The sequence below is a fragment of the Streptomyces sp. NPDC059785 genome (genome assembly GCF_042732375.1).
In the GTDB taxonomy this organism is placed as follows: Bacteria; Actinomycetota; Actinomycetes; order Streptomycetales; family Streptomycetaceae; genus Streptomyces.
Window position 1 is genome coordinate 1 of sequence record NZ_JBHWHV010000071.1, and the last position, 47543, is coordinate 47543.

At 72.1% G+C, this 47543-nt stretch carries 35 protein-coding genes and 1 pseudogene; 16 read left to right on the forward strand and 20 right to left on the reverse strand.

Annotated elements, in window-relative coordinates; genetic code table 11:
• Window positions 1-72 precede the first annotated feature (72 nt).
• Window positions 73-918, reverse strand: a complete 846-nt coding sequence (locus ACFV6E_RS36525; protein WP_385165312.1) for a polysaccharide deacetylase family protein — start codon at window positions 916-918, stop codon at window positions 73-75.
• Between the two features lie 161 nt (window positions 919-1079).
• Here ACFV6E_RS36525 and ACFV6E_RS36530 point away from each other — a divergent pair, with 161 nt between their 5' ends.
• From ACFV6E_RS36530 to ACFV6E_RS36550, 5 genes are all read left to right on the forward strand, one after another.
• Entirely contained in the window at window positions 1080-1589 is a 510-nt protein-coding gene (locus ACFV6E_RS36530) for a universal stress protein (RefSeq protein WP_385165314.1), read from the forward strand.
• A 140-nt stretch (window positions 1590-1729) separates the two neighbouring features.
• The gene (locus tag ACFV6E_RS36535; protein WP_385467602.1) at window positions 1730-3160 is read left to right on the forward strand and encodes an amino acid permease; all 1431 of its coding nucleotides are present in this window, start codon (window positions 1730-1732) and stop codon (window positions 3158-3160) included.
• A gap of 142 nt (window positions 3161-3302) precedes the next feature.
• On the forward strand, window positions 3303-3851 hold the full coding sequence (locus tag ACFV6E_RS36540; protein ID WP_385165318.1) for a sigma-70 family RNA polymerase sigma factor: 549 nt from the start codon (window positions 3303-3305) through the stop codon (window positions 3849-3851).
• Window positions 3852-3986: 135 nt separating this feature from the next.
• Entirely contained in the window at window positions 3987-4502 is a 516-nt protein-coding gene (locus tag ACFV6E_RS36545; RefSeq protein ID WP_385165320.1) for a hypothetical protein, read from the forward strand.
• 233 nt (window positions 4503-4735) lie between these two features.
• Window positions 4736-5386 carry a zf-HC2 domain-containing protein gene (locus ACFV6E_RS36550; protein ID WP_385165322.1) on the forward strand — a complete coding sequence of 217 codons (651 nt, stop codon included), beginning with the start codon at window positions 4736-4738 and terminating at the stop codon, window positions 5384-5386.
• Window positions 5387-5466: 80 nt separating this feature from the next.
• Here the strand turns inward: ACFV6E_RS36550 and ACFV6E_RS36555 are convergent, their stop codons facing one another.
• A complete protein-coding gene (locus ACFV6E_RS36555) occupies window positions 5467-6327 on the reverse strand; it encodes an Fpg/Nei family DNA glycosylase (RefSeq protein ID WP_385467605.1) in 861 nt (286 codons plus the stop codon).
• A gap of 151 nt (window positions 6328-6478) precedes the next feature.
• Here ACFV6E_RS36555 and ACFV6E_RS36560 point away from each other — a divergent pair, with 151 nt between their 5' ends.
• Window positions 6479-7900, forward strand: a complete 1422-nt coding sequence (locus tag ACFV6E_RS36560; RefSeq protein ID WP_385165326.1) for a lipase maturation factor family protein — start codon at window positions 6479-6481, stop codon at window positions 7898-7900.
• 30 nt (window positions 7901-7930) lie between these two features.
• Here the strand turns inward: ACFV6E_RS36560 and ACFV6E_RS36565 are convergent, their stop codons facing one another.
• From ACFV6E_RS36565 to ACFV6E_RS36595, 7 genes are all read right to left on the reverse strand, one after another.
• Window positions 7931-8713 carry an SDR family NAD(P)-dependent oxidoreductase gene (locus ACFV6E_RS36565; protein ID WP_385165328.1) on the reverse strand — a complete coding sequence of 261 codons (783 nt, stop codon included), beginning with the start codon at window positions 8711-8713 and terminating at the stop codon, window positions 7931-7933.
• 186 nt (window positions 8714-8899) lie between these two features.
• Entirely contained in the window at window positions 8900-11947 is a 3048-nt protein-coding gene (locus ACFV6E_RS36570) for an alpha-mannosidase (protein ID WP_385467608.1), read from the reverse strand.
• A gap of 48 nt (window positions 11948-11995) precedes the next feature.
• Window positions 11996-14032: an endo-beta-N-acetylglucosaminidase gene (locus ACFV6E_RS36575; RefSeq protein ID WP_385165332.1), complete on the reverse strand. Its 2037-nt coding sequence runs from the start codon at window positions 14030-14032 to the stop codon at window positions 11996-11998.
• A gap of 40 nt (window positions 14033-14072) precedes the next feature.
• Window positions 14073-15305: a glycosyl hydrolase gene (locus ACFV6E_RS36580; protein ID WP_385467610.1), complete on the reverse strand. Its 1233-nt coding sequence runs from the start codon at window positions 15303-15305 to the stop codon at window positions 14073-14075.
• Between the two features lie 33 nt (window positions 15306-15338).
• Window positions 15339-16250 (reverse strand): carbohydrate ABC transporter permease, encoded by a 912-nt coding sequence (locus ACFV6E_RS36585; RefSeq protein WP_385165336.1) that lies wholly within the window; start codon window positions 16248-16250, stop codon window positions 15339-15341.
• A complete protein-coding gene (locus ACFV6E_RS36590; protein WP_385165338.1) occupies window positions 16247-17188 on the reverse strand; it encodes a carbohydrate ABC transporter permease in 942 nt (313 codons plus the stop codon). Before ACFV6E_RS36590 ends, ACFV6E_RS36585 begins: the two co-directional genes overlap by 4 nt.
• A gap of 5 nt (window positions 17189-17193) precedes the next feature.
• On the reverse strand, window positions 17194-18486 hold the full coding sequence (locus ACFV6E_RS36595) for an ABC transporter substrate-binding protein (RefSeq protein WP_385467612.1): 1293 nt from the start codon (window positions 18484-18486) through the stop codon (window positions 17194-17196).
• A gap of 239 nt (window positions 18487-18725) precedes the next feature.
• Here ACFV6E_RS36595 and ACFV6E_RS36600 point away from each other — a divergent pair, with 239 nt between their 5' ends.
• Window positions 18726-19769, forward strand: coding sequence for a LacI family DNA-binding transcriptional regulator (locus ACFV6E_RS36600; protein WP_385467615.1), 1044 nt, complete (start codon window positions 18726-18728; stop codon window positions 19767-19769).
• A gap of 131 nt (window positions 19770-19900) precedes the next feature.
• Window positions 19901-20741: pseudogene (locus ACFV6E_RS36605) on the forward strand (amidase family protein).
• On the opposite strand, the gene ACFV6E_RS36610 reads toward ACFV6E_RS36605, so the two are convergent.
• Window positions 20738-21220, reverse strand: a complete 483-nt coding sequence (locus ACFV6E_RS36610; RefSeq protein WP_385165349.1) for a GNAT family N-acetyltransferase — start codon at window positions 21218-21220, stop codon at window positions 20738-20740. The pseudogene ACFV6E_RS36605 and the gene ACFV6E_RS36610 overlap by 4 nt on opposite strands.
• Window positions 21221-21299: 79 nt before the next feature.
• Window positions 21300-21476, reverse strand: a complete 177-nt coding sequence (locus tag ACFV6E_RS36615; protein ID WP_385165352.1) for a hypothetical protein — start codon at window positions 21474-21476, stop codon at window positions 21300-21302.
• Between the two features lie 506 nt (window positions 21477-21982).
• On the opposite strand from ACFV6E_RS36615, the gene ACFV6E_RS36620 reads away from it, so the two are divergent.
• Window positions 21983-22528, forward strand: a complete 546-nt coding sequence (locus tag ACFV6E_RS36620; protein ID WP_385165354.1) for a metal-dependent phosphohydrolase — start codon at window positions 21983-21985, stop codon at window positions 22526-22528.
• A 230-nt stretch (window positions 22529-22758) separates the two neighbouring features.
• Here the strand turns inward: ACFV6E_RS36620 and ACFV6E_RS36625 are convergent, their stop codons facing one another.
• The 5 genes from ACFV6E_RS36625 to ACFV6E_RS36645 all read right to left on the reverse strand — a co-directional run bounded on the left by ACFV6E_RS36625 (window position 22759) and on the right by ACFV6E_RS36645 (window position 33680).
• Window positions 22759-24261 (reverse strand): SDR family NAD(P)-dependent oxidoreductase, encoded by a 1503-nt coding sequence (locus ACFV6E_RS36625; protein WP_385467618.1) that lies wholly within the window; start codon window positions 24259-24261, stop codon window positions 22759-22761.
• Window positions 24262-24472: 211 nt separating this feature from the next.
• Window positions 24473-25804, reverse strand: coding sequence for a wax ester/triacylglycerol synthase family O-acyltransferase (locus ACFV6E_RS36630; RefSeq protein ID WP_385467621.1), 1332 nt, complete (start codon window positions 25802-25804; stop codon window positions 24473-24475).
• Between the two features lie 200 nt (window positions 25805-26004).
• Window positions 26005-28344, reverse strand: coding sequence for a GH92 family glycosyl hydrolase (locus ACFV6E_RS36635; RefSeq protein ID WP_385467624.1), 2340 nt, complete (start codon window positions 28342-28344; stop codon window positions 26005-26007).
• A gap of 149 nt (window positions 28345-28493) precedes the next feature.
• Complete coding sequence (locus tag ACFV6E_RS36640; RefSeq protein ID WP_385467627.1) at window positions 28494-30884, reverse strand: RICIN domain-containing protein; 2391 nt, start codon at window positions 30882-30884, stop codon at window positions 28494-28496.
• Window positions 30885-31076: 192 nt separating this feature from the next.
• On the reverse strand, window positions 31077-33680 hold the full coding sequence (locus tag ACFV6E_RS36645; RefSeq protein ID WP_385467630.1) for a PA14 domain-containing protein: 2604 nt from the start codon (window positions 33678-33680) through the stop codon (window positions 31077-31079).
• A 159-nt stretch (window positions 33681-33839) separates the two neighbouring features.
• On the opposite strand from ACFV6E_RS36645, the gene ACFV6E_RS36650 reads away from it, so the two are divergent.
• The 5 genes from ACFV6E_RS36650 (at window position 33840) to ACFV6E_RS36670 (ending at window position 39643) form a co-directional block, all read left to right on the forward strand.
• Window positions 33840-34853 (forward strand): LacI family DNA-binding transcriptional regulator, encoded by a 1014-nt coding sequence (locus ACFV6E_RS36650; RefSeq protein ID WP_385165368.1) that lies wholly within the window; start codon window positions 33840-33842, stop codon window positions 34851-34853.
• A 144-nt stretch (window positions 34854-34997) separates the two neighbouring features.
• Window positions 34998-36098: an ABC transporter substrate-binding protein gene (locus tag ACFV6E_RS36655; protein ID WP_385165370.1), complete on the forward strand. Its 1101-nt coding sequence runs from the start codon at window positions 34998-35000 to the stop codon at window positions 36096-36098.
• Window position 36099: 1 nt separating this feature from the next.
• The gene (locus ACFV6E_RS36660) at window positions 36100-37659 is read left to right on the forward strand and encodes a sugar ABC transporter ATP-binding protein (RefSeq protein ID WP_385165372.1); all 1560 of its coding nucleotides are present in this window, start codon (window positions 36100-36102) and stop codon (window positions 37657-37659) included.
• Window positions 37656-38618, forward strand: coding sequence for an ABC transporter permease (locus tag ACFV6E_RS36665; RefSeq protein WP_385165375.1), 963 nt, complete (start codon window positions 37656-37658; stop codon window positions 38616-38618). The genes ACFV6E_RS36660 and ACFV6E_RS36665 overlap by 4 nt, the downstream gene beginning before the upstream one ends.
• Complete coding sequence (locus tag ACFV6E_RS36670; RefSeq protein WP_385165379.1) at window positions 38615-39643, forward strand: ABC transporter permease; 1029 nt, start codon at window positions 38615-38617, stop codon at window positions 39641-39643. The genes ACFV6E_RS36665 and ACFV6E_RS36670 overlap by 4 nt, the downstream gene beginning before the upstream one ends.
• A gap of 10 nt (window positions 39644-39653) precedes the next feature.
• On the opposite strand, the gene glgC is transcribed toward ACFV6E_RS36670, so the two are convergent.
• The 3 genes from glgC to ACFV6E_RS36685 all read right to left on the reverse strand — a co-directional run bounded on the left by glgC (window position 39654) and on the right by ACFV6E_RS36685 (window position 42931).
• Entirely contained in the window at window positions 39654-40874 is a 1221-nt protein-coding gene (gene glgC / locus ACFV6E_RS36675; protein WP_385165381.1) for a glucose-1-phosphate adenylyltransferase, read from the reverse strand.
• 83 nt (window positions 40875-40957) lie between these two features.
• Complete coding sequence (glgA, locus tag ACFV6E_RS36680; protein WP_385467633.1) at window positions 40958-42109, reverse strand: glycogen synthase; 1152 nt, start codon at window positions 42107-42109, stop codon at window positions 40958-40960.
• 36 nt (window positions 42110-42145) lie between these two features.
• A complete protein-coding gene (locus ACFV6E_RS36685) occupies window positions 42146-42931 on the reverse strand; it encodes a (2Fe-2S)-binding protein (protein WP_385467636.1) in 786 nt (261 codons plus the stop codon).
• Between the two features lie 222 nt (window positions 42932-43153).
• Here ACFV6E_RS36685 and ACFV6E_RS36690 point away from each other — a divergent pair, with 222 nt between their 5' ends.
• Window positions 43154-44356, forward strand: coding sequence for a DMT family transporter (locus ACFV6E_RS36690; protein WP_385467639.1), 1203 nt, complete (start codon window positions 43154-43156; stop codon window positions 44354-44356).
• On the opposite strand, the gene ACFV6E_RS36695 is transcribed toward ACFV6E_RS36690, so the two are convergent.
• A complete protein-coding gene (locus tag ACFV6E_RS36695) occupies window positions 44346-45536 on the reverse strand; it encodes a transglycosylase family protein (protein WP_385165389.1) in 1191 nt (396 codons plus the stop codon). The two genes, ACFV6E_RS36690 and ACFV6E_RS36695, sit on opposite strands and share 11 nt — an antisense overlap.
• Before the next feature lie 426 nt (window positions 45537-45962).
• Here ACFV6E_RS36695 and gndA point away from each other — a divergent pair, with 426 nt between their 5' ends.
• Window positions 45963-47402, forward strand: a complete 1440-nt coding sequence (gene gndA / locus ACFV6E_RS36700) for an NADP-dependent phosphogluconate dehydrogenase (RefSeq protein ID WP_385467642.1) — start codon at window positions 45963-45965, stop codon at window positions 47400-47402.
• The last annotated feature ends 141 nt before the right edge of the window (window positions 47403-47543 follow it).

Below are 47543 nucleotides of genomic sequence, written 5' to 3' on the forward strand. Positions count from 1 at the left end.
GTACGGAAATTCCGTACCGGCCCACACCGCCCGGTGCTTCGCCCGGACGACCGGTACCTGTTCCCGGGTGCGTCAGGCGAATTGCCGCCGCGGCACGGTGATGTGATATCCGGAATCCAGCAGTTCCGGGAGATAGCGGCGCAGCGCCCGTACGCTCTGGGAGCGGTTGCCGCCCGCGTCGTGCGAGAGCAGTACGACACCCGGTGCCGCCCCCTTCTCGACCCGGCGCACGATCTTCCGGGTGCCGGGGGTCGTCCAGTCCAGCGTGTCGACCGTCCAGGCCAGCGGTTCCATGCCGAGTTCGGCGCCGAGCTGGAAGGCGGCCCGGTTCCAGGCGCCGTAGGGCGCGCGGAACCACTCCGGCGGCCTGCCGTACGCCTTCTCGATCACCTCGCAGGTGCGCTCCATCTCGGAGCGGATGCGGGACCGGCGGAGCTGGGTCAGCAGGGGGTGCGTCCAGGTGTGGTTGCCGACGATGTGCCCGTCGTCGGCCATCTCGCGCAGCAGGTCCCCGTTCTCGGCGGCCATCTCCCCGCAGACGAAGAACATCGCGCGGACGTCGTGGCGGCGCAGGGTGCGCAGGATGTCCGGCGTGTAGCGCGGGTCGGGTCCGTCGTCGAAGGTGAGCACCATGCTGCGGCCGCGTCCCGCCACCCGCAGGAACGGCTCGTGCCGGACGAGCGTCCGCACGGGCCCGCCGCGCGGCGCGCCGTAGCCGGTGAGGGGCTGGAGGCGGTACGCGGAGGGCTTCACCGCACGGTGCGCCTGGGGTCCCGCGGCCGGGGCGGGGCTCGGTGCCGGAGGCGGGGCGGAGCCGTCGGTGAGCAGACGGGCCGATCCCGTCGCGGCGCCCGCGCCGAGTGCGGCGGCCCCGGCCCACAGGACCCGGCGCCGGGTGAGCAGCTGATCCTTTTTCATGACTCATCAGTCGCTCATATGACCGTCGGCGCGGCCCAGCGACGCGGATCGGGTCCCGCTAATGCACCCGCCTGGACCAGCTCACCGGCGGGCGCACCGCGTCCCAGGCGCCGGGCCCGGTCACCCGGGCCGGGCACCGGGCCCGCGAACCCCCGTCTGTCATGCCCGCGCTCAGCGGACCTGCGGGTTCCGATAGCCTCACAGCCGTGACGGATCAGCAGCACTCGCATCAGTTCGAGCGGGGCACGGACGGGCCCAAGGTCATCCTCGTCGGCGTGGACGGCTCCGACTCCTCGCTCCGCGCGGCGGCCTACGCCGGCGGTCTCGCGCGACGGCAGCGGGCGCTGCTCGCCGTCGTCTACATCCAGCCGGTGATGGCGGCGGGCGCGGCGCTCGGCGTCCCGGTGACCGAGACCACCGACAGGATCGCCGAGGACCTCATCGCGCAGATCCGGGAGTCCACGGAGCGGGTGAAGGACATATTCGACGTGCGCTGGGAGTTCCACACCTTCCACGGCGATCCCTACAACGGGCTGGTGACGGCGGCCGACGAGCTCAAGGCGGACGCCGTGGTGGTCGGCGCGTCCGAGCAGGCCGGGCACCGGATCGTCGGATCGGTGGCGGTCCGCCTGGTGAAGGCGGGCCGCTGGCCGGTGACGGTGGTGCCGTGAGCCACCGGTGCCACAAGCCCTCGGTGCCGTGACCGGCGCCGCGCGGGCGGCGGAAAACGCGCGGCGTCTTCCGTACCCGGCGCGGCTGGGCCATCATGATCCGCCGACAGCCGTTTGCCGTCTGCGAAGAGGTGAGGCGCATGGCCGGGCTCCGAATGGGCGAGGGCATTCTCCGCCGCAAACCCATCGACCGGATCGAGGACACGGAGGCCGGCGAGGGCGGGAAACTCGACCGTTCGCTCGGCCTGTGGCAGCTCACCGCGATCGGGGTCGGCGGCATCATCGGCGCCGGGATCTTCACCCTGGCCGGCACGGTCGCGAACGGCACCGCGGGCCCAGCGGTCGTCATCTCCTTCCTGATCGCGGGCGTCGCGAGCGCGGCCGCCGCGCTGTCCTACGCCGAGTTCGCGGGCCTCATCCCGAAGGCGGGCTCCGCCTACACGTACGGCTACGCGGTGCTCGGGGAGTTCGCGGGCTGGTTCATCGGCTGGGACCTGCTCCTGGAGTACACGGCGATCGTCGCCGTCGTCGCGATCGGCATCTCCGGGTACTTCAGCTTCCTGGTCGGCGAGATGGGGGCGGATCTGCCCGCCTGGATGCTGGGCGCGCCCGGCACCGGGGACGGGCACAAGGTCGACCTGTTCGCGGCGGTGCTGTGCCTGCTGATCGCGTACCTGCTCAACATGGGCATCAGGAACGCCGCCCGCTTCGAGACCGTCGTGGTCGTCCTGAAGGTCCTGGTCGTGCTGCTCGTCATCGGGGTCGGCGTCTTCCACATCAACACCGGCAACTACCACCCGTTCTTCCCCTTCGGGGTCGGCGGCGCGTTCACGGGTGCGGCGACCGTCTTCTTCGCGGTGTTCGGCTACGACGCCATGTCGACGGCGGCCGAGGAGTCCAAGGACGCGCAGCGCCACATGCCGAAGGCGATCATCTATTCGCTGGCCATCTCGATGGTGCTGTACGTGGCCGCCTGTCTGGTGCTGACCGGCATGCAGCACTACGAGGACATCGACCCGGAGAGCGGCTTCTCGACGGCCTTCAAGTCGGCGGGCCTGAGCGGGCTCGCGGACGTGATCGCGGTCGGCGCGATCATCGGCATCCTCACGGTGATGTTCACGTTCATGCTCGGTGTGACGCGCGTGTGGTTCTCGATGAGCCGGGACGGGCTGCTGCCGAAGTGGTTCGCGAAGACGCATCCGACCCGGCACGTGCCGACGCGGGTGACCTGGATCGCGGGCGTCGCGTCGGCCGTGATCGCCGGGTTCCTGCCGATCGGCGAGGCGGCCGAACTCACCAACATCGGGATCCTGCTGGCGTTCGTGGTGGTCTGCGTCGCGGTGATCGTGCTGCGCTACCGCCGGCCCGACCTGCCGCGGACCTTCCGTACGCCGTGGATGCCGTTCGTGCCCGCCCTCGGCGTGGTCTTCTCCATCTGGCTGATCACGTTCCTTCAGTGGCAGACCTGGGTCCGCTTCGCCGTCTGGTTCGTGATCGGGTGCGTGGTCTACTTCGGCTACTCCTACCGGCGTTCGGAGCTGGCGAAGGCCCCCGCGGGCGATCAGCGGTAGCGCGTTCCGAAGTAAGGCGTTCCGCCTGGCCGGCGGCCCGGTCGACCGTTCGTCGCACCGTTCACCGACGGCTTCGACCGCCCACCGCTCGGCGGTGTCCCGGATCTGTCCCCGCCGGGCGCCACCGGGTGCCATACGAGCCATGACGGCCGGAACCACCACCATCACGCACGGCACGACCGCCGAACACGAGCTGGCGGCGCTTCAGCGCGAGCACGGCCGACCGCTGTTCGCGCTGCTGCTGCGGCTCTCCGACGGGGACCGCCAGCGCGCCGAGGACCTGGTGCAGGAGACGCTGGTGCGCGCCTGGCAGCACCCCGAGGCGCTGCGCGCGCACGACTTCGACTCCGTACGCCCCTGGCTGATGACCGTCGGGCGGCGGCTGGCCATCGACGCCCGGCGGGCCCGGCAGGCGCGGCCCGCCGAGGTGGGCGACGAGATCCTGGACAACGCGCGGGTCTGTGCCGATCACGCGGAGCGGTCCGCGGCGACGCTCGATGTGCGTGAGGCTGTGAAGACACTCACTCCCGAGCACCGTGAAGTCCTGGTGCAGGTGTATTTCCGGGGGGCGAGTGTGGCGGAGGCCGCGGACGCGCTGGGGATACCGCCGGGTACGGTGAAGTCCCGCGCGTACTACGCGCTGCGTGCCCTGCGCCGGGTTCTTCCGGGATACGCCGCCGACCTGCACTGAAACCGAAGGTCTGGTCAAGGCTCGGTAAAGCGCCTTGCTGAGGACCATGGTTGAGCAATCAGCTGTCTTCATCCGTGTTCCGGACTGGGGCCCGGGGTCGGGCGACGCGCACGCACCGGAGGAAGGCAGGAAGGGATGCTGCACAGAGGCCAAGAGAGCACGGGCGGCACCGACGGCGGCGAACTCGCCGTGCCCATGGCGTGGTTGTACGCCGAGTACATCGCCGACGAACTGCTGAGAACCGGTGACCTGATGCCGCCGACGTCCTTCGAGTTCCGGGCCGGACGCGACGCGCTCGCGCTGACCGTCTTCCTCTCCGACACCGACGGCGAACTCTCCGGCATCCGCGTGGTCTCGCAGCTCGACAACTGGCTGTCGCTGACCGCGTACGACCAGCCGTGGCAGGACTGGGTACGCGAGCGGATGGCGCTGCTGACCGCCGAGGCGGCCGAACGGGGCGGTCCCGCGCCGGACTTGGCGCTGGCGACGGCGGCCTGGCGCTGGCTTGAGGAGACCGAGCTGCTCGCTCCGGACCTGGACGCGGTGCCCGGCGGCGGATCGGTCCCCGGCGAGGACGACGGCCCGAAGGTGTGGACACCGGCCTGGCGGCTGGGGCTGCCGCTGGGCCACCTGGCGATCCACCTCTTCTGAACCCCCCGCCGCGCGGCCGGTCCTCCCGCCGCGTGGCCGAGTGTCCCGCCGCGCAGCCGGGTCCCCTGCCGCGCGGCCGGAGAAATCTTCGGAGCCGGACCAATCCGCGGGCCGGAGGGCTCCGAATATCCCGGCCGGTTTCCGTACGGGCCTTGAGTGATTCGGCGGTCTGGTGCGTACGGGTGGGCAACAGCAGCACCACCCCACCCGCACCTCCGGCACGAGGAATTGGTATGAGGTCCCTGGAACGCCATCGCGACGTCGGCGCCTACACGCTCGGCGTGCTGGACGAGGCGGATGCCTTCCGCTTCGAGGACCACCTCATGGGGTGTCCGAGCTGCACGGCACAGGTCAGCGCATTCCGGCCCGCGGCACGGCAGTTGATGCTGTACCGGCGGGCGACCCCGCGCGTCGTCCACCCCTTCTCCGCGCCGGGTCCGCGCCTCCTCGACCGGCTGCTCCACGAGGTGGCCGCCCGCCACCGGACCCGTAACCGGCGCCTGCTGTACGCGGTGGCCGCGGCCGTGGTCTTCGCCGTGGGCGGGCCCGCGCTCGCGATGGTGACGGCGGACGGCGCGTCGCCGGACCGGATGGCGGCGACGGACGCCGCGACCGGGGTGTGGGCGCAGATCACCACGCAGGACCGGGTCTGGGGCAGCGAGATCGACGCGGAGGTCAAGGACGCCGGGGGCTCGCGGGCCTGTCAGCTCGTCGCGGTCGGCAAGGACGGCTCCGAGGAGACGGTGACGAGCTGGATGGTGCACGGGCACGGGGGCGGCGCCATCACCCTGCGGGGCGGCGCGGCCTTCCAGCCCGAGCAGATCAGCCGCTTCGAGGTCCGCACCACGAGCGGCGAGCACCTGCTGACGCTGGCGTCCCGCTGACCGTCTTGGCCGTCCCGCCGGCCGGCGGCCACCCGCGCCGTCGGTCGTCCGCAGCGACGGCCGCCGCGTACGCCGGGCCGCTACTTCAGCAGCCGGGACAGCCGGCGGTCGGCGAGGGGCTTGCCGCCGGTCTGGCAGGTCGGGCAGTACTGCAAGGAGGAGTCGCTGAAGGACACCTCCCTGATGGTGTCGCCGCAGACCGGGCAGGGCTCGCCGGTCCGGCCGTGCACGCGCAGGCCGCTCTTCTTCTCCTTCTTCAGCCGTCCGGCGGCCACCCCGCGGGAGCGCTCGACGGCCTCGGTGAGCGTGGCGCGCAGCGCCGCGTACAGCCGGTGCACCTCGTCGGCGGTCAGCGTTGCCGTGATCTTGAACGGTGACATCTTCGCGGCGTGCAGGATCTCGTCGCTGTACGCGTTCCCCACCCCGGCGAGCAGGCTCTGGTCCCGCAGCGCGCCCTTGAGCTGTCTTCGCTCGCCCGCGAGGAGCCCCGCGAACCGCTCCTCGTCGAAGTCGCCGGCGAGCGGGTCGGGCCCGAGGCGGGCGACGCCCGGCACCTCGTCCGGGTCCCGTACGAGATACACGGCGAGCCGCTTCTGGGTGCCGGCCTCGGTCAGGTCGAAGCCCTCCCCCGTCGTCAGGGCGGTGCGCAGCGCCAGCGGGCCCTTGCCGGGGCGGGGCGGCCCGTCGGGCAGGCTGTCGCGCCACTGGAGCCAGCCCGCGCGGGCCAGATGGCTGACGAGGTGCAGGCCGTCCGCCTCGATGCCGAGGAACTTGCCGTACCGGCGCACGGCGGTGACCTCGCGGCCCTCCAGGGCGGTGAGCGGCGGGTCGTACGTCTTCAGGACGCTGATCGCGACGGGCAGCACCCGGGCGACCTCCCGGCCGACCAGGTGATCGGTGAGGAAGTCCCTGAGCGCTTCGACCTCGGGCAGTTCCGGCATACGTCCAGAGTGCCACCCACCACCGACAACGCCATACGGACCGCCCGCCACGGCTGTCCCGCGGGCACCCGGTCCGAAGGTCATGAGGCGCGCGGAAACGGTTACCCGCCGTCACAATGGAGGCGGGAAGGAGCCGAGAGGAGAGCCCGTCGTGCAGTGGTTCACGGCCCCCGAGTACTGGCTGAGCCGGCTGGTCTTCCAGCGCGCGCTGGCCTGCGTGTACCTCGTCGCCTTCCTGACGGCGGCGCTCCAGTTCCGGGCGCTGATCGGCGAGCGCGGCATGCTGCCGGTGCCCCGGTTCACCGAACGGGTGCCGTTCCGCCGGGCGCCGAGCCTGTTCCACCACCGCTACTCCGACCGTCTCTTCGCGCTCGTGGCGTGGACGGGCTGCGCGGTCTCGGCCGCGCTGATCGCGGGCCTGGACTCCCTCCTCCCGCTGTGGGCCGCGATGCTGCTGTGGCTGCTCCCGTGGGCGCTGTACGTGTCGATCGTGAACGTCGGACAGACCTGGTACGGCTTCGGCTGGGAGTCGCTGCTCCTGGAGGTCGGCTTCCTCGCGGTGTTCCTCGGCAACGACGAGGTGGCGCCCCCGGCCGTGGTGCTGTTCCTGCTGCGCTGGGTGCTGTTCCGGGTCGAGTTCGGCGCCGGGATGATCAAGTGGCGCGGCGACGCGTGCTGGCGGAAGCTGACCTGCCTGGACCACCACCACGAGACCCAGCCGATGCCGGGCCCGCTGAGCCGCCTCTTCCACCACCTGCCGAAGCCGGTGCACCGCGCCGAGGTCGCCGCCAACCACGTCACCCAGCTCGTCGTGCCCTTCCTGCTCTTCACCCCGCAGCCGGTCGCGACGGCCGCCGCGGCGCTGATGATCGTCACCCAGCTCTGGCTGGTCCTCTCGGGCAACTTCTCCTGGCTGAACTGGATCACGATCGTGCTGGCCGCGTCCGCCCTCGAACTGCCCGCCACCGCCCCGGACACCCCCTCGGCGCCCCTCTGGTACGAGATCGTCGTGCTCGCCGTCGCCGCGGGGCTGCTCGCTCTCGGCTACCGGCCCGCCCTCAACCTCGTCTCCCGGCGCCAGGTCATGAACCGCTCCTTCGACCCGCTGCACCTGGTGAACACCTACGGCGCCTTCGGCAGCGTCAGCCGGGTGCGGCACGAGGTGATCATCGAGGGCACCGCCGACGAGGCACCGCGCGCGGACTCCGACTGGCGGGAGTACGAGTTCAAGGGCAAGCCGGGCGACGTCCGGCGCCGTCCGCGCCAGTTCGCCCCGTACCATCTGCGGCTCGACTGGATGCTGTGGTTCGTGGCGCTCTCGCCCGCGTACGCCGGGGCCTGGTTCAGCGGTCTCGTGGAACGGCTGCTGGCCGGGGACCGCGACACGCTGCGGCTGCTGCGCCGCTCCCCGTTCCCGCCGGACGCCCCGCCCCGCTTCGTACGGGCCCGCCTGTACCGCTACCGCTTCACCACCCGGGCCGAGCGGCGCGCGACCGGCGCGCACTGGGACCGGACCTTCGTACGGGAGTTCATGCCACCGACCCGGCTCGACGAGGCGGCCGGGAGGCGGTGACCGCCCGGGCGACGGTGTGCCCCGGCCCGTTCACCGGCCCGCCGGGCGCAGGCGCAGGCCCTGCATGCCGCCGTCCACGGCGAGCGCGGTGCCGGTGGTGGCGCCGGACAGCGGACTGGCCAGGTAGGCGATGGCGCCCGCGACCTCGGCCGCCGAGACCAGCCGCCCGGAGGGCTGGCGGGCCTCCAGCGCGGCGCGTTCGGCCACGGGGTCGGGCGCCGCGTCGAGCAGCCGGCCGATCCACGGGGTGTCGGCCGTGCCGGGGTTCACGCAGTTGACGCGGATGCCCTCGCGGATGTGGTCGGCCGCCATGGCGAGGGTCAGGGAGAGGACCGCGCCCTTCGACGCCGAGTACAGGGCGCGCTGGGGCAGACCCGCGGTCGCGGCGATGGAACAGGTGTTGACGATGGCGGCGTGGTCCGAGTCGCGCAGGTGGGGCAGTGCGGCGCGGGCCGTGCGCACCATACCGAGGACGTTGACGTCCAGGACGCGGTGCCACTGCTCGTCGTCGTTGTCCTCCACGGTGCCCTGGGCGCCGATGCCCGCGTTGTTGACCAGGACGTCGAGCCCGCCCAGTCCGGCGACGGCGGCCGTGACGGCGGCCCGTACCGAGGCGTCGTCGCTGACGTCGGCCCGGTACGCGAGCAGCGGCTCCGGTACGCCGTCCGGTGCGAGGTCGAGCACGGCGACCCGTGCGCCGCGGGCGGCGAGCAGGTCGGCGGTGGCCCGGCCGATCCCGGAGGCGCCGCCCGTCACCAGCGCCTTGAGCCCCGCGAAGTCCTGGAGCGGTTGCGTGTCCCGAGTGTCCGTCATGACGTGGCGTCCTCCTGGCCGGTACCGGTACGTGGCTGCTGTGCGAGATCGGGATCGGCGGCCGGGAAGGCGCCGCCGTCGTACGTGCACTCCGCGATGGAGCGGGGTGTGGGCCTACGTCCGTAGACCCACGTTCGTAGGCCCACACTCGTTGGCCCACGTCCGTAGGCCCACACCCGTTGACCGCTACGCCCGCTTCAGCCGCAGCGTCACCAGCTCGAACGGCCGCAGGCGCAGGTCCAGCCGGTTGCCGTCCCGCTCGGGGAGCGGCGCGTCGGCCAGCGGGCGTTCCAGCAGGTCCGTCGCGGTGGCGGCGGCGATCTCGAAGCCCGCCGTGAGCGTGGCCCGGCTCCGCCCGCCGCGCGACTCGTGGAAGCGGACGATCACGTCACCGCTGCCGTCGTCGGCCAGCTTGAGCGCCGTCACCACGACCGCGTCCTGCCCGACGGTCACCAGGGGCGCGACCCCGCCCGCGTCCGCCGCACCACTCACCCGGCGCTCCGGCTGGTTGATCCGCCAGCCCTCGCGCACCGCGTCGCCGATCTCCGCGCCCGGCACCAGCGCGTGCCGGAAGCGGTGGACGCCCTGGTCGGTCTCGGGGTCGGGGAAACGCGGGGCGCGCAGCAGCGAGACCCGGACGGTCGTGGTCGTACCCAGGTCGCCGGAGCCGGCGCCCGGGCCGCCGTCGCGGACGGTGCGCGTGACGTCGTGGCCGTACGTGGAGTCGTTGACGATCGCGACGCCCCAGCCGGGCTCCGCCAGGTGGACGAAGCGGTGGTTGCACGCCTCGAACTTGGCGGCCTCCCAGCTCGTGTTGGTGTGGGTCGGCCGGAAGAAGTGCCCGAACTGGGTCTCGGACGCGTACCGTTCGGCGTGCACGTCGAGCGGGAAGGCCAGCTTGAGGAACTTCTCGGTCTCGTGCCAGTCGACCTCGGTGTCGATGCCGAGCCGCCGTTCCCCCGGCGCGAGCGACAGCACCTGTGTGACGCGCGAGGAGCCGAAGGACCGCACGATCCGCACCGAGGAGCCGTCCTCGCCGGGCGTCACCTCGTCGGCGTCGACCAGGTCGGTGACGGTGTTGCGGTAGAACTCGTCGACGTCCCAGGCGTCCCACATGTTCGGGAAGTCCGGGTGGATCTGGAGCAGGTTCGCGGCGTGTCCCGGCGCGACCGTCTCACGGTCGGCCCCGAGGTCGTACGCGGAGACGACGAGACCCCGGTCGTCGATCGCGACGCGCAGCAGCCCGTTGTCCAGGACGTGGCCGCCGCCGTCGCGCGGCGTGAGCCGGGTCAGGCCCGCGACGGCCAGGGCACCCGCGCCACCGGCCGGGACACCGTCACGCGTGTGCGGCGCCGCGTTGAAGACCAGCTCGGCCGTGCCCTCGCCGGCCAGGGCCCGCTGGGCCGCGTCGATGATCGCGGTCAGCTCCCCGGCCACCCGTTCGTAGGTCTTCCGGGCCTCGCGGTGGACCCAGGCGATGGACGAGCCGGGCAGGATGTCGTGGAACTGGTGCAGCAGCACCGTCTTCCAGATCCGGTCCAGATCCTCGTACGGGTAGGGGAAGCCGGTGCGGACGGCGGCCGTCGCGGCCCACAACTCGGCCTCGCGCAACAGGTGTTCGCTGCGGCGGTTGCCCTGCTTGGTCTTGGCCTGGCTGGTGAGGGTGGCGCGGTGGAGTTCGAGGTAGAGCTCGCCGACCCAGACGGGGGCGTTCGGGTACTCGGCCTCCGCCTTTTCGAAGAACTTCGCGGGCGTCTCCCACTCCACCGTCGCGGAGCCTTCGAGGTCGCGCAGGCGGGCGGCCTTGGCGATCATCTCGCGGGTGGTGCCGCCGCCGCCGTCGCCCCAGCCGGTGGGTGCGAGGGAGTGCCGGGCGACACCCTTGTCCTTGAAGTTGCTCGCCGCGTGGGCGATCTCGCTGCCCTTCATGGAGCAGTTGTAGGTGTCGACGGGCGGGAAGTGGGTGAAGATCCGGGTGCCGTCGATGCCCTCCCACTGGAAGGTGTGGTGCGGGAACTTGTTCGTCTGCGACCAGGAGATCTTCTGGGTCAGCAGCCACTTGGAGCCCGCCGCCTTGATGATCTGCGGAAGACCGGCGGCGAAGCCGAAGGTGTCGGGCAGCCACGCCTCGTCGTTCTCGATGCCGAACTCGTCGAGGAAGAACCGCTTGCCGTGCACGAACTGCCGGGCCATCGCCTCGGAGCCGGGCATGTTGGTGTCCGACTCGACCCACATGCCGCCCGCGGGCACGAACCGTCCGTCGGCGACGGCCTTCTTCACCCGCGCCCACACCTCGGGCCGGTGGTCGCGCACCCACGCCCACTGCTGTGCCTGCGACATGGCGAAGACGAAGTCGGGCTCGTCCTGAAGGAGCGCGGTCATGTTGGAGGTGGTGCGGGCCACCTTGCGGACGGTCTCGCGCAGCGGCCACAGCCAGGCGGAGTCGATGTGCGCGTGGCCGACGGCGCTGATGCGGTGGGCGGAGGGGACGGCGGGCCGGGACAGCACGTCCGTGAGCGCGGCGCGGGCCGCGGCGGCGGTGCCGCCGACGTCCTGGAGGTCCACCGCGTCCAGCGCCCGGTCCACGGCGCGCAGGATGTCGTAGCGGCGCGCGGACTCCAGGGGCAGTTCGGCCATCAGCTCGCCGAGGACCTCGAGGTCGAGGACGAGCTGCCAGACCTCCTCGTCGAAGACGGCGAGGTCCATCCGCTCCAGCTTGTACTGGGGTTCGCTGCCCGCGGTCTCCTTGTCGCCGAGCCGGGTCGGCAGGAAGGGGTGGTAGTCGAGGATGACCGGGTTGGAGGCTGCCTCGATGTGCAGCCTGACCTCTTCGCCGCCCTCGGCGGGCGCGGCGATCCGCACCCACTGGTTGCGCGGGTTGAGGCCCTTCACGGGGGTGCCGTCGGGCCGGTAGACGAGGCCCTCGCACTGGAAGCCGGGCATGTTCTCGTCGAAGCCGAGGTCGAGGATCGCCTCGACGGTCTTCCCCGCCCAGGACGCGGGCACGGTGCCGGTGACCCGGAACCAGCTCGTGCCCCACGGAGCGCCCCAGCGCGCGCCCGCCGCGATCGGCTCCGGTTCGGCGGCGAGCCCTTCGGCGACCGGTACGGGTTCGTCCGGCGCGTGCCAGACGGCCACGTCCAGGGGGACGGACTCGGGGTACACGGCGGGGCGGATGCGTTCGTCGAGGACGCGCTTGAGCCGGGCTTCGACCAGGGTGCGGTCGTCATGCATGAGGGTGCTCCGTGGGGTGTGGGTACGGACGGTCCGCGGGGTGCGGGGTTACCAGGTGTACGTGGTCGTGGCGGCGGACGAGACGGTGAAGAGTTCCCCCACCGCCCGGACTTCGAATCGTGCGGCGCTCTCGCCCTGCTCGGCGGCGAGCCCGCCGGCGTAGTAGGCGCTCTGGCCGGTGCCGCCGAGGAAGCGGCGGGTGCCGTCGGCGAGGACGCGGTGCAGCTCGTAGTGGCGTACGGCGCCGGGTGCGGCCGTCCAGGCGAGGCGCAGGCTGCCGTCCTCGGCGTCGGTGACGTGCAGTCCGGTGGGCGCGGCCGGGGTCTCCTCGGCGTCATGGACCGCGAGGGCGCCGAGCCGCCAGCGCACGGGGGCGCCGGAGCCGGTGAGCCGCACGCCGAGCGCGTGCACGGCCGTACCGCCGAGGCCACCGAGCGGGACGGTGACCGTCACCCAGCCGTCGCCGTCCCCGCCACCGCTCACGGGAAGGTACGTGTACGCCGGTGCCTCCCCCGGCGCGGCGGGCTCCGCGGTGGCGACCGCGAGCTCCACCCCCACGCCACCGGAACCGCTGTCCACGCGGTACGTCAGCTCGGCCACCGTGTCCGCGCCGAGCGGCAGCCGGGTCGCGTACAGGTCGAGGGTGGCGGGCGCGTCGAGGTCGCCGGCGACCAGCAGGCTGCTGCCGCCGCGCCAGGCGGCGGCGAAGTCGAAGGTCACGGCGGGCCGTTCGCCGGTGGTCCGCACGACCCAGCGCCGGGACGGCAGCCGGTCCTGGAGGCCGAGGTGGTTCCAGGCGGTGTCCGAGACGGCCGCCCCGTCCGCGTACCACTTCAGGCCGTGACCGGTGTTGAAGGTGGTCGCGAACGGCAGGGAGGTGACGGTGGAGCGGTCGGCGACGAAGCGGGCGGGGGCGCGCCAGGCGGCCGTCGTGTCGGGTGCGGCGGGGTCGCCGGAGGCGCCGGTCCAGAAGGCGTCGTCGGCGGCGTGGAAGTCGCCGGGGGTGCGGCTCGCGGGCAGGTGGTTGCGGGTCCATTCGGGCCGGTAGAAGCCGACGGAGGTGACGTGGGCCGAGCCGGAGGGCACGATGGCGTCCCAGTCGACGGACTTGTTGGTGCCGCTCGCCTCGACGTCGATGCCCGCCCAGAGGTCGTAGCGGCTGCGGCCGAGGTTCTCGGCGGTGGTCCCGGAGGACGCGAGCGTGCTCCTGGACCAGCGGAAGTCGACGAACATCGAGTCGGCGTTCTGGAAGAACGTCCTGTTCCTGTCGTTCAGCGCGCCCTGCCAGCTCACCGAGCCGCTGACGGTCATCGAGTCGTACCAGGTGACGCGCTGCCCCCGCGCGGCGGCGAGGCTCTTCAGCTCGGTCAGGAAGCCGAGCATGGCGGTGGCGAGCGCGGTGTCGCCGCCGCCGGTCTCGGCGTTGACGAACCAGCCGTCGAAGCCGTACGCGGCGGCCACCGCGACGAGTTGCGCGGCGAGCGGGTAGTGCCCGTCGGTGTCCCTCTGCACCAGGTCGCGGGTCCACTGGAGCTGTCCGCCGTAGGCGGCGGGCGGCAGGAAGATGTTGCCGAGGACGGGGACGCCGTGCCGGTGCGCGGCGTCCACGACCGGGGCGTTGGGCGCGAGGATCAGGCCCTCGCCCGAGGAGCCGCCCCAGAAGACGAGTTCGTCGACGTACGCCCAGTGGGTCAGGGCGTAGTAGTCGGCGGTGGCCGCGCCCTGCGAGGGGTTCTGGGCCGTCGGTCCGAAGGACACCAGCGACTGGATCCGGGCCTGGCCGGTGCGTGCGGTGGTGTTCGCCGGTACGGGGGTGAAGCGCTCGGCCGGCGGCACCGACGCCGTGTTGAAGGCGAGGTCGGTGTCGGTGGCGGCGCTCCAGGTCTTCAGGCTGCGCCAGGTGATGCCGGTGCCGGGCGTGCCGGAGGGCAGCGAGTCGGGGTACCAGTAGGAGGCGTACGGCTGGAGGTCGCGGGTCGCCGCGGCGGCCGTGCCGGAGGGGCCGGGCAGGCCCGGTATGCCGGTCACGAGTCCGGCGGCGGCGCCGGCTCCCGCGAACAGGACGGTTCGTCGCTTGAGGTTCATCGTGTGCTCCGTGTCGTCGTCGGGACGGGGGTGGGACGGGCTACTCGGTGACCTGATCGGGTGTGACGACCTCGGTGATGCCGCGCGCGGCGAGGTGTTCCGCGTCGTGCGCGCGGTCGGCGAGGACGGTGGTGGGGCGGACGCCGTCGGCGGTCAGCCGGGCGAACGCCTCGAAGACGGGGCCGCCGGGCGCGCAGACCGAGCGGCCCGGCGTGATGTCGACGGCGAGGGCGGTGGTGCGGGGCGCGGGCGCGTAGGGCCGGGCCTCCTCGATGAAGCGGGCGAGGGTGCGTGCGGCGGGCTTGGGCCGCCGGTCGTTGGTGAACAGGCCGAGGCCGTACTCCAGTTCCGGGAAGTCGGCGAGGTCGCGGCTCACGTCGTGGGAGCACCACCAGGTGATGCCCCACAGGTCGGCGCAGTCGAGGGCGCCCGTGACGGTCGCCTCGGTGAAGGCGGCGGCGTGCTCGGCGGGGATGAGGGGCGCCGGGGCGCCGACCTCCTGGAGCCAGACCGGGCGGTGCGGCTCTTCCGCCCACGCCTTGGCGAGTTCGATCAGATAGGCGGCGTGGTGCTCGGTGGCGGTGCCGGTGCGTCCGTGGCGCTGGGCGGTGCCGTTGAAGACCCAGGAGTGCACGGCGGTGAGGGCGCCGAGCCGGGCCGCGTGCGCCGGGGTGAAGGGCTGGTCGTCCTGGTACCAGGTGGCGTCGTACGAGGCGTGCAGATGCGTGCGGCCCGGCGCGCCCTTCTCGCAGGCGGCGAGCAGGGTGCGCAGCCACGCCTCCGCCTCGTCCGGCGTGCAGCGGTCGGGGTCGGGGTGCGGTCCGGCGGCGAACTGGCTGACCTCGTTGCCGATCGTCATGCCGATGAAGTTGGGCCGGTCGGCGAGCGCGGCGGCGAGGGTGCGCAGGTACTCGGCCTCCCCGTCGACCACCGCGGGGTCGGTGAAGATGTTCCGCCGGTGCCAGGTCCGCGTCCAGGCGGGCAGGAAGTCGAAGCTCGACAGATGGCCCTGGAGGCCGTCCACGTTGACGTCGAGTCCGCGCTCGGCCGCCGCGTCGGCGACGGCGACGAGCTGCTCGACGGCGCGCGGTCTGATCAGGGTGCGGTTGGGCTGGAAGTACGGCCACAGCGGGAAGACCCGGACGTGGTCGAGGCCGAGCGCGGCGATGGAGTCGAGGTCGGCGCGGACCGCGTCGAGGTCGAAGTCGAGCCAGTGGTGGAACCACCCCTGGCTCGGGGTGTAGTTGACGCCGTAGCGCACGGCAGCAGACATGCGGGGTCCTTGCGTGTGTGGGGGTGTACGGGCTCAGCCCTTGACGGCGCCCTCGCCGACGCCGCGGAAGAAGTACCGCTGGAGGCAGGCGAAGAGGGCGATCAGCGGGGCCACGGCGATGATGGTGCCCGCGGCGACGAGCCGTTCGTCGTTGGCGAAGGTGCCGTGCAGATAGTTGAGCCCGATGGTCAAGGTGAACTTCGAGGGGTCGCTGAGCACGATCAGCGGCCACAGGAAGTCGTCCCAGGCGCCCATGAACGCGAAGATCGCGACGACGGCGAGGGTGCCCCTGACCGAGGGCAGCGCGATCCGCAGGAACCGCTGCCAGGTGTTGGCCCCGTCCACGACGGCCGCTTCCTCGATCTCGTAGGGGAGGTTGAGGAAGGCGTTGCGCATCAGCAGCACGTTCATGGCGCCGATGGCGCCGGGCAGGACGACACCGATGAGGGTGTTGTTCAGGCCCAGCTCCCGCATGGTCGTGAACTGGGCGATGATGATGCCTTCCACGGGGACCAGCATCGCGAGGATGAAGACCAGCGTGGCCGCCTTGCGGCCGCGGTAGCGCAGCCGGGCCAGGGCGTAGCCGGCGAGCGCGGAGCCGACGCAGTTGGTGACGACGTTGGCGGCGGCGACTTTCAGCGAGTTCAGCGCGTAGTCCCAGACGGGGATGGTGTCGGCGACCCGCTCGTAGTTGTGCAGGGTCGGCTCGCCCGGCAGGAACTTGGGCGGCGAGCTGAAGATGTCCTCGGTCGGGCCCTTGAGGGACGTGGAGAGCTGCCACAGGAACGGGCCTACGGTCAGCGCGAGGACGCCGAGCAGCAGCAGGTAGCGCAGGGCCAGTTCCCAGACGGCGATGCGGCGGCCGTTCTCGTCGGTGAGACGGGGGCGGCGGGCTCGGGCGCGGGGCACCGGCTCGACCGCCGGTGTCTCTTCGGTGGTGCTCACGCGTCCTCCTTGCGGTCGGCGCGCAGCACGAGCAGCATCAGCGCGACGGTGACGGCGAAGACGACGACGGAGATGGCGGAGGCGTAGCCGACGCGGCCGGTCAGGCCGGTGCCGGTGCGCTGGACCAGCATCACCAGGGTGGTGTCCTCGCCCGCCGGGCCGCCGGCGGGTCCGGCCATCAGGTACACCTCGGAGAACACCTTGAAGGCGGCGACCGAGGAGAGCGCGGCGACCAGCACCATGGTGGAGCGGACGGCGGGCACGGTGACGGTGAAGAAGCGGCGGACCGCTCCGGCGCCGTCCACGGCGGCGGCCTCGTGCAGTTCGCGCGGCACGTTGGCGAGCGCGGCCAGGTAAATGATCATGTAGTAGCCGAGGCCCTTCCAGACCGTGACGGCCATGGCGCTCAGCAGGAGCAGCCACTGGTCGCTGAGGAAGCCGACCTTGCCGACCCCGACCGCCTCCAGCAGCGAGTTCACCAGGCCGCGTTCGTCGAGGAGCCACACCCAGATCAGGCCGACGACGACGATGGAGGCGACCACGGGGGTGTAGAAGGCCGACCGGAAGAAGGTGATCCCGGGGATGTTCTTCTGCACCAGCATGGCCAGCAGCAGCGGCAGCAGGACGAGCGCGGGTACGACGCCGAGGACGTACAGCGTGCTGTTCCTCAGGCCGGTCCAGAACATGTCGTCGTGCAGCAGTTCCTGGAAGTTGTCCAGGCCGACGAACTGTCCGGGGACCAGCGTCCGGCGGTCGGTGAAGGAGTTGATCAGGGTGGAGACGAACGGATAGAGGATGAACGCGCCGGTGATCAGCAGTCCGGGGGCGGCGAACAGCCAGGGCGTGGAGGGGAGGTGGCGGCGCACGCGGCCCGGGACGCGGTCCCGCCCCGGACTCTGCGCCCGCCCCGGCCGTGCGACGGTGGAAGAACTGGCCATGAGGGTCAGCCCTGCTGCTGGAGCAGTCGGTCGCAGGCCTTGACAGCGTTGTCAAGCGCCGTCTTGGGGCTCTCCTTGCCCTGGAGCGCCTTGGCGACCTCGTTGCGCAGCTCGGTCTTCATCTGCTCGCTGAACAGCACCGGCGTGTAGTTCACCGCGTTCGCCAGCGACTTGGCGGCGGCGATGCGCACGCGCGTCTCGTCGGTGCCGTCCTCCTTGGTGAAGTACGGGTCGTCGAGCGAGCCGGCGGTGCTGGGGAAGATGGCGACCTTCTTGGCGAAGGACATCTGGTTCTGCGCGTCGGTGACGAAGTGCGCGAAGGCGACCGAGGCGGCGGTGTGCTTGGTCTGCGCGTTGACCATCAGGCCCATCACGTACATGTTCACCTTGCCGGTGCTGGTGATCTGGTCCGTGATGCCGATGTTCTTGTACAGGCTGGGCGCCTGCTTCTTGAAGTTGCCGAGGTCGAGCGCGCTGCCCGGGTTCATGGCGACGGCGCCGGTGAGGAACTTCTTGCCCGCCGACTCCGGGGTGGCGGTGAGCGCCTGCGGGTCGAGCGCCTTGGCGTCGTACAACTCCTTGTACTTGGTGAGGAGTTCGACGCCCTTGGTGTCGTTGAAGGTGAAGGCGGTGCCCTTGTCGTTCATCAGCGGGACGCCGTAGCGGCCGAAGTCCTCGATGGTGGGCACGTTGGCGAGCGTGGCGACCTTGCCGTCGCTCTTGTCGGCGAGTTCGAGCGCGTCGTCGAAGAGCTCGTCGTAGGTCGTGGGCGGCTTCGAGGCGTCGAGCCCGGCGTCCTTGAAGAGGCTCTTGTTGTAGAAGAGCGGGCCGGTGTTCAGGTACCAGGGGAAGGCGTACGTGCCCTCCGTGCCCGGTATCTGGTGGCTGGCCCAGGCGCCCTCCAGATACTCCTTCTTGTACTTGGCGGCGGACTTGTCGAGGTCGAGCGCGAGGCCCGCCTTGGCGAGCGGGGCGACCAGGTCGGGCGAAACGTTGACGACGTCGGGCAGGGTGCCGCCCGCAGCGTCCGCGCTGATCTTGTCGGCGTAGCCCTCGGCGGGCTGGTCGACCCACTTCACATGGGCGTCGGGGTACTTCTTCTCGAAGTCCGCGATCACGCCCTCGAAGTAGTCCTTGAAGTTGGCTCGCAGGTTCCAGGTCTGGAAGGTGATGTCGCCCTCGACCTTGCCTGAGGCGTCCGTCGAGCCGCCCGTGTCGCCCCCGGAGCCGCAGGCACTCAGCGGCAGGACGACAGCGACGGCGGCGGCGACGGCGAGGGCTCTGCGGGAGATGCGCACGGGAAGGGCTCCTTCGCAGGGATTCGAACGGGGTGCCGTCGCAGACCTTGCAGCCTTCCGCGTGGAAAAGTCAATGGATTGTTCATGTCAGATCAATTCTCATGGGATCCTCCCAGCTCAGACAGGTGCTGGACGGTACTTGCCAGCGCCGACTAAAGCGCTTTAGCCTGCTACAGCTCAAGCGCTTTAGTACGCAGGCCCGTCGAGATGTTCGGGGCCTTTCGGATTGGAGAGCACGGTTGCCAGCCAAGCGGTCTCCCGCGCGCCGGCCGACGATGAAGGACATCGCGCGGCGTGCCGGGGTCTCCGAGAGCGCGGTCTCCTTCGCGCTCAACGACCGGCCCGGGGTCTCCGAGGTCACCCGCGACCGGGTGCGCCGGGTCGCCGAGCAGCTGGGCTGGCGGCCCAGCACGGCGGCGCGCCAGCTCTCGGGCGAGGGCGCGGCCACGGTCGGCCTGGTGGTGGCCAGGCCCGCGGACACGCTCGGCGTGGACTCCTTCTTCCTCCAGCTGATCTCCGGCATCCAGGAGGTGCTGGCGGAGCGTCACCTCGGCCTGCTCTTCCAGGTGGTCGAGGACGTGGCCGCCGAGTGCGCGGTCTACCGGCGGTGGTGGGCCGAGCACCGCGTGGACGGCGTCCTGGTCGTCGACCCGCGGACCGACGACCCCCGGCCCGGTCTGCTGGACGAACTCGGACTGCCCGCCGTGGTCATCGGCGGGGTGCCCGGCGCCCCGCATCCGGGGCTCTCCACCGTCTGGGCGGACGACGCGGGCGCGATGGCCTCGGTGGTCGGCGAGCTGCACGCGCTCGGCCACCGCCGGATCGTGCACATCGCGGGGCTGCCGGGGCTCGCGCACACCGAGCGCCGGATCCGCGCGCTGCGCGCCGAGGCCGAGCGGCGCGGGCTCACCGAGGTCCGCTCGGTGACCACGGACTACTCGGACGCGGAGGGCGCGGCCGTGACCCGCCGCGTCCTGGAGAGCGGCGCGCCGCCGACCGCCCTGGTCTACGACAACGACGTGATGGCCGTCGCGGGGGTGGCCGCCGCGGCGGAGCTGGGCTTCGCGGTACCGGGCGACGTGTCGGTGGTGGCGTGGGAGGACTCGGCGCTGTGCCGGATGGTCAAGCCGTGGCTGTCGGCGCTGTCCCGGGACACCGTGGAGTTCGGCCGGACGGCCGCGCAGGAGCTGACCGCCCTGCTGGACGGCGGCCCGGCCCGCACGGTGCAGGTACCGGTGCCGCGGCTGATCGAACGGGACAGCACGGGTCCGTGCACGGCCTGAACCGGCCCTGGTCGCACGGGATGTGATCGCTCCGGGTTCTCGACGCGCGGCCCGCGTCCGAGGCACAGTGCTCGTCGCGGCGAGTACTACCCGTAGGTACGCCGAGCCCGCGCCGACGCGAAGGAGCGCCCGTGACCGACTGGACCGGCCGGACCGCCACCGAGACAACCGCCGCCGTCCGGGAAGGGCGGGTCACGCCCCGCGAGGTGGTGGCCGGGCACCTCGCCCGGATCGAGCGGCTCGACGCCCGCATCGGCGCCTTCCGCAAGGTGCGCGCCGAGGCGGCGCTCGCCGAGGCGGACGCGCTGGCAGCCCGTCCGGACCTGGCCGGGCTGCCGCTCGCGGGCGTGCCGGTGGCGGTCAAGGACAACCTCGCGGTCCGCGGCGAGTCCACGCGCAACGGCTCGGCGGCGACCCCGGACGAGCCGGCCGCCGACGACCACGTCACGGTGGCACGACTGCGGGCGGCGGGCGCCGTGGTGGTGGGGCTGACCAACGTGCCCGAGCTTGTGCGTCTTCGGCACCACGGACGGGGTGCCGGGGGCCCGGACCCGAAACGGCTCGTCCGCCGCACCCGGGTGCACGCCGCCCTGGGCCGCCGCTTCGTCGCGGGCGTCCGCGACGGGGAGCGCCGGGCGCGGCCGCGCCGCCTCCTGGAGCCGTTCTTCGCGGAGCACGACGTGCTGCTCACCCCGGCGCTCGCCCGGCGCGGCCCGGTCGCGGCGCCCTGGCACGAGCGGGGCCGGCTGCGCAACATGCTGGCGAACACCGCCTGTTCGCCGCTGACTCCGCCGTGGAACCTGACCGGCCGGCCCGCGCTGTCCGTCCCGTTCGGCACGCTGCCGTCGGGCGCCCCCCTGTGCCGTACAGCTCGTGGGCCGGCCCGGTTCCGAGCACGCGCTGCTGGACGTGGCGGCCCGGCTGGAGTCCCTGCGCCCTTGGCGGCGTACGGCGCCCGTCACAGGCGACTAGAGCGCCCGGTACATGATGTGCAGTCCGACCAGGCCGTGGCGGGGGTGGTCGAAGGCGTCGGGGACGGTGCCGAGGACGGTGAAGCCGAGCGAAGTCCACAGCGCCACGGCCGGGTTGGTCTCCACCACGGCGTTGAACACCATGCCCCGGTAGCCCTCCGCCTCGGCCGCTGCCAGGACGTGTTCGGCGAGGGCGCGGCCGGTGCCGAGCCCCGTCCGGTCGGGGTCGACCATGAAGCCCGCGTTGGCGATACGGGCGGCGGGGCCGCCGTAGTTGGGGGTGAGGTAGGCGGAGCCGGTGACCGCGCCGGTCTCGTCCTCGGCCACGAAGACCCGCTTGCCCGGTGCCGTCCACAGGCCGCGGGCGGTCTCCTCGGAGGTGCCCGGGTCCCAGGCGTAGGTCTCGCCCGCGGCGACGATCCGGTGCCAGAAAGGCCAGATCCGCGGCCAGTCGTCGGCCGCGGCGTCTCTGATCAGCATGGGCGTGAGTCTGGCACGGCCATGCCGTCGGCCGTCGCGCCGGGTCCGCGGCGCGAGCGGCTGCGGTGTCCGGCCGGCGTCAGTCCACGCTGGGCAGGATGTGCGGCTCGGCGAGGTCGTCCTCGTAGCCGGCCAGGCGGATCGGGGCGGACCTGGCCCACACGTCCAGGCTGCCGAGCTTCTTCTCGGGCCTCGGGCCCGTCCGCTCGGCGACTTCGCCGGGCAGCGGTTCGGTGTTCGTCTTCTCCGGTGTCACCGCGCACTCCTTATGTGTCGGGTCACCCTCGGGTCGTAGGGCCGGCCCAGTCTGCCGCTGCGCCGCCTGACGTCCGCTCGGGTCTGAGTCGAATTCGGGATTCGGTTCGGACGCGGTGGCGCCGGCAACTCGCAGGGAAGCAGGCCGTGGTGACCGGCATGTCCCGGGACGGACCGTGGGTGTGGGTGTGACCCAGTCTGGCTGCCCGTCCGATACAGGGTAACCAAATGAGCGCCCCCCTGCTCGATGGGGCTGAAAACAAGAGGTAACTGTCCTGAGTCGTACGGTTTCCACCTGGCTCCGTGATCAAGAGGTTTGATGCCATACACCCCTTACGTCCGCCGCTCATTCGGCCCAACGGGCGGAACACCGTGCGGAACGGGGGCCCGGTGTGCGTCGCCACCCGGGCGAGCACGGGACGCAGTTCAGGTCCCGTTGGCCGGTTCGCAAGGCGGCCATGATCTGCTGAGTCCCGGCAACGGCTGTTCTCGCGGGAGGACCGGCGCATGGAACTGCGCAGTGTCGAGGAGCTGATGGATCTGCTGGACGCCTGCCGGGGCGTCCCGTACCACCGCGGTCACGGCGGCGGCCGGGGCGATCTGCTCGGCCACGCGCTCCGGACGGCCGCGCTGCTGCGGCGAAGCCGCCCGAGCGACAAGGAGCTTCAGGTCGCCGGGCTGGTGCACGACATCGGGTACCGGCTCCCGGCGGACGGCACGGTGCGGCCCGGCGACCGCGCGGCCGACGCGGTCCGGGCGCTGCTCGGCCGGCGGGTCGCCCGGCTCGTGCGGCTGCGCGACGCGGCGGGGCGCTGTCTGGCCGCGACCTCGGGCGGCCCCGGGGCGCCCGCGCCGGGTACGCCCGGCGGCCCCATGAGTCCACGGGAGGCGGCGGCCTTCGTACGGGATCCGCTGGCCGAGGACGCCATCGCACTGGCCCAGGCGGCCGACGCGGCCCGCGCACCCGGCATGGACGCCGGCGTCCTGGAGGACTGGCGCACGGTGCTGTCCCTGGTCTCGACGGCAGCCCACGCCCGGGGCCCGGTCGCCTGACCCACAGCGCCTCGCAAGGAGCGCGAGACACTGCGCGCCCCGTAAGGAGCACGGGGGTCGCGCCCGTAAGGGGCGCGGGGAACTGCGCGCTCAGCCACAACACCCCCGCAGCCGACCTCGAACAGCCCCCGGCCCACCTCCAGCCGAACCCCGGTCACCAGTCCCCCGGGTCACCGTTCGCCCGGGTCACCAGTCCCCCGGGTCACCGTGCGCCCGGCGGCGCCCGGCGTCTACCACTTGCCCGGCGCGTAGTCCTTCAGAAAGACGCCGTACAGGTCCTCGCCCTGCTCGCCGCGGACGACCGGGTCGTATACGCGGGCCGCGCCGTCGATGAGGTCGAGCGGGGCGTGGAAGCCCTCGTCGGCCAGGCGGAGCTTGTCGTAGTGCGGGCGCTCGTCGGTGATCCAGCCGGTGTCGACCGAGGTCATCAGGATGCGGTCGGTCTCGAACATCTCCTGGGCGCTGGTCCGCGTCACCATGTTCATGGCGGCCTTGGCGGCGTTGGTGTTCGGGTGCCCGGCACCCTTGTAGCCGCGGCCGAACACGCCCTCCATCGCCGAGACGTTCACGACGTACGCGCGCTCGCTGCCGGCCCGGGCCGCCGCCGCGGCCATCGCCGGGCGCAACTTGCTGATCAGGATGAACGGCGCCGTGTAGTTGCAGAGCTGGGTCTCCAGGAGCTCCACCGGGGAGATCTGGTCGATGCTCTGCACCCAGGTGTTGGAGTCGACGACGTCGGGGACGAGGCCGCCCGCGTCGATGGCGGTGCCGTCCCGGTGCCGGGCCACGCTGGCGTTGCCCGCGACCAGGGCGAGGTCGGCGACCTGCTGCGCCTCCAGCCCGGTGGTACCGGCGGGGAGCGCGGCCAGTCCGTCGACCGCGCCGGAGTTGAAGGCGCCGATGACCTGGCGGGCGGGCAGCTCACCGGCCGGCAGCGGCGCGGACTCGCCCTCGACGAGCGCGGCGTACGCGGACGGCAGGCGGCGTACGGTCTGCGTGGCGTTGTTGATCAGGATGTCGAGCGGGCCCTGCTCGGCCATGCGGTCGGCCAGGGCGACGGCCTGGGCGGGGTCGCGCAGGTCGATGCCGACGACCTCCAGGCGGTGAAGCCAGTCCGCCGAGTCGTCCATGGCCTTGAAGCGGCGTATCGCGTCGTTCGGGAAGCGGGTGGTGATCGTGGTGTGCGCGCCGTCGCGCAGCAGCCGCAGCGCGATGTACATGCCGATCTTGGCCCGGCCGCCGGTGAGCAGCGCGCGCTTGCCGGTGAGGTCGGCGCGGGCGTCGCGGCGGGCCCGGTTCAGGGCGGCGCAGTCCTGGCAGAGCTGGTGGTAGAAGTAGTCGACCTCGACGTACCGGGTCTTGCAGGTGTAGCAGGAGCGGGGCCGCTGGAGGACCCCCGCTATCCGCCCCGCCTCGGTCACGGACGACGGCAGGATGCCTTCCGTCTCGTCGTCGATGCGCTGGGCGGAGCCGGTCGCGGTGGCCTCGGTGACGGCCTTGTCGTGGGCGGTCTTCGCGGCCCTGCGCTCCTGGCGGCGGCGCTGCTTGACCGTGCGGTAGACGCCCGCGGTGGCACGGCGCACGGTGATCGCGTCGGGGTGGTCGACATCCAGCTTGTCGAGCTCCTCGAGCACGGCGAGGCAGACGGCGAGCCGCTCCGGGTCGATCCCCGGGCCCCACGACGCCTCCGGGGTGTCCATGGCACCCGTCCGACTGTCCTCTGTCACCGTCATCGCGCTGCGTTCCTCGCGTCACTCGTACTGCCGCGTGCCTCGGAACGACCGCGGAGCTGCCAAAAGGCGGAACCCTACATTCTCTTTCTTTGATACCGCCAGTTCTGGAGCATACTGACGCGCCGGTTGTCAGCAAAATGGCCGCATGTCACCCGCGGGGAACAGGGGGCGCGGACCCGGCCGACCGCACCCCCCGTTCGCCGGCCGGCCGCTAGGAGCCGCTCACCTCCACCAGCTCCGCGGCCTCCTCGCTCAGTCCCCGGGCGAGCACGTCCAGGTCCGGCACCGCCTCCCCGTCGGCGATCAGCCCGTAGTGCACGGCGCCGCGGAAGGTGGAGACGGCGACCGCGAGGGCCTGCCCGCGGGCCAGCGGGGCGAACGGGAAGACCTGGGTGAGCGGGCAGCTCCCGAGCTTCATGCCGAGGCTGGGCAGCGGCACGCTGGTGACGAGGATGTCGAAGAGCAGCCGGGCCGCCTGGCCGACGAGGGACCCGCCGAGCCGGTGCCCGAGCGGCGGCACGTGGTCGGCGAGGAGCGCGACGGCGCCGGCGCCCCGGCTGGGCCCGGCGTCCTTGTTGCGGTCCATCGCCGTGCGTACCGCGCCCAGCCGGGTCAGCGGGTCCGGGTCGTCGACGGGGAGCCGTATCAGATAGCCGGAGAGCCGGTTGCCCTGCGGGTGGGCGGTGCGCGGGCGGCGCCGGGAGACCGGGATCAGGGCGCGGGGCGCGACCCCGTCGCTGCTGTCGCCGCGCTCCTCCAGCCAGCGCCGCAGGGCGCCCGCTACCAGGGCGATCAGGACGTCGTTGACGGTGCCGCCCGCGGCCTTGCGGACGCGGTGCACGTCGTCGAGGTCGATGACGACCCCGGCGGTGCGGCGGGTGCCGGTGGGGCGGGAGGTCAGGGCGGGCGTCGGCCGTACGTCCCAGGTGGCGCGGGCGACCGAGGCGCCGATGTCGAGCGCCTGCCCCACGTCGGCGAGCGCGCCGCGGACGAGGCCGGGCAGCCGGCGCGGATCGGGGAGGAGACCGCGCGGTGTCTCGGCGGGACGAGGACGGAGTTCCGGCAGGTCCATCGGGTCCATGAGTCCGGCGGCCAGGGTCAGCGCCCGCAGTCCGTCGGCGAGCGCGTGGTGGAACTTGAAGAGCACGGCGAAGTCCGTGCCGTCCTCGCCGGGCAGCACATGGGCCTCCCACGGCGGCCGGCCGCGCCCCAGCGGGCGCTGCATGAGCCGCCCCGCCACGTCGTGGAAGTCGGTGGCCGGGGCGTGCAGCCGGACGTGGTCGAGCGGGTCGAAGTCGGGGACGGGCTGACGGGCCGCGCCGCCGAAGGCGGGCGGGAAGGCCAGCGGCTGCCACACGTCACGGATGCGCATGCGCAGGCCCGGCACGGTGACCGCGCGGGCCGCGAGCAGGTCGACGGCGTGCGCGCCCGCGGTGGGCGAGTGAGCCGCGAAGACACCGAGCGCGCCCAGGTGCATGGGGTGCTGGGGTGACTCGATGTTCCAGAACGCCAGGTCCAGTGGTGCGAGCAGGTCGGAGGTCAAGGGATTGCCCTCGCGTCGACGACAGGTGAGCCAGCAGTCAATCCCCGATGTGTGATTACGGTCAAGTACGATCAAGCTACGCTGAGTTAACAACGGATTAAGTCCCGCCCCTGTGGCAGGGGCGGGACTCGAGGGGCCTCTGAAACCGATTCAGCGGCCGGTCGCGACCGGCCCGGGATCCGTCCGCGACCGGCCCGGGATCAGTTCAGCGCGGGCGGCGCCGCGTTCGCGGACGTGCCCCACGACGACGGTTCGCCGCCGACCGTGAACGCCAGCGAGCGCAGCTTCCGCAGCGAGCCGGTAGTCAGGTACGTACGGCCGTACGCGGCGCCGTCGGCCTTGGCCGACTGGATGTAGCGGTCGCTGTCCGAGGTGCCGGGCGCGGTGATCGTCAGGGCGCCGCGCGGGTAGTAGCGGCGGTCGAGCGTGAGGTCGACCCGCTCGAAGACGGGCGTGGACAGACCCCAGCTGTCGTAGCCGGGCTGCACCGGGAAGATGCCGATCGAGGACAGCACGTTCCAGGCGGACATCGTGCCCAGGTCGTCGTTGCCGGTCATGCCGGTCGGCGCGTCCGTGAAGAGGGTGAGCGCGGCGTGCACCACGTCGGTCGTCTTCCACGGCTGGCCGGTGGACAGATAGGTGTACGGGGCGATCAGGTCGGGCTCGTTCTGCGGGTTGTACTTGTCCGCGTTGTAGTAGTCGTACGGGCCGTTGACCCACACCTCGCGGGCGGTCTTCGCCGGGTCCTGGACGAGCTGGTCGTAGGCGAAGAACGAGTCGAGCCGGTCGTTGGCCGCGTCCGTGCCGCCGATCAGGCCGACCATGCCCGGCAGGTCCTGCGGCACCAGCCACTGGTACTGCCAGGACGTGCCCTCGTGGAAGCCCTCGCTCTGCGCCGGGTCGGCGGGTCCGGTGAAGGCGCCCGAGGCGTCGCGGGCGCGGAAGAAGCCGGTCGAGGCGTCGAAGACGGTGCGGTAGTTCTGCGCGCGCTTCGCGTACCGGGCGGCGTCGGCCTTGTGCCCGAGTTCGCCGGCCATCTCGGCGAGCATCGCGTCGGCGAGCGCGTACTCCAGGGTCGCCGAGGCGCCGTGGTCGTAGTCCGAGTCGCCGGGCTTGGCGTGCGGGCGGTCCTTGATGTAGGGCGCGAAGCCGTCGGCGAGGTACTCCTCGTTGGCCTCGCGGCCCACGGCGGGCGAGTCGGCGGGCGGCACGCCGTCGGCGTTCTTCTTCAGCGCGCGGTAGGCCCGCTCCTCGTAGCCCTTGAGCAGGCCCTGCTGGTAGGCGTTGGTGAGGAAGGGGGTGACCGGGTCACCGGTCATGATGTTGGTCTCGACCGTGCCGTAGCCCCACTTGGGCAGCCAGCCGCTCTCCTCGTCGATTCTGATGACGGAGATCGCCATGTCCCGTGCCTCGCGCGGCGCGAGCAGGGCGAGGAGCTGGGACTGGGTGCGGTAGGTGTCCCACAGCGACCAGTTCTGGTAGTACGTGAAGCCCTTGGTGCGGTGGGTCTTCTGGTCCCAGCCGGTGTAGCGGCCGTCCACGTCGCTGCCGATGTTCGGCGCGAGGAACGAGCGGTACAGGGACGAGTAGAACGTGCGGCGCAGGGTGTCGCTGCCGCCCTGGGCGCGGACGTCGTCGAGCCGGTCCTCCCAGGAGCGCTGGGCCGCCGAGCGGACCGTGTCGAAGTGCCGGCCGCCCTCGGCGCGGAGGTTGAGCGCGGCGCCGCGCGCGTCGACGTACGACAGCGCGGTGGTCGCCTCGACGGTGCGGTCCTTCGTGGTGTCGAAGCGCAGGTAGGCGCCATTGCGCCCGGTCCCCGTCGACTTGGTGGAGTTGTCGGTGACGGTGTCGCCGTTCCAGGTGCCGGAGCTGGTGAACGGCCGGTCGAAGCGGGTGATCGTGTAGACCGTGTACGGCTTGGTGGCCTGGCAGAAGCCGCTGCCGGTGATCGCCGTGCGCACGGTGCGGTTGTCGAGGATCTCGACGGTGGTGGACGCGGTGCTGTGCAGCGACTGGCCCGCGTTCAGCAGGACGTTGGCCTTGTCGGTGGCCGGGAAGGTGTAGCGCTGCACGCCGGTGCGCTCGGTGGCGGTCAGCTCGGCCTCGACGCCGTTGTCCAGACCGACCTGGTAGTAGCCGGGGCTCGCGCTCTCGTCGTCGTGGCTGAACCCGGCCGCGTAGGACGCGTAGTCCGTGTTCGTGACGTCGCCGGTCGTGGGCAGCACCGGCAGATCGCCGCCGAGGCCGCAGCCGACACCCGAGAGGTGGACGAGCGAGAAGCCGCGGATATGGGTCTCGGAGTAGTCGTAGCCGGTGTTGTGCCCGGTGTCGGGCGAGAACTGCACCATGCCGAAGGGCACGGCGGCACCGGGATAGGTGTTGCCCTCGTTCTCGCTGCCGATGAACGGGTTGACCAGGTCGGTGAGCCGGTCGTGGGCCGGTGCGGCGGCCTCGGCCGCCGGGACGGCGAGGGCACTGCCGAGCAGCGCGGCGGCACAGGCCGCCGTCGCCGCTCCGCGCAGCCGTTGGGTCCATCTCATGGGCGGATCACGCCTCCTCGGGCATCCGACAACGTTGTCAGCGCACAGCGCGCTCATTCTTCGGGGTGTACGTGTACTCGTCAAGGGTCACGGCCGGGCCGCACCGGGACGACCAGGGTGCCCCGGGACGGCCCGACCGGACGATGTGGTCAGGCGAAACGCCACAGGTGGTCGTCGGTGCCGTTGTCCTCGAACTGCACCACCTGGGCACTGTTCGCGGTGGACATGCCGTCGACGGCCAGCACTTTGCCGCTGTGCCGGTTGCGCACCAGGAACCAGCCGTCGCCCTGGTCCACGAGGGTCCACAGGTGGTCGTCCGTGCCGTTGTCCTCGTACTGCACGACGATCGCGCTGTTCGCCGTCGACATCCCGTCCACGCCGAGCACCTTGCCGCTGTGCCCGTTGCGGATCAGGTACCAGCCGTCGCCCTTGTCGATGAGCTGCCAGGCGTGGTCGCCGGTCCCGGAGTTGTCGAACTGCACCACGCGCGCGCTGTTCGCGGTCGACATGCCGTCGACGGCCAGCACCTTGCCGCTGTGCCGGTTCCGGATCCGCCGGTACGGAGGCTCGGGCACCCAGGCCGTGCCGTCCGGAGCGGCCGTCGGGAAGGACGCGATGCGCAGCCGGGCCGCGCCCATCGGGATCAGGGTGACGTTCTCGACGGGCTCCGTGCTGCGGGCGGGGCTCGGCTGGAGCGGGGCCACCACGTGCTCGTCGTCGGCGATCCACTCGGGGATGCGGCGGGCCCGCGCGGTGAGGCTCACCGGGCAGCCGTCCTGGGTGAACGGGTCGTCGGCGAGGGCTCCCCCGCGACGGCGGAAGACGGGTGAACTGCCCGGTACGAGACCGTAGTTCCACGGTGTGGTGGCGTGCACCTCGTACTCGGGGAAGGTGTCGGTGCCGGCGTAGCGCTCGTAGCGTTCGCCGGTCTTCAGGGCGTAGGTGAGCGGTCCGCGCGAGACGCTCACCGAGTCGTGGTTGCCGTGCCAGGTGCGCAGGGTGACGGAGGACGGCAGGCGCAGGGTCACCCGGTCGCCGTCCGACCAGGTGCGGTCGATCCGTGCGAAGGCCGGCCCGCCCTCGGCGGTGACGGCCCGTCCGTCGACCTGGAGCACGGGCGCGGCGCACCAGCCCGGTACGCGCAGGTGCAGCGGGAAGGCAACGGGCTTCGAGGTGCGCACGGTGAGGGTGACCGTGTCCCCGAAGGGATAGTCGGTGTCCTCGGTGACGGTCACCGTCGCCCCGTCAGCGACCGTCGTGGTGACCCGGCAGGGCGCGTACATCGCGGCGGCCAGACCCCGGTCGGGGGTGGCCAGCCACAGTTCCTCGCTGAAGTAGGGCCAGCCCATGCCGTAGTTGTGCGGGCAGCAGCGGTAGTTGTCGACGCCGGGCTGGTACGCCTGCATGGCGAAGCCGTTCTGGAACTGGCCCTGTGTCTTGCGGGTGTTGTCCAGGTCGACGCTGTTGGCGCTGGTGATGTAGTGCACCGCCTTGCCCTCGGGGTCGAGGGCGGCGGGCAGCGCGTTGAAGGCCAGGTCCTCGCAGCGGTCCGCCCACACGGGGTCGCCGGTGATCCGGGTGAGCAGTTGGTGGCTCGCCATGAACTCCACGACACCGCAGGTCTCGAACCCCTGCCGGGGATCGCCGAACCCGGGCCTGATGTTCTCGTCACCCGCGATCCCGCCACCGGGGAACTGCCCATATCCGTCGAGTACTTGCTCGTACGTGCGGTAGGCGGCCCGCGTGTCCGCGGCGGAGCCGGAGCGCTGGGCGTACTGGGCGGGTTCGCGGAAGCCCTGGGCGATGTTCACGTTGTGGGGGCTGGGCAGCGGGCCCGTCCAGTCGGCGCCGTAGGTGTGCATCTTGTCGACGAGGTCGAGCAGGAAGGCGTCGCCGGTCCTGCGGTGCAGCCACAGCGCGATGTCCATGCCGTCGCCCCAGCGCAGCGAGACCCAGCTGGTGTCGAAGGCGCCGCGGCCCTGGGCGTTCATGAACGTGAGGAAACCGGTGAGGAAGGGCACGACGCGCTCGTCGCGCGTGTACTCCTCCCAGGTGCGCAGGGCCTGGAGCAGCGGCAGGAAGGGCCAGAAGTCGGGGCCGCCGCCCAGGGAGGTGCGCAGGGCACGGGGGCCGAAGAAGCCGTCGTCCTGGCGGGTGGCGAGGATCGCGTCGATCCAGCGGCGGCACTGCGCGAGGGCTTCGGCGTCGCCGGTGGCGATGGCGAGCGGGACGTAGCCGCGCAGCCAGTACGGCAGTTCCTCCCAGCCGTCGTTCTCCGGGTGGACCCAGCCGCTGGTCGCGAAGTCGAGGAAGTGCGAGCGCTCGGCGTAGCGTCCGCACAGGCCCGCGAGCTGGCGGCGCAGTTCGCCGTCGAGCCAGCCGCGCGCGGTGATGCTGCCGGGCCGCAGCCGGGTGAAGGCGTCCGGGGCCGGGCCGTCGGCCGCCACGGCGGGCAGGGCCGGGAGCGCGAGGCCGAGCGCGGCGGAGCCGAGGGTGAGGGTGCCGGTGGTGGCCAGGAAGCGGCGTCGGTCGAGGGGCATGGGGGGTCTCCTGTCGGAGTCTCCTGCGGGAGGGGAGGCACGGCCCGCCCCCCTGGGTGAAGGGGAGCGGGCCGTGCCGGTGACCCGTCGGGTTCAGCGGGCCGGAGCGGGGCGCTCACGGTGCGCCGGTCGGACGCGTGCCGTGAGGCGCCCCGGCGTCAGAAGCGGACCGTCACCGAGGACGGACCGCCGTCAGGAGCAGCCCGCCACGGTCGCCCGGGAGGCGTCGCGGATCAGCGCCGTGTGGGCCGCGTTGAGCCGCTCGACGTCGGGCTTGACCACCTTGCGGTCGTAGGTGACAAGACCGTTCAGCTCGCCCTCGACGTCCGAGATCTGCGTGTAGACGGCGCCGTTGCCGCCCTTGCAGGCCAGGGCGTGCACTTCATCGAGCTTGGTCAGGTAGTCGTCGGTGTACGTCGAGGGGTCGACGTCCACGTAGGACTGCTGCACCGACCAGGCGTGACCGGGCACGGCGAGGCCGAGACCGCCGTACTCGCCGGCGACCAGAGCTCTCTTGCCGTCGGGCGAGGGCGGCAGCGCCGGGCTCGGATAGCCGTGCTCGTCCATGATGTCGCCGGCGTTGCCGTCGGCCCCGAGGTTCAGGCCCGACTGGTTGTTGACCAGGCGCGTCGGGTCCCAGGACTTGGCCTGGGTGGCGATGCGGCCGACGTCGTACTGGCCCCAGCCCTCGTTGAAGGTCACCCACATCACGACCGACGGGCTGCTGATGTGCTCGTCGATGATGATCTTCATCTCGCGCTCGTACTCGGCGCGGGCGGCGGCCGAGGGGTTGACGCCTGCGGTCATGGCGGGCATGTCCTGCCAGACCATCAGGCCGAGCTTGTCCGCCCAGTAGAACCAGCGGTCGGGCTCGACCTTGATGTGCTTGCGGACCGAGTTGTAGCCGAGCTGCTTGTGCAGCTTCAGGTCGTAGGCGAGCGCTTCGTCGGTGGGCGCGGTGTGCAGTCCGTCCGGCCAGAAGCCCTGGTCGAGGGTGGCCATCATGAAGATCGGCTTGCCGTTGAGCAGGGTGCGCGGGGTGCCGTTCACCTGCTCGACGGAGATGGACCTCAGACCGAAGTAGCTGCCCACCCGGTCCTTGCCGACGGTCACCTTCAGGTCGTACAGGAACGGGTCGTCGGGCGACCACAGCCGGGCGTTCCTGATCTTCAGGGTGAGCGGCTGTCCGGTGCGGCCGCTGACGGTGGCGACCTTGCGGCCCTTGGCGTACGCGGTGGCGGTGACCTTGACGCCGTCGCGGACGCCCTGCGGCTCGACGACGACCTGGCTCTTGTCGACGTCGGGCGTGATCTTCAGGGAGTCGACGTGGTCGGAGGCGACCGGCTCCATCCACACGGTCTGCCAGATACCGGAGGACGGTGTGTACCAGATGCCGCTGGGGTCCAGGCGCTGCTTGCCGAGCGGCGGGTTCTCCCCGTTCGCGGCGTCCGTCGGGTCGTAGACGCCGACGATGATCTCCTGGGTGCGGCCGGGCTTCAGCGCGTCGGTGATGTCGGCGCTGAACTTGTCGTAGCCGCCCTTGTGCTCGGCGACCTTCTTGCCGTTGACGTAGACCTCGGACTGCCAGTCGACGGCGCCGAAGTTCAGCTGGAGCCGCTGCCCCGAGCCGATCTTCCAGCCGGCCGGGACGGTGAAGGTCCGGCGGTACCACATCCGGTCCTCGTGCCGCTCGATGCCGGAGAGCTGGGACTCCACCGGGTACGGGACGAGGATCTTCTCGGCGAGCTTCTTGCCGACCGGCGGCTGCTCCCCCGCCTCGGCCGCGGCGAACTGCCACGAGCCGTTGAGGTTGCGCCAGCTGTCACGTGTGAGCTGGGGCCTCGGGTACTCGGGCAGCGCGTTGTCCGCGTCGACCTCGTCCGCCCACTTGGTCTTCAGCTCGTAGGTGGAGTGGTTGGGGCCGCTGCTCCAGAAGGCGCTGACAACGTTGCCGTCCTTGCCGGTCAGGCCGCCCTGGCCGTCGTAGCGGAGGTCGGCGGTGCCGCTGGCGTCGCCGTCCTTGTTGCCGACGACCGGCTCCGAGAGGCCGACGAGCAGGGACTTGTGGTCCTTCGGGTCCAGCCTGACATTCGACAGCGGCCATTCGGCGCCGCCGATCACGGCCTGCACATGGTCGGTGAACCCGGCGGGCGGCGCGGCCAGTTCCTGGGCGAAATCGAGGCGCAGGGTGCGGCCGGCCTTCAGTACGGTGGTGGCGATGGCGCCGTCGTACGCGTAGTCGTCCGGCAGCCGGAACGCGGACTGGGGGACGGCTTCCTTGCTGCCGCCGGGCTCGGTCCAGCGCAGGTGGAGGTTGGAGCCCCCGTAGTGCTCGAAGTACTCGACCTTGATGTCGTAGGCGTGGCCCGCGGTCAGGTCGACGGGCTCGGCGGTCTGCTCCTTGTCCCAGTCGTCCACCCAGTGGTCGATGGTGAGCTTGCCGTCGACCCACAACCGGAAGCCGTTGTCGCCGATGATCGAGAAGGTGTGGGCGCCGGTCTTCTCCGGCACGATCTTGCCGGTCCAGCGGACGCTGACGTCGTCCGACTGGCCGGTGGCCAGGTTCAGGCGCGGCTCCAGGGAGTCGAAGTCGAGGCTGGTATCAAAACCGGTGGCCTTGAGCTCGTGGAAGTCGAAGGCACCGGGGGCGGACTGGGTGTAGTACTCGCCTTTCAGGCCGTGGGGTTCGACGGGGGCTTCGGCCGCGGACGCGGCGGGGACGGCGGACAGTCCGGCCACACCCAGCGCCGCTGCCAGCAGCAGCGCCAATCGGGTTCTGAGTCGGCTCGTGCGCACGGATCCTCCTTGGCTGAGGAAGGGTGGCGGCTCGTTGCTTCAGTCTGTACAACGTTGGAAGGAACGGCAGTTGGCATCAGAACACGGCTCCGAGCCACTGTCCAGGGTCATGACAAACGCCCCGGTGAAAGGGGCGCACTTCGATGCAGAGGAGATCCCTTGCGGGTCAGCCTGAAAGACGTCGCGGAGCACGCGGGCGTCTCGATCAAGACGGTCTCGAACGTGGTGAACAACTATCCGCACGTCACCCCGGCCATGCGGGCCAAGGTCCAGGCGGCCATCGACGAGCTGGGCTACCGGCCCAATCTGACCGCCCGCAGCCTGCGCAAGGGGCGTACGGGGATCATCGCCCTGGCGGTGCCGGAGCTCGGCAACCCGTACTTCGCGGAGCTGGCCGGCGCGGTCATCGACGCCGCCGCCGAGCACGAGTTCACCGTGCTCCTGGATCACACCCGCGGCGGCCGTGAGCAGGAGGTCCTGGTCAGCCAGGGCTTCCGGGCCAACGTGATCGACGGTCTGATCCTCAGCCCGCTGGAGCTGGAGGCCGAGGACCTGCGGGCCCGCCCCGACGACGTGCCGCTGGTGCTGCTCGGCGAGCGGGAGTACGACCTGCCGCACGACCACATCGCGATCGACAACGTGGCGGCGGCCCGGACCGCGGTCGGCCATCTGCTCAGCCGCGGCCGGACCCGGATCGCCTACCTCGGCGCCCGCACCGACTCCGCGAACCAGCCCGCCCATCTGCGGCTCAAGGGCTGGCGCGAGGAGCTGGCGGCGGCGGGCGTGCCGGCGCCCGACGACCTGGTGGTGCCGGTCGGCGGCTGGGACCGCGAGGAGGGCGCGCGGGCGATGGCCCGGCTGCTGGACTCCGGGGTCCGCCCGGACGCGGTCTTCGCCTACAACGACCTGGTCGCCATCGGTGCGATGCGGGTGCTGCACGAGCGGGGGCTCAGGGTGCCGTGGGACGTGGCGGTGGTCGGTTTCGACGACATCGAGGAGGGCCGCTACGGGGCGGTCACGCTGACCACGATCTCGCCGGACAAGCAGGCCATCGCACGGATGGCGGTGGCCTCGCTGCTGCGCAGCCTGTCGGGCCGGCAGGAGCCCGGCGGACGCGAACTCGGCGCGGAATTCCGCCTCATCGAACGGGAGAGCACACTGGGCCGGCGGTGACGGTATTTCGGACGCGGGGTCTTTACAGCCTCCTTCCAACGATGTAAAAACCTCCCCTGAACGACGTGCACAGCGAGTTGACAGCCAGAGCCGTACCACCCCGGGAGCGCTCTCAGCGCCCGGGCCGCGCCGTTTGGGGACTCCATGAAGCCGACCGCTTTCCTCCGCCGTACGTCCGTCAGAACCGTTCTCGCCACCGGCCTCGTCACGGGCCTCGCACTGGTCTCGGGCTGCGCCAAGTCCGAGGACGACGCGAACAAGGACGACAAGAGCTCCACCAGCCAGGGCGATTCGGGACAGGTCGTCGCGTCACCGGACACGGGCTCGGGACCGACCTGCGCCATCGACGCCTACGGCGGCGAGAAGATCGACCTGAAGAACGCCACCGTCGGCTTCTCCCAGTCGGAGAAGGAGGCCAACCCCTTCCGGATCGCGGAGACCGCCTCGATCAAGGCCGAGGCGGAGAAGCGGGGGGTGAAGCTGCTGACGGCCAACGCGCAGTCGCAGTTCTCCAAGCAGATCAGCGACGTCCAGGACCTCATCGCCAAGGGCGCCGACCTGCTGGTGATCGCACCGCTCAACTCCGACGGCTGGGAGCCGGTGCTGCGCGCCGCGTCCGCCAAGCACATCCCGATCGTCACCGTCGACCGCAAGATCAACGCCACCGCCTGCAAGGACTACGTGAGCTTCATCGGCTCCGACTTCGTCGAGCAGGGCAAGCGGGCGGCCGACCGGATGATCGAGGCGACCGGCGGCAAGGGCGAGATCGCCATCCTGCTGGGCGCCGCGGGCAACAACGTGACGACCGAGCGCACCAAGGGGTTCGAGGAGCGCGTCAAGGAGAAGGCGCCGGGGCTGAAGATCGTCTTCAAGCAGACCGGTGAGTTCTCCCGCGAGAAGGGCCAGTCGGTCACCGAGAACCTCGTCCAGTCCAAGCCCGGCATCACCGGCATCTACGCCGAGAACGACGAGATGGGGCTCGGCGCGGTCAACGCCCTCAAGGGCGCGGGCAAGAAGGCCGGCGCGGTCAAGATCGTGACCATCGACGGCACCCGCAACGCCGTGCAGGGCATCGTGGACGGCTGGATCGACGGCGTGATCGAGTCCAACCCGCGCTTCGGCCCGCTCGCCTTCCAGACCCTGGACACCTTCACCAAGGGCGAGAAGGTCTCCCAGGACATCGTCATCGAGGACAGCGCCTACACCGGGGACAACGCCGAGTCGGACCTGGACAAGGCGTACTGAGATGCTGTCCGTCACCGGTCTGTCCAAGACCTTCCCCGGCGTGAAGGCCCTGTCCTCGGTGGACTTCACGGCCCGCGCCGGGGAGGTGCACGCGCTCATCGGCGAGAACGGCGCGGGCAAGTCCACCCTGATCAAGGTCCTCACCGGCGTCTACCAGCCGGACGAGGGCGAGCTGACGTACAACGGCTCCCCCGTCCGCTTCGCCACCCCGCTCCAGGCGCAGCACGCCGGTATCTCCACCATCTACCAGGAGGTCAACCTCGTCCCGCTGATGAGCGTGGCGCGCAACCTCTTCCTGGGCCGCGAGCCGCGCGGCCCGCTGGGTTGGATCGACTTCCGCAGCATGCACCGGCAGGCCGGCGAGGCGCTGCGCGAGCTGGGCATCCGGGTCGACGTGCGGCGGCCGCTGCGCGAACTGGGCGTCGGAGCCCAGCAGATGGTCGCGCTCGCCCGCGCCGTCTCGGTCGACGCCCGGGTCGTCATCATGGACGAACCGACCTCCTCCCTCGAACCCCGCGAGGTACGGACCCTGTTCGGCGTGATCCGCATGCTGCGCGAGCGCGGCATCGCGGTGATCTACGTCAGCCACCGCCTGGACGAGCTGTACGAGATCTGCGACGCGGTCACCGTGTTGCGGGACGGCCAGGTCGTGCACACCGGCCGGATCGCCGATCTGGACCGGCTGCGGCTGGTCTCCCTGATGCTCGGCCGGGACATCGGCGACGTACGCGACGAGGGCCTCACCAAGTTCACCGGCGGTCACGACACCGAGGCCGAACCGGTGCTGCGGGCCGAGGACCTGACGGTACGCCACGAGCTGCACGGGGTGTCGGTGACGGTGCGGCCCGGGGAGGTGGTGGGCCTCGGCGGGCTGCTCGGCTCGGGGCGCAGTGAGACCGCCAAGGCGATCGCGGGCGCGCTGCCGCCCGACTCGGGCCGGGTGGTCGTCGCGGGGGCCGCGGTGCGCACCGGTTCGACGCCCGCGGCGATCCGCGCGGGCATCAGTCTGCTGCCCGAGGACCGCAAGGCCGAGGGCATCGTGCCGGGCCTGTCGGTCCGCGAGAACATCGCGCTCGCCGCGCTGCCGGGCCTGTCCCGGTTCGGTCTGGTGGACGAGGCGCGCATCGACCGGATCGTGGACACCTTCGTGAAGCGGCTGCGCATCAAGGCCGCGGGACCGCACCAGAAGGTCGGCGAGCTGTCCGGCGGCAACCAGCAGAAGGTGCTGCTGGCCCGCTGGCTCGCCATGCAGCCGAAGGTGCTGCTCCTGGACGAGCCGACCCGCGGCATCGACGTCGGCGCCAAGGCGGAGGTGCAGCGGCTCATCGACGAACTGGCCGAGGACGGGCTCGGGGTGCTGCTGATCTCCTCCGACACCGAGGAGCTGATCGAGGGCAGCGACCGGGTGATCGTCCTCAAGGACGGCGCGGTCGTCGAGGAACTCACCGGCGACGCCGTCACCGAGGACCGGCTGATGCGCGCCATCGCCGCCGCGCCGGCCGGCCCCGGCCCCCGTAAGCCCGCGACCGTGCCCGACGACGGCACCGGAGAGGCACCATGACCGACCTGACGCTGGGCCGGGTGACCGCGGACCGCGACCGGCTGCTGCGCCTGCTCCAGGAATACGGCGTCTATCTGGGCGTCGCCGTCCTGCTCCTGGTGAACATCGCGTTCACCCCGCACTTCCTGTCCGCCGAGAACTTCCGCACCCAGGCCGTCCAGGTCTCCCCCGTCCTGATCGTGGCGCTCGGCATGGCGCTGGCGATCGGCAGCGAGGGCGTCGACCTGTCGGTGGGTTCGGTGATGGCCCTGTCCACCTCGCTGCTCTCGCTGTATCTGGGGTACGGGCCGTGGATCGCCGCGCTGACCGCGCTGATCGGCGGCGCCGTGATCGGGCTGGCCAGCGGCTCGCTGATCGCGTTCATCGGGGTGCAGCCGATCGTGGCGACGCTCGCCCTGATGGTCGCCGGACGCGGCCTCGCGCTGGTGCTGCTGCCCCAGCTCAAGGACGTCCACGACGCGGGCATGGCCGAACTCGGCTCGGGCGACGTGCTGGGCATCCCCTATCTGGTCCTGATCGCCGCCGCGCTCGCCCTGCTTGTCGCCTTCGTGGTCCGGCGCACCACCTTCGGGCGGCAGCTCCTGGCCATCGGCGACAGCCGCCCGGCGGCCCGCCTCGCGGGCCTTCCGGTGCGCCGGGTGCTGATCCTGGTGTACGTGTGCTCCGGCGTCCTCGCCGCCGTGGCCGGCGTACTGGCCACCGCGCGCCTGACGGCCAGCGACCCGACCTCGCTGGGCAACCTGATGGAGCTCTCCGCGATCACCGCCGTGGTGGTCGGCGGGACCCCGCTGAGCGGCGGCCGGGTCCGTATCGGCGGCACGGTGGCCGGCGCCGTCCTGATCCAGTTGCTCACCACCACGCTCATCAAGCACGATCTGCCGCCGTCGTGGACCCAGATCGCCCAGGCCGTGGTGATCGTCCTCGCCGTGTACGCGGCTCGGGAACGGGGGAAGCGATGACGACCCGGACCGAAGTGGCCGGTCCGCCGCCCACCGTGAGCCAGGCCGGGGACGAACCCCCCGGCGCCACCCGCTCCGAGCGGCTCAGCGCGCTGGCCCAGCAGCACGGCGCCCTGGTGACGCTCGTGGTGGCGATGATCGCCGCGTCGCTGAGCTTCGACACCTTCCTGACCGGCGACAACCTGGAGAACATGGCGGTGTCCTCGGCGTTCCTCGCCGTGGTCGCCCTGGGCATGACCTTCGTGATCGTCACCGGCGGCATCGATCTGTCGGTGGGCTCGCTGTTCGCCCTCGGCGGGGTGCTGGCCGCCTGGGGCTCGCAGTACGGCACGGTGGTCGCGCTGCTGCTCCCGCTCGCCGTCTGCGGGCTGATCGGCCTGGTCAACGGCGTGCTGATCGCCCGGTCCCGGCTCGCCCCGTTCATCGTCACGCTCGCCGCGATGCTCGGCGCCCGCGGTCTGCTGCTCGCCGTCACCGACGAGGGCTCGACCACGTATCTCGTCGACAAGGACTCCTTCTTCGCCACCCTCGGGCAGGGCTCGCTCCTCGGCATCGGCGTGCCCGTGTGGATCACCGTCGTGCTGTTCCTGCTCGGCGCCCTGGTCCTGCGCCGCACCCGCTTCGGCCAGTACGTGTACGCGGTCGGCGGCAACGAGGACGCGGCGGCCCTGATGGGCGCCCCCGTGGCCCGTACGAAGGTCGCCGTCTACACGCTGTCCGGGCTGTGCGCCGGGCTCGCCGGGGCGCTCAACGCGGCCTGGCTGGTGTCCGGTGTCACGATCCTCGGCTCGGGCATGGAGCTGGAGGCGATCTCCGCGGTGGTGATCGGCGGCACGCTGCTCACCGGCGGGTTCGGCTTCATCAGCGGCTCGCTGGTCGGGGTGGCGCTGCTGAAGGTCATCCAGAACGTCATCAACCAGATCGGCTCCCTGGACTCGGCCTACCAACAGGTGGTCAGCGGCGCCTTCCTGGCGGTCGTGGTGATCGCCCAGACCTGGCTGGGACGGCGCCGCCGGGTGCTGTGAAGCAGCGCTCTCAGGTCACCGACTGGCCCTTGCCCAGGGCGATCACGCCGCCCCGGGAGACCGTGTACAGCTCCGCGTCGCGTTCCGGGTTGACGCCGATCGTCGCGCCCGGTGGTACCTCGACGTTCTTGTCGAGGACCGCGCCGCGCACGACCGCGCCCCGCCCGATGTGGACGTTGTCGTGCAGGACGGAGCCCTGGACCACGGCTCCCGGGTCGACCCGGACGCCCGGGGAGAGCACCGATCTGGTGACCTGGCCGCGGATCAGACAGCCGGCGCTGATGATCGACTCGCTGGCGATGCCGCCCGCGTTGAAGCGCGCCGGGGAGAGCTGGCCCGAGCTGGTGTAGATGGGCCACTGCCGGTTGTAGAGGTTAAAGGCGGGGCGCTCGGCGATCAGGTCCATGTGGGCGTCGTAGTACGCGTCCAGGGTGCCGACGTCGCGCCAGTAGCCCTGGTCGCGGGTGGTCTCGCCGGGCACGTGGTTGGTGCTGAAGTCGTAGAGCTGGGCCTCGCCGCGCTCGGTGAGCATCGGCAGGATCGAACCGCCCATGTCGTGCGCGGAGTTCTCGTCCTCGGCGTCCCGCTGGAGTGCCTCTGTCAGCGCCTTGGTGGTGAAGACGTAGTTGCCCATCGAGGCGAAGACGCACTCGGGGTCGTCGGGCAGTCCGGGCGGATCCGCGGGCTTCTCCAGGAACTCGGCGACGGTCTGCCCGTCGGAGCCGGGGCTGATGACACCGAACGAGGACGACTCCGAGCGCGGCACCCGGATCCCGGCGACGGTCACCCCGGCGCCGCTCTCGATGTGCTGCCGCAGCATCTGCCGCGGGTCCATCCGGTAGACGTGGTCGGCGCCGAACACCGCGATGTGGTCCGGCTGTTCGTCGTGCACGAGGTTGAGCGACTGGAGGATGGCGTCGGCGCTGCCCAGGTACCAGCGCGGGCCGAGCCGCTGCTGCGCCGGGACGGGCGTGACGTAGTTGCCCAGCAGGCTCGACATCCGCCAGGTGGTCGTGACGTGCCGGTCGAGCGAGTGTGACTTGTACTGCGTCAGCACGCAGACGCGCAGGATGTCGCCGTTGACGAGATTGGAGAGCACGAAGTCGACCAGGCGGTACGTCCCGCCGAAGGTGACGGCGGGTTTGGCCCGGTCCGCCGTGAGCGGCATCAGCCGTTTGCCCTCCCCGCCCGCCAGTACGATGCCCAGCACCGAAGGTCCACCGCGCCGCATGCCGCCGCCCCTCTACACCCGGTCGGGCCGCTCCCCTCGGGAGAGCCGGCTCCAGTTCCTGAACGTGCGCCCGCTCTGACCGGCTACCCCGTTTTGCGGACTTCCTCGTACAACTGGACGGTGCGCCGGGCCACCGCGTCCCAGCCGAACTCCCGCACCGCGCGCTCCCGTCCGGCCTCGCCCATCCGCCGGGCCGCCGCCGGATCGGCGAGCACCGTGTCCAGGGCCCGCGCGAGCCCTGCCTCGAAGCCGTCGTCCACGGTGACGAGCAGGCCCGTGCGGCCGTCGTCGACCACCTCGGGAATGCCGCCGGTCCGGGAGGCGACCACGGCCGTCCCGCAGGCCATCGCCTCCAGGTTGACGATGCCCAGCGGCTCGTACACCGATGGGCAGACGAACACGGCGGCGTGCGTGAGCAGTTGGACGACGTCCGGGCGCGGCAGCATCTGCGGGATCCAGTGCACGCCTTCGCGCACCCCGCTCAGCTCCTGGAACAGCTCGCGGAACTCGCGGTCGATCTCGGGGGTGTCGGGGGCGCCCGCGCACAGCACGACCTGCGCAGCGGGGTCGATGTCCCGTACCGCGCGGAGCAGTCGGGGCACGCCCTTCTGCCGGGTGATACGGCCGACGAACAGGACGTACGGGCGGCCGGGGTCGACGCCGACGCGCTCGAGGACGTCCGTTCCGGGGTCGGGTCGGTACACCGCGGTGTCGATGCCGTTGTGCACCACGCGGACCCGGTCCGGGTCGAGCGCCGGGTAGCAGCCGAGGATGTCGTCGCGCATCGCGCCGGAGACGGCGATCACCGCGTCGGCGGCCTCGACGGCGGTGCGCTCGGCCCAGCTCGACAGGGCGTAGCCGCCGCCGAGCTGCTCGGCCTTCCAGGGGCGCAGCGGTTCCAGGGAGTGCGCGGTCATCACGTGCGGGATGCCGTGCAGCAGCTTGCCGAGGTGGCCCGCGAGATTGGCGTACCAGGTGTGGGAATGGACCAGGTCGCGGCCGGCGAGGGCGGCGGCCATGGAGAGGTCCACGGAGAAGGTGCGCAGCGCGTCGTTGGCATCGTCGAGCGAGCCCCAGGGGCGGTGGCGCAGGACCCCGCCGGAGCCGCCTTCGCCCCAGCAGTGCACGTCCAGGTCGACCAGCGGGCGCAACTCCCGGGCGAGGAACTCGACATGGACGCCCGCTCCGCCGTACACGTCCGGCGGGTACTCCCGCGTCAGCAGTCCCACTCGCACGCAAGCCCCCCGTCGTAGCGGTTGGAGCCCTCATGGTCACCCAGATGCGGCTGTCGGGGAAGAGCGCGGCGTTCCGGACCGGCCACCCGCGGGCCGCGGCGGCCGGTCGAAGCAGCAGTCGCCGCACAGTCCGCCGCCGGGCAGCCGGTAGTAGAGACAGCAGCTGCGGCGGCGCAGGGTGACCGGATCGAGGGTGCCGGACAGGCCCGGCCCGGCGAGCAGCCCCGCGGCGAGGGCGCGGGCGCGCCGGGCCACGTCGGGCCGTCCCGCCTCGCGGGACCAGCGGTCGAGCTGCCGGACGGCGCCGGCGAGGGCGGCGCCCGCGTTGCCCCGCAGCAGCCGCGGCGCGACGGTGTACCGGGCGCGCAGCGCCGCCGTCAGCGGGACGAGGTGCCCCTCGATGACGACGTCGGCGAGCGAGGCGACGGGCAGGGGGCGCACCTCGGACAGCCACAGGTCGTCCGGGGCGGCGCCGTCCGGGTCCCAGCGCAGCAGCCCGGGGGCGAGGTCGGGGACCCGGTCGCAGAGGGCGGCGGCGCCCAGGGCCACCGCCCACAGCCGGGCCACGAGCCCCTGCTGGGCGACCGACACCGCGATCCGGGTCTCGGGGGCCCGCAGGCTCGCCGCGACCTTGCCGACCCGGAAGCCCAGCGGATCGCCGTACCGCTCCCCCGGTCCGGGTCCGGTCCGGCCGGCGTACGCGCGGGCCAGTGTCGGCAGGGGGCCGTCCGGCGGTGGTCCGGTGCGCAGGACGGAGAAGCCGCCGAGGGCGGAGAGCGCGGTCAGGCCGGGGTCGAGGTCCACGAGAAGCAGTACCGCCAAGGTCTCGATGGGGTGACGTCCGGGGGATCCCCGGGGGGATCCACCCCTTGTCGCCCACCTGGGGGAGGACGGAGTCCCCTTTGTACTCCATCGGCAGTAGGACCCAATGCGTGCTCAAGGACGACGACACGGCGGTGACCGGCGAGGCATCGTGGGGACCATGGAAGCCGACCGCTCGCACCGCCGGGCACCGGGACACCGCCGCACACCGGGGAGGGACGCATGAACGCCCTCTCGCTCTCCGTCCTGCTCTCCTTCGTCTCCGCCGTCGCGTACGCGGGCGGGGCCATCGTGCAGGAGCAGGTCGCGGTGACGTCCCCGCACCGCGCGTACGCGCCGCTGCGCAGGCCCGCCTGGTGGGCCGCCGTGGCGCTGAACGGCCTCGGCGGGCTGCTGCACGTGGTGGCGCTCGCCTATGGTCCGCTGAGCCTGGTGCAGCCGCTCGGTGCGCTGACGATCGTGTTCGCGCTGCCGATGGCCGCCCTCTTCGTACGGCGCCGGGCGGGCGCGACCGCGTGGCGCGGCGCGATCATGGCGACGGTGGGCCTGGCGGGCCTGCTGTCCCTGGTCGGCTCGGCCGGTTCCCACTCGCTGAGCGGCGGCCAGCGGGTGTTCGCGGCGCTGGTGAGCGGCGGCGCGGTGGTGGCGCTGATGGTGGCGGCCCGTGCGGCGCACCGGCATCCGGCGGTGCGCAGCGTGCTGCTCGCGGTCGCGGCCGGGCTCGCCTTCGGGATGTCGTCGGTGTTCACCAAGACCGTCGCCGTGGACTGGACCGGCGGCGTCTCGCTTACGGAGCTGCCCTCGCTGGCCGCGATCGGCGTCCTGGCCACCGCCGGGATGCTGCTGTCGCAGGCGTCCTACCGGGGCGGCGGACTCGCGGCCCCGCTGGCCACCCTGACCGTGGTGAACCCGGTGGTGGCGGCCGCCGTCGGCATCACGATGTTCGGAGAAACCTTCCGCTACGGCACCACCGGCACGATCCTCGCGCTGGGCTGCGGGGTCGTGGCGGCGGGCGGGCTGATCCTGCTCACCACCGAGCGCCTTGCGGGCGAGCGCCGGACGGGCACCGTGCCCGCGCAGGCCGGGCCGGGCACGTCCGGCGGCGACGGGGACGCGGCCGGTGCGGACGAGGTCGTTGCCGCCCCGGCGCCGGTCGCCGACCGGCCGGACGCGCTCGAAACCGACCCTGCCGGGGCGCTGGGCTTCCGCTCCGAGGTGGTCGAGGAGCTGCTCGCCCGGCTGCCGGAGGAGACGCCCGGCACGGTCCACGAGGACGTGTTCGTGCCGGTGCCCGTCGTGCGTACCGTGTCGGACAGCGGCGGCTCCGAGCCGTCCGGCTGGACCGCGCCCGTCTTCTTCGGCCCCTTCTACGGCGGCGGGCCCTACCCGGCGCCGCGCCGCCCGCGTACCGGCGTCAGATCCTGACGCCGCCCGCTCGCAGATAGGCGACCGGGTCGACGTCGCTGCCGAAGCCGGGCCCCGTCCGCACCTCGAAGTGCAGATGCGGGCCCGTGCTGTTGCCCGTGGACCCGGAGCGCCCGATGCGCTGCCCGGCCACGACACTCTGCCCGCTCTTCACCGAGATCGCCGACAGGTGCGCGTACTGCGTGTAGCGCCCGTCGGCGTGCCGGACGACCACCTGGTAGCCGAAGGAACCGCCCCAGCCGGCCTCGACGATCCGGCCCGCGCCGACCGCCTTCACGGAGGTGCCGGTGGCCACGGGGAAGTCGACGCCCGTGTGGTAGCCCTTCGACCAGGAGCTGCCCGCGGCGTGGTACGGGGTGCCGGTGCCCGCGTTCACGGGCGCGACGAGGGTGTGGGCGGCCTTCGTGCCCGCGGAGTGCGTGGTGGCCTTCTTCTTGGTGGCCGCCTCGCTCTTCTCCGTGGTCTTCCGGGACTTCTTGCTCTGCTCGGTCTTCTTGGCGGCGGGCTTCGGGTCGGCCGTGCGGGCCGGTGCCTTCGCGGTCAGGCTCAGCCGCTGGCCCGGGACGATCAGGTCGGGGTCGGCGCCGACGACCTCGCGGTTGGCCGCGTAGAGCCGCTGCCAGCCGCCGCCCACGTGCCGCTCCTCGGCGATGCCGGAGAGCGTGTCGCCGTGCACGACCGTGTACATCCGCGCGGTGCCCGCCTGCGACTGGGGCGTGGTCTGCGGCCGCACGTCCCGCACCGTGCGCTCGACGGTCCGCGCGGAGGTGCCGGAGGAGGTGTCGAGCTGCGGGGTGCCGCCGCCGCGGGTGAGTCCGGCGCGCTGGGAACAGGTCGGCCAGGCGCCGGGTCCCTGCCCCTTGAGCACCTTCTCGGCGATGGCGATCTGCTGGTCCTTGGTGGCCAGGTCGGCGCGGTGGGCGTAGGCGGTGCCGCCGTACGCCTCCCAGGTGGACTGGGTGAACTGGAGGCCGCCGTAGTAGCCGTTGCCGGTGTTGATGCTCCAGTTGCCGGTGGACTCGCAGGCCGCGACCTTGTTCCAGGTGCTCACGTCGGCCGCGTCCGCGACGCCGGTGCCGATGAGCGGGATCGCCATGCCCGCGCCGCCCGCGGTGACGGTGAGTGAGGCGCGGTTGATCCTGTTCGGCTGGTACCGGCGGTGCCGGCCGCGTACGGCCATGGAGGAGCCCCCCTCGACAAAGCGTCAGGAGCGGCCAAAGTAAGCGCCGGGAACAGGCCAGGACAAGGCGGCAATCGGCCGTGCTCGTCCCTCGCGCGACCTGCGCACCTTTGGCCTTTCGGTGACGCGGTGTGACCTACCGCCCGTCGTGCGCGGGGAGCGCGCCCCCGGCGGCGGGTGCGCAGGTCCGGGGCGGCGCACGGCGGCACGCGGCGGCCGGCGCGCGCCGGGGCCGCGCAGGCGGGGCGGGGTTCCGGACGGCCGTCGGCCGGTGTGGCCGAAAGCGAACGGTCTTTCGTACCGCCCGCCGGTGAGGCACCGGAGGGTTCCGCTGCGTACACATGCTCGGCACGTCAGGATGGCCGGGGGCGATACTGGCGGGCACGACCGGCAGCACCGAACACAGGAACTCTCGGGAGCCAACCTATGAGCACTTCAGCGCAGATCGGCGTCACGGGTCTCGCGGTCATGGGCCGCAATCTGGCCCGCAACTTCGCACGCAACGGCTATGCGGTCGCCGTGCACAACCGGACGCCTTCGCGCATGCACGACCTGGTGAAGGAGTTCGGGCACGAGGGCGACTTCGTGGCCGCCGAGACCGCCGAGGAGTTCGTGGCGGCACTCGAACGGCCGCGCCGCCTGGTGATCATGGTCAAGGCCGGTGACCCGACGGACGCGGTGATCCGTGAGTTCGCCCCGCTCCTGGAGCCCGGCGACATGATCATCGACGGTGGCAACGCGCACTTCGCGGACACCCGGCGCCGCGAGAAGGAGCTGCGCGAGCAGGGCATCCACTTCGTCGGCACGGGCATCTCCGGCGGCGAGGAGGGCGCGCTGAACGGACCGAGCATCATGCCGGGCGGCTCGAAGGAGTCGTACGGCTCGCTCGGGCCGATGCTGGAGAAGATCTCCGCGAAGGCGTCGGACGGCGCGCCGTGCGTGACGCACGTGGGTCCCGACGGCGCCGGGCACTTCGTGAAGATGGTGCACAACGGCATCGAATACGCCGACATGCAGCTCATCGGCGAGGCGTACCAGCTGCTGCGCGACGTCGCCGGGTACTCCCCCGCGCAGATCGCCGACATCTTCCGCACCTGGAACACCGGCCGGCTCGACTCGTACCTGATCGAGATCACCGCCGAGGTCCTGTCCCACGTGGACGAGGCGACGGGCAAGCCGTTCGTGGACGTCGTCCAGGACCGGGCGGAGCAGAAGGGCACCGGCCGCTGGACCGTGCAGATCGCCCTCGACCTGGGTGTGCCGGTGTCCGGCATCGCGGAGGCCGTCTTCGCCCGCTCCCTGTCCGGGCACGCCGGGCTGCGCGAGGCCTCGCGCGGGCTGGCCGGGCCCTCGGCCCAGCGGCTCGGCGAGGCCGAGGCCGGGGCGTTCGCGGACCGCGTCGAGCAGGCGCTGTACGCCTCGAAGATCGTCTCGTACACGCAGGGCTTCCACGAGATCAGCGCGGGCAGCGAGGAGTACGACTGGGACATCGACCTGGGTGCCGTCGCCACCATCTGGCGCGGCGGCTGCATCATCCGCGCCGCCTTCCTCGACCGGATCCGCGAGGCGTACGACAGCCGGCCCGACCTGCCGAGCCTGCTCTCCGACGCGACGTTCGCGCAGGAGATCGCGGCGGCGCAGGACGACTGGCGCGAGGTACTGGTCGCGGCGACCCGGCAGGGCGTGCCCACGCCCGGTTTCGCGGCGGCGCTCGCCTATTACGACGCACTGCGCGCGGAGCGGCTGCCGGCCGCGCTGACCCAGGGCCAGCGGGACTTCTTTGGCGCGCACACCTACCGGCGCGTCGACCGCGACGGCTCGTTCCACACGCTGTGGGGCGGCGACCGCTCGGAGGTGTCCGCGTAGCGGCGCCATAGCCTGACGGGCCTCGGCGGCGGAAGGGTCTCTTCCGCCGCCGGGGCCCGTCGGGGGCCCGGAGCGCCTCCGGTGCGGCGGGGGGTGCGGGGGGGGGGCCCGGGGTGGGAGGCGGGGGCGGACGGCTGTCGC

Coding starts and splice junctions, on each gene's coding strand:
- ACFV6E_RS36670 (WP_385165379.1), top strand. CDS start 38,615: ATGACGACCCGGACCGAAGTGGCCGGTCCGCCGCCCACCGTGAGCCAG.
- ACFV6E_RS36660 (WP_385165372.1), top strand. CDS start 36,100: ATGCTGTCCGTCACCGGTCTGTCCAAGACCTTCCCCGGCGTGAAGGCC.
- ACFV6E_RS36535 (WP_385467602.1), top strand. CDS start 1,730: ATGGCCGGGCTCCGAATGGGCGAGGGCATTCTCCGCCGCAAACCCATC.
- ACFV6E_RS36640 (WP_385467627.1), bottom strand. CDS start 30,884: ATGCCCCTCGACCGACGCCGCTTCCTGGCCACCACCGGCACCCTCACC.
- ACFV6E_RS36565 (WP_385165328.1), bottom strand. CDS start 8,713: ATGACGGACACTCGGGACACGCAACCGCTCCAGGACTTCGCGGGGCTC.
- ACFV6E_RS36590 (WP_385165338.1), bottom strand. CDS start 17,188: ATGGCCAGTTCTTCCACCGTCGCACGGCCGGGGCGGGCGCAGAGTCCG.
- ACFV6E_RS36655 (WP_385165370.1), top strand. CDS start 34,998: ATGAAGCCGACCGCTTTCCTCCGCCGTACGTCCGTCAGAACCGTTCTC.
- ACFV6E_RS36530 (WP_385165314.1), top strand. CDS start 1,080: ATGCCCGCGCTCAGCGGACCTGCGGGTTCCGATAGCCTCACAGCCGTG.
- gndA (WP_385467642.1), top strand. CDS start 45,963: ATGAGCACTTCAGCGCAGATCGGCGTCACGGGTCTCGCGGTCATGGGC.
- ACFV6E_RS36540 (WP_385165318.1), top strand. CDS start 3,303: ATGACGGCCGGAACCACCACCATCACGCACGGCACGACCGCCGAACAC.
- ACFV6E_RS36690 (WP_385467639.1), top strand. CDS start 43,154: ATGAACGCCCTCTCGCTCTCCGTCCTGCTCTCCTTCGTCTCCGCCGTC.
- ACFV6E_RS36610 (WP_385165349.1), bottom strand. CDS start 21,220: ATGCTGATCAGAGACGCCGCGGCCGACGACTGGCCGCGGATCTGGCCT.
- glgC (WP_385165381.1), bottom strand. CDS start 40,874: ATGCGGCGCGGTGGACCTTCGGTGCTGGGCATCGTACTGGCGGGCGGG.
- ACFV6E_RS36550 (WP_385165322.1), top strand. CDS start 4,736: ATGAGGTCCCTGGAACGCCATCGCGACGTCGGCGCCTACACGCTCGGC.
- ACFV6E_RS36695 (WP_385165389.1), bottom strand. CDS start 45,536: ATGGCCGTACGCGGCCGGCACCGCCGGTACCAGCCGAACAGGATCAAC.
- ACFV6E_RS36625 (WP_385467618.1), bottom strand. CDS start 24,261: ATGACGGTGACAGAGGACAGTCGGACGGGTGCCATGGACACCCCGGAG.
- ACFV6E_RS36575 (WP_385165332.1), bottom strand. CDS start 14,032: ATGAACCTCAAGCGACGAACCGTCCTGTTCGCGGGAGCCGGCGCCGCC.
- ACFV6E_RS36525 (WP_385165312.1), bottom strand. CDS start 918: ATGAAAAAGGATCAGCTGCTCACCCGGCGCCGGGTCCTGTGGGCCGGG.
- ACFV6E_RS36555 (WP_385467605.1), bottom strand. CDS start 6,327: ATGCCGGAACTGCCCGAGGTCGAAGCGCTCAGGGACTTCCTCACCGAT.
- ACFV6E_RS36620 (WP_385165354.1), top strand. CDS start 21,983: ATGGAACTGCGCAGTGTCGAGGAGCTGATGGATCTGCTGGACGCCTGC.
- ACFV6E_RS36665 (WP_385165375.1), top strand. CDS start 37,656: ATGACCGACCTGACGCTGGGCCGGGTGACCGCGGACCGCGACCGGCTG.
- ACFV6E_RS36570 (WP_385467608.1), bottom strand. CDS start 11,947: ATGCATGACGACCGCACCCTGGTCGAAGCCCGGCTCAAGCGCGTCCTC.
- ACFV6E_RS36635 (WP_385467624.1), bottom strand. CDS start 28,344: ATGAGATGGACCCAACGGCTGCGCGGAGCGGCGACGGCGGCCTGTGCC.
- ACFV6E_RS36580 (WP_385467610.1), bottom strand. CDS start 15,305: ATGTCTGCTGCCGTGCGCTACGGCGTCAACTACACCCCGAGCCAGGGG.
- ACFV6E_RS36545 (WP_385165320.1), top strand. CDS start 3,987: ATGCTGCACAGAGGCCAAGAGAGCACGGGCGGCACCGACGGCGGCGAA.